The sequence below is a fragment of the Pontibacter sp. GD7 genome (assembly GCF_058216375.1).
The window spans coordinates 173015-230685 of record NZ_JBYZMP010000003.1; the positions used below are offsets into that span (position 1 = coordinate 173015).

At 47.3% G+C, this 57671-nt stretch carries 45 protein-coding genes and 2 pseudogenes (1 of these 47 cut by a window edge); 20 read left to right on the top strand and 27 right to left on the bottom strand.

The window, feature by feature from the left end; translation table 11 throughout:
* Positions 1-135: 135 nt before the first annotated feature.
* The 3 genes from AC4BAP_RS06270 (at position 136) to AC4BAP_RS06280 (ending at position 3453) form a co-directional block, all read left to right on the top strand.
* Entirely contained in the window at positions 136-474 is a 339-nt protein-coding gene (locus AC4BAP_RS06270) for a hypothetical protein (RefSeq protein ID WP_490581768.1), read from the top strand.
* A gap of 175 nt (positions 475-649) precedes the next feature.
* On the top strand, positions 650-1735 hold the full coding sequence (locus AC4BAP_RS06275; protein ID WP_490581769.1) for a DmpA family aminopeptidase: 1086 nt from the start codon (positions 650-652) through the stop codon (positions 1733-1735).
* Positions 1736-2046: 311 nt separating this feature from the next.
* Positions 2047-3453, top strand: a complete 1407-nt coding sequence (locus AC4BAP_RS06280) for a S8 family peptidase (RefSeq protein WP_490581770.1) — start codon at positions 2047-2049, stop codon at positions 3451-3453.
* 93 nt (positions 3454-3546) lie between these two features.
* Here AC4BAP_RS06280 and AC4BAP_RS06285 read toward each other — a convergent pair whose 3' ends face one another.
* The 4 genes from AC4BAP_RS06285 to AC4BAP_RS06300 form a co-directional block, all read right to left on the bottom strand.
* Positions 3547-4905 (bottom strand): sensor histidine kinase, encoded by a 1359-nt coding sequence (locus AC4BAP_RS06285; protein WP_490581771.1) that lies wholly within the window; start codon positions 4903-4905, stop codon positions 3547-3549.
* A gap of 1 nt (position 4906) precedes the next feature.
* A complete protein-coding gene (locus AC4BAP_RS06290) occupies positions 4907-5581 on the bottom strand; it encodes a response regulator transcription factor (RefSeq protein WP_490581772.1) in 675 nt (224 codons plus the stop codon).
* A gap of 24 nt (positions 5582-5605) precedes the next feature.
* Entirely contained in the window at positions 5606-6538 is a 933-nt protein-coding gene (locus AC4BAP_RS06295) for a hypothetical protein (RefSeq protein ID WP_490581773.1), read from the bottom strand.
* Positions 6539-6611: 73 nt separating this feature from the next.
* A complete protein-coding gene (locus AC4BAP_RS06300) occupies positions 6612-7694 on the bottom strand; it encodes a hypothetical protein (RefSeq protein WP_490581774.1) in 1083 nt (360 codons plus the stop codon).
* 831 nt (positions 7695-8525) lie between these two features.
* Between AC4BAP_RS06300 and AC4BAP_RS06305 the strand changes: the two genes are divergently transcribed.
* From AC4BAP_RS06305 to AC4BAP_RS06320, 4 genes are all read left to right on the top strand, one after another.
* Positions 8526-10079, top strand: coding sequence for a GAF domain-containing protein (locus AC4BAP_RS06305; RefSeq protein ID WP_490581775.1), 1554 nt, complete (start codon positions 8526-8528; stop codon positions 10077-10079).
* 54 nt (positions 10080-10133) lie between these two features.
* Positions 10134-14246, top strand: coding sequence for a chemotaxis protein CheB (locus tag AC4BAP_RS06310; protein WP_490581776.1), 4113 nt, complete (start codon positions 10134-10136; stop codon positions 14244-14246).
* 465 nt (positions 14247-14711) lie between these two features.
* On the top strand, positions 14712-17876 hold the full coding sequence (locus AC4BAP_RS06315) for a transglycosylase domain-containing protein (RefSeq protein WP_490581777.1): 3165 nt from the start codon (positions 14712-14714) through the stop codon (positions 17874-17876).
* Positions 17877-18789: 913 nt separating this feature from the next.
* Positions 18790-19329 (top strand): serine acetyltransferase, encoded by a 540-nt coding sequence (locus AC4BAP_RS06320; RefSeq protein ID WP_490581778.1) that lies wholly within the window; start codon positions 18790-18792, stop codon positions 19327-19329.
* A gap of 85 nt (positions 19330-19414) precedes the next feature.
* Here AC4BAP_RS06320 and AC4BAP_RS06325 read toward each other — a convergent pair whose 3' ends face one another.
* The 5 genes from AC4BAP_RS06325 to AC4BAP_RS06345 all read right to left on the bottom strand — a co-directional run bounded on the left by AC4BAP_RS06325 (position 19415) and on the right by AC4BAP_RS06345 (position 24880).
* Entirely contained in the window at positions 19415-21256 is a 1842-nt protein-coding gene (locus AC4BAP_RS06325) for a DNA/RNA non-specific endonuclease (protein WP_490581779.1), read from the bottom strand.
* A 169-nt stretch (positions 21257-21425) separates the two neighbouring features.
* Positions 21426-21821 (bottom strand): hypothetical protein, encoded by a 396-nt coding sequence (locus AC4BAP_RS06330; protein WP_490581780.1) that lies wholly within the window; start codon positions 21819-21821, stop codon positions 21426-21428.
* A 677-nt stretch (positions 21822-22498) separates the two neighbouring features.
* Entirely contained in the window at positions 22499-23236 is a 738-nt protein-coding gene (locus tag AC4BAP_RS06335) for a hypothetical protein (RefSeq protein WP_490581781.1), read from the bottom strand.
* Positions 23237-23263: 27 nt separating this feature from the next.
* Positions 23264-23764 carry a hypothetical protein gene (locus AC4BAP_RS06340; RefSeq protein ID WP_490581782.1) on the bottom strand — a complete coding sequence of 167 codons (501 nt, stop codon included), beginning with the start codon at positions 23762-23764 and terminating at the stop codon, positions 23264-23266.
* 288 nt (positions 23765-24052) lie between these two features.
* Positions 24053-24880 (bottom strand): hypothetical protein, encoded by an 828-nt coding sequence (locus AC4BAP_RS06345; RefSeq protein WP_490581783.1) that lies wholly within the window; start codon positions 24878-24880, stop codon positions 24053-24055.
* Positions 24881-25569: 689 nt separating this feature from the next.
* On the opposite strand from AC4BAP_RS06345, the gene AC4BAP_RS06350 reads away from it, so the two are divergent.
* Positions 25570-26481, top strand: a complete 912-nt coding sequence (locus AC4BAP_RS06350; protein WP_490581784.1) for an EF-hand domain-containing protein — start codon at positions 25570-25572, stop codon at positions 26479-26481.
* A 765-nt stretch (positions 26482-27246) separates the two neighbouring features.
* On the opposite strand, the gene AC4BAP_RS06355 is transcribed toward AC4BAP_RS06350, so the two are convergent.
* The 8 genes from AC4BAP_RS06355 to AC4BAP_RS06390 all read right to left on the bottom strand — a co-directional run bounded on the left by AC4BAP_RS06355 (position 27247) and on the right by AC4BAP_RS06390 (position 34648).
* Positions 27247-28842 carry a hypothetical protein gene (locus AC4BAP_RS06355; RefSeq protein WP_490581785.1) on the bottom strand — a complete coding sequence of 532 codons (1596 nt, stop codon included), beginning with the start codon at positions 28840-28842 and terminating at the stop codon, positions 27247-27249.
* Between the two features lie 271 nt (positions 28843-29113).
* Entirely contained in the window at positions 29114-29941 is an 828-nt protein-coding gene (locus AC4BAP_RS06360; RefSeq protein WP_490581786.1) for an anti-sigma factor, read from the bottom strand.
* Complete coding sequence (locus tag AC4BAP_RS06365; RefSeq protein WP_490581787.1) at positions 29934-30488, bottom strand: RNA polymerase sigma factor; 555 nt, start codon at positions 30486-30488, stop codon at positions 29934-29936. Before AC4BAP_RS06365 ends, AC4BAP_RS06360 begins: the two co-directional genes overlap by 8 nt.
* Positions 30489-30600: 112 nt before the next feature.
* Positions 30601-31518 (bottom strand): DUF5777 family beta-barrel protein, encoded by a 918-nt coding sequence (locus AC4BAP_RS06370; RefSeq protein WP_490581788.1) that lies wholly within the window; start codon positions 31516-31518, stop codon positions 30601-30603.
* Entirely contained in the window at positions 31502-32050 is a 549-nt protein-coding gene (locus AC4BAP_RS06375) for a YceI family protein (RefSeq protein ID WP_490581789.1), read from the bottom strand. Before AC4BAP_RS06375 ends, AC4BAP_RS06370 begins: the two co-directional genes overlap by 17 nt.
* 34 nt (positions 32051-32084) lie before the next feature.
* Positions 32085-32492, bottom strand: coding sequence for a hypothetical protein (locus AC4BAP_RS06380; protein WP_490581790.1), 408 nt, complete (start codon positions 32490-32492; stop codon positions 32085-32087).
* 302 nt (positions 32493-32794) lie between these two features.
* Entirely contained in the window at positions 32795-33943 is a 1149-nt protein-coding gene (locus AC4BAP_RS06385; RefSeq protein WP_490581791.1) for a CHRD domain-containing protein, read from the bottom strand.
* A gap of 132 nt (positions 33944-34075) precedes the next feature.
* Positions 34076-34648 carry a fasciclin domain-containing protein gene (locus AC4BAP_RS06390; protein WP_490581792.1) on the bottom strand — a complete coding sequence of 191 codons (573 nt, stop codon included), beginning with the start codon at positions 34646-34648 and terminating at the stop codon, positions 34076-34078.
* Between the two features lie 264 nt (positions 34649-34912).
* Here AC4BAP_RS06390 and AC4BAP_RS06395 point away from each other — a divergent pair, with 264 nt between their 5' ends.
* Together AC4BAP_RS06395 and AC4BAP_RS06400 are read left to right on the top strand one after the other, a co-directional pair.
* Entirely contained in the window at positions 34913-39007 is a 4095-nt protein-coding gene (locus AC4BAP_RS06395; RefSeq protein WP_490581793.1) for a DUF7149 domain-containing protein, read from the top strand.
* Positions 39008-39011: 4 nt separating this feature from the next.
* Positions 39012-39323 (top strand): putative quinol monooxygenase, encoded by a 312-nt coding sequence (locus AC4BAP_RS06400; RefSeq protein ID WP_490581794.1) that lies wholly within the window; start codon positions 39012-39014, stop codon positions 39321-39323.
* 554 nt (positions 39324-39877) lie between these two features.
* On the opposite strand, the gene AC4BAP_RS06405 is transcribed toward AC4BAP_RS06400, so the two are convergent.
* A complete protein-coding gene (locus AC4BAP_RS06405; RefSeq protein WP_490581795.1) occupies positions 39878-40249 on the bottom strand; it encodes a hypothetical protein in 372 nt (123 codons plus the stop codon).
* 659 nt (positions 40250-40908) lie between these two features.
* Between AC4BAP_RS06405 and AC4BAP_RS06410 the strand changes: the two genes are divergently transcribed.
* Both AC4BAP_RS06410 and AC4BAP_RS06415 read left to right on the top strand, forming a co-directional pair.
* Positions 40909-41340 (top strand): hypothetical protein, encoded by a 432-nt coding sequence (locus AC4BAP_RS06410; protein WP_490581796.1) that lies wholly within the window; start codon positions 40909-40911, stop codon positions 41338-41340.
* 2 nt (positions 41341-41342) lie between these two features.
* Entirely contained in the window at positions 41343-41702 is a 360-nt protein-coding gene (locus tag AC4BAP_RS06415; RefSeq protein WP_490581797.1) for a hypothetical protein, read from the top strand.
* A 303-nt stretch (positions 41703-42005) separates the two neighbouring features.
* Here AC4BAP_RS06415 and AC4BAP_RS06420 read toward each other — a convergent pair whose 3' ends face one another.
* Positions 42006-42206: a hypothetical protein gene (locus AC4BAP_RS06420; protein WP_490581798.1), complete on the bottom strand. Its 201-nt coding sequence runs from the start codon at positions 42204-42206 to the stop codon at positions 42006-42008.
* A 434-nt stretch (positions 42207-42640) separates the two neighbouring features.
* Here AC4BAP_RS06420 and AC4BAP_RS06425 point away from each other — a divergent pair.
* Together AC4BAP_RS06425 and nhaA are read left to right on the top strand one after the other, a co-directional pair.
* Positions 42641-42873 (top strand): annotated as a pseudogene (locus AC4BAP_RS06425) (integrase core domain-containing protein); the annotation flags it as partial.
* Positions 42874-43199: 326 nt separating this feature from the next.
* Positions 43200-44504: a Na+/H+ antiporter NhaA gene (gene nhaA / locus AC4BAP_RS06430; protein ID WP_490581799.1), complete on the top strand. Its 1305-nt coding sequence runs from the start codon at positions 43200-43202 to the stop codon at positions 44502-44504.
* 395 nt (positions 44505-44899) lie between these two features.
* Here nhaA and AC4BAP_RS06435 read toward each other — a convergent pair whose 3' ends face one another.
* Both AC4BAP_RS06435 and AC4BAP_RS06440 read right to left on the bottom strand, forming a co-directional pair.
* Positions 44900-45160, bottom strand: a complete 261-nt coding sequence (locus AC4BAP_RS06435; RefSeq protein WP_490581800.1) for a hypothetical protein — start codon at positions 45158-45160, stop codon at positions 44900-44902.
* 42 nt (positions 45161-45202) lie between these two features.
* Positions 45203-45565 (bottom strand): hypothetical protein, encoded by a 363-nt coding sequence (locus tag AC4BAP_RS06440; protein WP_490581801.1) that lies wholly within the window; start codon positions 45563-45565, stop codon positions 45203-45205.
* A gap of 277 nt (positions 45566-45842) precedes the next feature.
* Between AC4BAP_RS06440 and AC4BAP_RS06445 the strand changes: the two genes are divergently transcribed.
* Entirely contained in the window at positions 45843-46802 is a 960-nt protein-coding gene (locus tag AC4BAP_RS06445) for a bestrophin family protein (protein WP_490581802.1), read from the top strand.
* Between the two features lie 297 nt (positions 46803-47099).
* Here the strand turns inward: AC4BAP_RS06445 and AC4BAP_RS06450 are convergent, their stop codons facing one another.
* On the bottom strand, positions 47100-47390 hold the full coding sequence (locus AC4BAP_RS06450) for a hypothetical protein (RefSeq protein ID WP_490581803.1): 291 nt from the start codon (positions 47388-47390) through the stop codon (positions 47100-47102).
* 238 nt (positions 47391-47628) lie between these two features.
* Between AC4BAP_RS06450 and AC4BAP_RS06455 the strand changes: the two genes are divergently transcribed.
* On the top strand, positions 47629-47895 hold the full coding sequence (locus tag AC4BAP_RS06455; RefSeq protein WP_219877652.1) for a TFIIB-type zinc ribbon-containing protein: 267 nt from the start codon (positions 47629-47631) through the stop codon (positions 47893-47895).
* Positions 47896-48358: 463 nt separating this feature from the next.
* Here the strand turns inward: AC4BAP_RS06455 and AC4BAP_RS06460 are convergent, their stop codons facing one another.
* On the bottom strand, positions 48359-48589 hold the full coding sequence (locus AC4BAP_RS06460) for a transposase (RefSeq protein WP_490581804.1): 231 nt from the start codon (positions 48587-48589) through the stop codon (positions 48359-48361).
* Positions 48513-49850 (bottom strand): IS1182 family transposase, encoded by a 1338-nt coding sequence (locus AC4BAP_RS06465; protein WP_490581805.1) that lies wholly within the window; start codon positions 49848-49850, stop codon positions 48513-48515. The genes AC4BAP_RS06460 and AC4BAP_RS06465 overlap by 77 nt, the downstream gene beginning before the upstream one ends.
* Before the next feature lie 512 nt (positions 49851-50362).
* Between AC4BAP_RS06465 and AC4BAP_RS06470 the strand changes: the two are divergent.
* Positions 50363-51180, top strand: a pseudogene (locus tag AC4BAP_RS06470) (IS982 family transposase).
* A gap of 228 nt (positions 51181-51408) precedes the next feature.
* On the opposite strand, the gene AC4BAP_RS06475 reads toward AC4BAP_RS06470, so the two are convergent.
* Together AC4BAP_RS06475 and AC4BAP_RS06480 are read right to left on the bottom strand one after the other, a co-directional pair.
* Positions 51409-51807 (bottom strand): hypothetical protein, encoded by a 399-nt coding sequence (locus tag AC4BAP_RS06475; RefSeq protein ID WP_490581806.1) that lies wholly within the window; start codon positions 51805-51807, stop codon positions 51409-51411.
* A gap of 167 nt (positions 51808-51974) precedes the next feature.
* Complete coding sequence (locus tag AC4BAP_RS06480; RefSeq protein ID WP_490581807.1) at positions 51975-52256, bottom strand: hypothetical protein; 282 nt, start codon at positions 52254-52256, stop codon at positions 51975-51977.
* A gap of 501 nt (positions 52257-52757) precedes the next feature.
* Here AC4BAP_RS06480 and AC4BAP_RS06485 point away from each other — a divergent pair.
* Positions 52758-53186, top strand: coding sequence for a hypothetical protein (locus AC4BAP_RS06485; RefSeq protein WP_490581808.1), 429 nt, complete (start codon positions 52758-52760; stop codon positions 53184-53186).
* Between the two features lie 10 nt (positions 53187-53196).
* Positions 53197-53559, top strand: coding sequence for a hypothetical protein (locus tag AC4BAP_RS06490; RefSeq protein ID WP_490581809.1), 363 nt, complete (start codon positions 53197-53199; stop codon positions 53557-53559).
* 180 nt (positions 53560-53739) lie between these two features.
* Here the strand turns inward: AC4BAP_RS06490 and AC4BAP_RS06495 are convergent, their stop codons facing one another.
* A complete protein-coding gene (locus AC4BAP_RS06495) occupies positions 53740-53925 on the bottom strand; it encodes a hypothetical protein (protein ID WP_490581810.1) in 186 nt (61 codons plus the stop codon).
* 525 nt (positions 53926-54450) lie between these two features.
* Between AC4BAP_RS06495 and AC4BAP_RS06500 the strand changes: the two genes are divergently transcribed.
* Positions 54451-57671: the 5' portion of a hypothetical protein gene (locus AC4BAP_RS06500; RefSeq protein WP_490581811.1), read on the top strand. The gene runs 298 nt beyond the window's last position; the window shows 3221 of its 3519 coding nt (coding positions 1-3221); the start codon lies at positions 54451-54453; its stop codon lies off the right edge, out of view.

Sequence of the window (57671 nt, forward strand, 5' to 3'; positions counted from 1 at the left end):
GCCCGGCTACAAATAACACTGTTGCGCCGAAAGCCCTGGAGTTGGACAAGCCAAACATGGGCCTTAAAACTTGCCTCTGGACGACACTTTGAGGCTATGATCGTATAAAGCTAACCATCACTAAACTTCAGAAAGATGCAGGATAATAACAAACTTACATCCATGGTAAATGTACTGGACGAGCTCAAAAAAGAGGGCTACACCGAAGAGTACCTGATCACCGACGACAAGCACATGCGCGCCATGGATGGCAAGGAAACCTATACCCCCGATCAGGTCCAGATCGTGAATTTTTTCCGGTTTGAAGGCGAGAGTAACCCCGACGACATGTCTATACTATATGTGCTGGAAACGGATAACGGGCACAAAGGCACACTTACAGATGCATTTGGCACTTACTCCGACGACACCGTAGAGAGCTTTATGAAACAGGTGAAAAGTATGGGCAAAGACATGGACAGCCACGCCTGGTAAACGCTTAACTTACATCCCAGTATCATCATCTGAATATTGCAGCAGCACGGAATTGATGCAATTCAGTATTTGCCTGTGTCAGAAAATATCATACTTTTAGACAGGCAGTCAGGCAAAAAATCAAATGAGAGGCATTCTAGTACTTACTTTACTGGTGTGTTTTACCACACTAACCATGGCGCAAACCAGGAAAAGACCAGGAGAACTCGGCATCAGGATAGGTGTGCTGCCTACTGGCAACCACAATGCCATCACAGATGTGCAGGGCGTTAAAGTGGGCCATACTACACTGGTTCAGGGCCAAAACATACGCACCGGTGTTACAGCTATACTTCCTCACGGAGGCAATGTTTTCCAGGAGAAGGTGCCGGCGGCGGTGTATGTGGGCAACGGCTTTGGCAAACTGGTCGGCAGCACGCAGGTGCAGGAACTAGGCAACCTCGAAACCCCGATCATACTTACAAACACGCTTAGCGTGGGCACCGCCCTGAATGCCGTGGTGGATTATACATTGCAGCTGCCCGGAAACCAGCAGGTGCAATCGGTGAATGCAGTGGTAGGCGAAACCAACGACGGTTACCTGAACGACATACGCGGCCGCCACGTGAAGGAGCATCATGTGCTGGAGGCTATTTCAAAGGCTAAGGATGGTGTGGTGGCAGAGGGAAATGTGGGAGCCGGCACAGGCACGGTATGTTTTGGCTTTAAGGGTGGCATTGGTACAGCATCGAGGCGCTTGCCGGCAAGCCTGGGCGGCTACACGGTGGGTGTGCTGGTGCAGAGCAATTTCGGAGGCGTGTTGCAGGTGGATGGTGTGCCAGTAGGAGAGGAGCTGAACCAGTTTTCTTTCAGGCAGCAGATCACTGAAAAGGCAGATGGTTCGTGCATGATTGTGGTGGCCACTGATGCTCCTCTGGATGCCCGAAATTTAGAACGACTGGCCAAGCGTGCCATGATGGGCCTGGCTAAAACCGGCGGTATTGCCTCCAATGGCAGCGGCGACTACGTTATCGCTTTCTCCACGCACACAGACCTGCGCATACCTTATACTTCCGATGCCAAAACCCAAACGGTAACCCTTCTCCGCAACGATGAAGTGTCGCCGCTGTTCCTGGCCGTGATCGAGGCAACCGAAGAAGCCATCATCAACTCACTTTTCATGGCCGAAACCACCCAGGGCAAAGAGCAGCGCACCGTAGAGGCCCTGCCTGTCGATACCGTGCTCAAGCTCATGAAAAAGCACAATGCGCTGAAGCGGTAAGTATAAAAGTATATACTACAACCTTTCATCCAAGACGACCTCGCATCCAAGACGACCTCGCAGGAGCTGCGCACGCTGCGAGGTCGGCGTTAAACTATTTTTTATACTTTACCCGATGTTACCTTGAACATGGTTTTGGGTACATTTTTTTATAGGTGAAAGTATAAAAACGAGTAACGGAGGCGGTTTTCAAATATTCAATTCTTCGTATGTGCCATGTTACTTTTGTATGTAAACCTTCCTTGATATAATTGAATTATATGATTCAATTTACCTATCTAACTTATTTCTCACCTTAAACAATTAAGTGTATGAAGAATACTTTTTTCAAGGCAGGAAGATCTGCTTTAGCCCTTGCGGTAGTGTCTGCTGCTCTGTTTACCTCCTGCGAGCAGGAAACCCTAATGGAAGATGAGACTTTTGCCCTATCGGATGAGGCACAGGCTATGAAGCAGCAAACGCAGCAGTTTGTGCCTAATGAGGTGCTGGTGAAGTTTAAAGCCGGCACTTCCGCAGATGCAAAGGCAGCAGTCCTGGAGCGTATCAGCGGCAAGGTTAAAGAGCACATTCTTACCAAAACCATGGAGCGCTTCGGCGACAAGGAAGGCCTGACACTGGTGCACACGCCAATGGCGGCACTGGAAGCGCTGGGCAAAATGAAAGGAGCCGCTGAAATAGAGTATGCAGAGCCGAACTACATTTATACACACAGTGCCACCACTTCAGACCCATACTATACCAACGGTTCTTTGTGGGGCATGTATGGTAGCAGCACGACTCCGGCTAATCAGTTTGGCAGTCATGCCGGCGTAGCCTGGGCTGCAGGCAACACTGGTTCATCGTCTGTAGTAGTTGGTATAATTGACGAAGGGATACAGGTTGATCATCCGGATCTGGCGGCCAACATCTGGACAAACCCATACGACCCGGTGGATGGCATTGACAACGACGGCAACGGCTACGTGGATGATGTGAATGGCTGGGACTTTGATGGCAACAACAATAAAGTATACGACGGCGGCTCTAAAGGTAACCTCGACGACCACGGAACGCACGTAGCGGGTACTATCGGTGCTGTGAATAATGGTTCTGGTGTGGTAGGCGTTAACTGGAACGTAACCATGATCTCCTGTAAGTTCCTGGGCCGCAGAGGTGGTACTACTGCCAATGCCATCAAAGCCGTGGATTACCTGACTGACCTGAAAAACCGCCATGGCATGAACATCGTGGCAAGCAACAACTCGTGGGGTGGCGGCGGCTACTCGCAGGCGCTTTACGATGCCATACAGCGTGCGCAGGCTAAAGATATTCTGTTTGTGGCAGCAGCCGGCAATGGTGGCAGCGATGGCGTGGGAGATAACAACGATGTTACGGCAAGCTATCCGTCTAACTATACCCTTGACAATGTGATCGCTGTGGCTTCCATCACTTCGTCTGGTGCCAAGTCGTCGTTCTCTAACTATGGCGCAACTTCTGTGGATATCGGTGCTCCAGGTTCTGGTATTTGGTCTACGACAGCCTATAACACATTATCATCTTACAATGGTACTTCTATGGCAACACCTCACGTAACTGGTGGCGTGGCGCTTTATGCAGCTTCACATCCGGGTGCAACGGCTGCCGCTATCAAAAATGCCATCATGAGCAGTGCACTGCCTACGGCTTCGCTGGCAGGCAAATGCGTAACGGGTGGTCGTTTAAATGTAAGCGGATTTTAAGTTAGACTTTAAAAATGCTCTATAAGGTTTATTACGAAAAAAGCCGCACTGGTTTAACCGGTGCGGCTTTTTCGTTTTGCATGAAGTATAAATTTATGCCTTACTGGCTACTGCTTTAGCTGGCTCAACCGTGGCTTGCCCTTTTGGAAGTATAAAACGAAATGTGGTACCCTGTTCTGGTATGGATTGCACGTCCAGCTTAATTTTATGGAACTGTGCCACCGTGTTTACAATGGCAAGGCCCAGGCCGTGGCTTTCCCTGTCAGGGGCATGGGTACGTTTAAAACGCTTGAATATATTGGGCAACTGTTCGGGAGGTATGCCAGTGCCAGTGTCGGTTACGGTAAGTGTATACTTCTTATCAACCAACTGACTGCTGATATTAATGGTACCGCCATACTTGTTATACTTGATGGCATTGTTTACCACGTTAAAAAGCATCGTGAACAACAGCGAGTAATTGGCACTGTGCAGTACCAGGTCTTCCTGCAGCGAGGTACTGATGCTTACCTCTTTCATCTCGGCACGGTCGGCTATCTCTTCCACCACGTCCAATACCAGTGCCTCTATATCCACGTCCTCGTTTTTAAGGTATTGCTCGTTCTCGATGCGCGAGATCAGCAGTAGTGCCTGAATTATACTTTTAAGCCGGTGCAGGGTTTTCTGGCTTTCCATTAGTTTTGGAAGCGCATTGTCGGGCATGTCCGGGTCTACCATCAGGTTCTCGAGGCGGTTCTGCATAATAGATACCGGCGTCAGCAACTCATGCGACACATTGCCGATAAACTCCTTTTCCTGCCGGAAAGCGTCCTGTACCTGCCCCATCATCTTGTTTATAGTATCGTTCAGGTACACGAAGTCGCTGGTATTGGTAGGCAGGGTAGTGGGCTTAAAGGTATCGGGGTGGCCGATGCGCTTTAGCTTGCGCAGTATCAGGCGCATGGGGCGCAGCAGTATCTTCACAAAAGCCAGATCCAGGAACACGGTGAACAGCACTACCCCCACCAGAAAGTATAAGGCATAGCGCTGCAATGTCAGGCTTGTTTCCCGGATGGTGTCCAGGCTGCGGCCTATCTCAAGCAGGTAGGTTTCGCCGTGCAGCTCGAAGGCCAGGCTGAGCACGCGGTATTCTACCACTTCATCCTCGACCTTGCGCAGCGTGTTCTCTATCCTGTTGTTTATCCGGGAGGGGTCGATGATCTCCATCGAGATGAACTCTTCCTTCAGCAGGTTGTAGCTGCCATAGGCATTGTTGTCGCCACCGGAAAGGAACGTTTCGATGCCCTGTTGCTCGATAATATCAAACACCTGCTCCTTTTTCTGGAGCAGGCGCTGATCTGTGCTGTGCAGGGCGATGCGGTTTACCACGGGCGGCAATACCATCACTACCAGCAGCAGTATGATTATTTTGGATGCTGCACTGAACAGCGTAAGTTTAGACTGTAACCTCATGCTACGCCACTAACCTGTAACCCACGCCGCGCACGGTTTCCAGCCAGTCGTTGGGGATGTACTCCGACAATTTTTTGCGCAGGTTCTTGATGTGCACATCAATGTAGTTGGAGTCGTAATTGTCTTCCAGGATATTGCCCCAGATATGCTCTGTAAGTTGCAGCCTGGTAAGGATGCGCTTGCGGTGCAGCAGCATGTAATGCAGCAGGTCGAACTCCTTTTTTGTGAGGGTGATCTCCTTGCCCTGGTAAGTTACAACGCGGGCGGAGCTGTCGAGCTCTATACCCCTGAACTCCAGTATAGTAGACTTTACCTTAAACTTGCGGCGAAGTATGGCTTGCATGCGTGCCTGCAGTTCCAGCAGCGAGAATGGCTTTGGCAGGTAATCATCTGCCCCCAGCCCAAGCCCTTCGATGCGGTCTTCGAGGGCACCGCGTGCCGTAAGTATGATAATGGCCGGCTCATGCTCCAGTTCCCGTGTTTCGCGCAGCAGGTCCAGGCCTTCGTAATCGGGCAGGCCCAGGTCCAGAAGTATAAAATCGTAGCGGTTTACGGCAATCTTCTCTGAGGCCTCACGTCCCGTAAAGGCCCAGTCGCAGAGGTAATGTTCCTGGGTAAGAAAATGCTTTAGTTCATTTGCCAGGCTAACCTCATCTTCAACAATGAGTACGTGCATAATTAAGGTGAGATAAATTGTATGCTAGAACGTGTATTTTACGCTTAAAGTATAAAAAGACTGTGCTTTTGATTCGTCGCCCTCCAGCTTGTTTACCGGAATGGAGTAACGCCAGGATGGTTCGATCTCAAAATTACCGATATACATCACCACAGGCACCTTGATATCGTAGTTCAGTACCCTGAACCTGCTTACCTGTGTGGTGGTGGTTGTGGTGGTGGTCTCTTCCGTGGTGCCGCCTCCCGTGCCTCCTGTGTTACTGCCACCGGGTTTTAGAGGGTCAAGTATACCGCCAACCGGGCCACTGCTGCCCGTGCCGCTGCCCGGCTTGTTTTTCTTTGTAGTGGTGGTAGTGGTGTGTACCTCAGAAAAGCGCTGTGTGCCTGCTGTTATACTTAGCTTGGGATCGAGGCCAACCGGCATGCCGCCCTGCCACAAAGGATTAAGGGGCACATACCTGGAATTCTCCAGAACCGAGAACACATCGTTGCCGCTGCCGATTATATAACTCCCGGTAAGTGCCGTGTAGAGGTATTTCCAGTCGTAGGCAGTCCTGACAGAGAGTGCATCGGTTGTGCTGGCGTTAACCTGTGGCGTGTTCTTCCCGAAAATGAAATGGGTATAACTCATGTCCACCTCCAGGCGCTTACGCACCTTAAAGCTGTAGCCCACCGAAAGGTCAGTTTCATCCACAAGGTCTTCGGTGCCAAAAAGCTGGTAAGCCGAAGCAGATGCCCAAATACCCGTATGGTGAATGTAAGTAACAGACGGGGCCACGTAGGGGTAGCGTTTGGCAGTGTTCCTGCCGAAGAACGATGAGTTATTGGCAGTCTCCAGGCCAATGACCCACCAGTTTGTTTTTGTGGTATCCGGCTCGGCCAAAGGTGCCGCCGCCACTGCTTTTATACTTAGCAGTAACGTTATCAGCAAAGCCAGATGTATCCTGAATGCCTTCATGTTTTCGTTATAAAAATGCCCGGCAGCCCCTGCCAATGCAAGGGCTGCTGAGCAAATATAAACTTAAAGGGTATTAGTTACCCACTTTAATTTTAGTACCGGCACCTACTTTTACGGCACCGCCTACCTCTACCGGACGGTTAGATTTACCCGGCGTTATTACCTTAGTAGTATTATTTACTGCACCGTTTGCTTTAGTGGCAGCGCCCGTGTTAACTTTTGCGGCACCTGCTGCTCTGGATACACCTGCAGCACGGCTGGCGCCACCTGTAACTTTAGCTCTGGTAGCGGCTTCGGCTTTTACCTGCGCCGGTTTTTCCTGGGCTTTGGCGGTGGCCACCTCTTTTACTTCCTGTCCTTTTTCTTTGCCTTTTTCCTGCGTGCCTTGTGCGGTCTCAACTACAGCCTTGCCTTGTGCCTGGGCATTTTCAGCCTGTGTGCTGGCAGTGGCTTTACCTTTCTGCGCAGCATCTACGGAAACCTGCTTGCCCTGGTTTGCCTTGGCAGCTGCGTCGGCCTCAACAGATACCTGTGTGCTTTGTGCCGCGTTTACACTTGCATTACCAGCGTTTTCCGCTTTTTTGCCTTGTACTTTTACAGTTGCCTCCGTTTGCTGTGCCACTTCTGCTGCCACTTGCTCGCCGGTTCCGGCTGTTTGCTTACCTTTTGCGGCAATGGCGGTTGCATTGCTTTTCGCCACCTCTGCCACAGCCTGTCCGCGGTTCTCGCCTTCAGCAGTTACTGTTGCCTTCACGCTATGTGCTGTTTCGGATACTGTCTTTCCGTGGTTCTCCTGAGGGGCTTTCTCTTCTTCCTTCGGGGTTACCGGTTTTCTTTCTTTGCCATTGCGTGGCTCTTCCGGCGTCGGCTCTGTGTCGGCAGGTTTCTCCTGTGCTTTCTTCTCTTTCTTGGTCTTCACAGAAGCAGAGCCACCCATGGCGGCCTTTGCATCGGCTTTGCCTTTTGCAGGTGCAGTTTCGGTTGTGGTTGCCCCGTTGGCAGTGCTTGTTCCGGCCGCGCTTGCCTGCTGGCCGTCCCCGTTAGATGAAACCTGTACGGTGGTGATTGTATTTGATTTTACAGTTGTCTTGCTAGTCTGGGCGAATACAGTTGCTGTGCTTAAAAGGGCTGCAGCAAAAAACGTTATCTTTTTCATTGTCTTTTTACGGTTTAATTAGTTAATGCTTCAAAACTATATTGTCAAGATGAAGACAACATGAAGAAATAAAATTTTTGAAAATTTTTTCAAAATGTTTCCGGGGGTTGTCATTTTTCCCTGTTTGGGGCACTAACAAATATCCCATACAATTAATCTTGTATAAGTGGTTCCGAAAGTATAAATGCTGCAAATATAAAAACCTTTTAGCGGGCACAGGGCAATGGCAGTACATAGCCAACAAGTTACAACCGGACCAGCCCCGGCACGAAACAAGCTAATTTTCTGCGGGTTTGATCACTTTATTTATATTTAAGTATGCCGCACCTTACTTCCTGAACATTAACAGGTTGTGCACATATCACTTTCAGGAGAAGAGCTTGCCGCCTGCTACGGGTTGTAAATTATAGTTGGTGCAGTAAGCATTTAAATATCATTTTACCTACATTAGTACTAAAGAGCGCGTTTTACGTTAGTAGCTCAGTAATAATAACCAGGTTGTAAAGGCACATTTGTTTAATTGTGTGCAAAGGATTGCTGTCGAACTGGTGTTCTTAAAGTGTAAACTAAAACGATGCGATCCCGCTTAAACTATCTGAAATTTTTAAAAAACCATTTTACCATTGTATTGTTATTACTGGTTTTAAGGCTGTTTTAAACGTGCAAAGTATAGTTACTTGATTTTGGAGCGGTTTATGAAACCCTGAATTGGTTAGGTTAAAAAACTTGAGTTTTATAAGAAATTGATTATCAGTAACGTTTAGTTGAGCATGTCTCAATGCTGGCCCACAAACGCCTGGGGCAAGCCTGATATTTTTTAGATTATGAACTATGATTAACAAAGCAGCACCTGTCAACTTAACAATAGAAGAAGATTACGATTCGCAGTTTTGCGGCAGCATACCCTTGCACCTTGTCAACCTTATACAGCCACACGGCATGCTGCTTGTGTTGGATAATGGGGACCTGAAGATCGTGCAGGCAAGCGAAAATGTTGAAACATACTTAGACGTAAGCGCCACCAACTTAATAAACCAAACACTCGACACCCTGATTCCGGATAGTCAGTTTGAGGAGATAAAAGCCAAGGTAAATAGGCAGGATAGCCAGGAGAAAATACCCCTTACGCTGACTTTCGGGGTTAACGGCCAGGACAGGGCTTTTTCTGCGGTGGTGCTTCCGCAGCAAGACTATATCTTACTGGAGCTGGAGGAAAGCAAGGATGTGGCCCCGTCGTATTTTATAGGTCTTTACCAAAACCTGAAGTATATAACCACCCTGCTGAAAAGGGCGCAATCGTGTAGCGAGATCGCGGAGACTGCCGCCGCAGAATTAAAAAAGTTCAGTGGCTTCGACAGGGTGCTGGTTTACCAGTTCGACCCGCAGTGGAACGGGATCGTGGTTGCGCAGGCACGGGAAGAGGATCTGGATGATTACCTGGGTCTGCGCTTCCCGGCATCTGATGTTCCGAGGCAGGCAAGAGAGCTATACTTCCGGAACCCTTACCGCCTGATCCCAACCCGTAGCTATACGCCTGTGCGCATGATACCGGTAATTAACCCGCTTACCCAACAGTTTACCGACCTATCGGAAAGCAGCCTGCGAAGCGTGGCAAATGTACACCTGGAGTACCTGACCAACCTTGATGTGATGGCCTCTATGTCGCTGCCGATCATCATAGACAACAAACTCTGGGGCCTGTTATCCTGCCACCACAAAACGGCTAAAAACCCCGGTTACGAAATGCGTTCAGCCATGGAGTTGTTTGCCGGCATTTTATCCGCACAGTTAGAAGCGAAGCAAAAAGAGGAGAACATGGCCCTTCGGGTCAGGCTGCGAAGTTTGCATGTAAAACTTATAGAGCAGTTGTACTCCGCCTCATTCTTTACCGATGGCATTTTACAAGGCTCAACAAATATTAAAGACCTGCTTAACCTGGACGGGGCAGCCATATCCATTGAAGGCAACATTTTTTTAAGCGGTGTTACCCCTGAAAAACAGGAGGTGAAGGAGCTGGTATCGTGGTTGAGGAGGAATAAGAATGAACAGGTTTTTGCGACGGATACCCTGCCGGCCGTTTATCCTTATAGCAAAGATTACCGTGCAGTTGCCAGCGGCCTGATAGCTATACCTATAAACGCGGAGCAGGGCGAGTTTATACTTGGGTTCAGGCAGGAAGTGCTGCAGACGGTAAACTGGGGAGGCAATCCACACGATGCCATACAGATGGAGCCTGACGGTAAAACATATCACCCACGCAACTCCTTCAGCATTTATAAGGAAACAGTGCAGAACACATCTTTACCCTGGTTGCAGGAGGAACTGGAAGCCGCCCATGATCTGCGCGGCGCCGTGCTTGAAAAACTAATAAAAGACCGGTATTAATTATTTTGTTTTACGCACGTAATTGCACATTAAAAGAAACCTGTCGCCGGGAGTATGAAAGCGAATATGACACCATCTAAAGCAGCTGTTAAGAAAAAGGAAGAGAAGCCTGCCTCAGATCATTACCTGATCGGGATAGGGGCCTCTGCTGGTGGACTGGAGGCTATCCATAAACTTTTCGACCATTTTCCAAACAACTCAAGCTTTTCCTTTGTCATTATCCAGCATCTGTCGCCGGACCATAAAAGCCTGATGGCCGAGCTGCTTTCAAAGCACACCCAGATGCAGGTGCAGGTGGCAGAAGATAACATGCTTACGCGCCCTAACTGCGTGTATGTGCTGCCCAGCGGCAAGCAGCTGACGATGGCGCACGGCAGGCTAAAGTTAGAGGATAAGACCCGAAGCCGTGAGCCGAACTTTGCCATAGACCTCTTTTTTAAATCGATGGCTGAGAGCCGCGGTAAGTATGCCATTGGCATTGTGCTGTCCGGTACCGGAACAGACGGGTCGAAGGGTGCCAGGGCCATTAAAAAAGCTGGGGGCATGGTAGTGGTGCAGGACCCCGAAACAGCCAAGTTTGATGGCATGCCGCGCAGCGCCATCGATACCGGCTACGTGGATTTTGTATTGCCGCCTGAGCAAATGCCTGAAGAGATAATTGAATACACCCGTAAAATACCACTGGTGAAAAGTATACTTGCGAATAGTGACCTGGGTGAGGAGGAGGCCGTTTTTAACGAGATCCTGGACCTTGTATGCACCCACACCCAAACCGACTTTACTAATTACAAGGAGGCCACCATCAACCGGCGTATCCGGAAAAGAATGGATACCCTGAAGGTGAAAACGATGGCCGAATACCTCACTTACCTGCACGAGCATCCGACAGAGATCAAGAAACTTTGCCAGGAGTTCTTTATTAACGTAACCAGTTTTTTCAGGGATAAAGAAGCGTTTAAAGAGATTGAGGAGGACATCATACCCAACATTATTGCCGGGAAGGAGGAAGGCCAGACAGTAAAAGTATGGGTGGCCGCATGCAGCACCGGCGAGGAAGTATATTCACTGGCCATCCTGTTTAAAGAAGCCTATGAAAAGCTTGGCAGAGAGCCGCATGTAAAGCTTTTCGCCACCGACATCGATCTGCAGGCGATCACGCAAGCCTCAAAAGGGAGCTATCCGCTGTCTATCGCCAAGCATGTGTCTGCGGAGCGCCTGAAGAAGTACTTTTACCAGAAAGGCAACAGGTATTATATAAACGAGGAGATCCGTAAGCTCGTGGTATTTGCACAACACGACCTGCAGAAAGACCCGCCGTACAGCCGCATCGACCTGATCTCGTGCCGTAACATGCTGATCTACCTTAATCAGAGCCTGCAAAACAAGGTGTTGGCATTATTCCCTTACGCCTTGAACCTGGGTGGCTACCTTTTCCTGGGGTCCAGCGAGCACATCGGGGATACGAAGTCATACTTTACCGAGGTGAGCAGAAAATGGAAGATATTCCGGAAAATAAAAGAGAACAGGGGTGTCCGGCACAGCTATGGCATTCCAAATTACTTTAGCAACAGCAAGAACGAGCAGAGCAATCACGCCACGTACAAAAACACCGTTGATGCCAGGTACAACAACTCCTTCATGGATGCCGTGTCGGCAGACTTTAAGGTAACAGGGCTTTATGTTGACGAGAATTACCAGCTGCTGCACGGGATCGGCGATATCAACCGGTTCCTGAAGTTTCCGGACAAACGCCTGCATTTCAACCTGATCAAGATGGTGCCCGAAGAACTGGCTGTAACGCTTAGTGTGGGCATCAGGAAGGCGCTGAAGCAGAACCGCAAAGTGGTTGCCCGACAGGTAGCCGTGAAGATCGGCAAAAAAGAGCAGATGGTTCATGTTTCGATTCGCCCCATTACCATTGAAAAAGGTGAGCCGAAAGTTATACTTGTGCTGCTGCAGGAAATGGGAGAGGTAACGCCATTGCCAAAAGTATCAGACCTTACATTTGTGTCGGACTCTGATTACTACCAACAGCTTACGGCCCTGGAAATGGAGCTGAAGGAGGCACGCGAAGGACTCCACATGACGGTGCAGGACCTGAGCACGACCAACGAGGAACTCCAGAGCACCAACGAGGAACTTATGTCCTCGAATGAGGAGTTGCAAAGCTCCAACGAGGAGATGCAATCGCTGAACGAGGAGTTGCATACCGTAAACTCTGAGCACCAACTTAAGATAAAAGAACTGCAGGAACTGAACGAGGACCTGGATAACTATATCAGGAGCTCAAACATCGGGCAGTTGTTCGTTGACCATCACCTGGTTATCCGGAAGTTTACGCCTGCCATAGAAGGCCTGATCAACGTGATCGGCAGCGACCTGGGCAGGCCTATCCACCATTTGTCCCATAACCTGAAGTATACCCGCCTGATCGAAGATATCAAAGAGGTAAATAATACCTCTGTAGAGATCGAGCGTGAAGTGGAAACCACTGATGGCAAATACTACCTGATGCGCATTATCCCGTACCTGAAGCATGACGGCAACAAGGACGGAGTGGTAGTGAGCTTTGTGGAAGTGACCACCCTGAAAACACTAAGTAATGTGGTACAGGGTGTCCTAAACAGTTCCTTCAATAGTATTATGGCTTTCAGGGCCATCCGAAACGACAAAAAAGAGATCACGGACTTCTCCTGGACCCTGCTGAACAAAAAAGCTGAGAGCTTTACCGGGTCATCGCAGGCCGAGCTGCTGAATACCAGTGTGCTTGCAACGCTGCCATTCCTGAGAAAGAGCGGGCTGTTTAAGAAGTTTGTCCAGGTAATAGAGTCCGGACAGGCCATACATATGGAGCAGCAGCTGGCATTTAACAAAGAAAAGGCCTGGTATGAGATTGCAGCGGTAAAAATGGGCGATGGACTAACAGTTACCATGGCCGATATTACCGAGAAGAAGAACAGCGAAGACAAGGTGTTGATGGCCTATGAGGAACTCAAGCAGGCAGAGGAGAACCTGATCAGGCTGAATAATGAACTAGAGAAAAGGGTGCAGGAACGCACAAAGGAGCTTGCTGCCAGCGAAGAGCGTTTCAGGATGGTGTCCAGGGCTACGAACGATGTTATCTGGGACTGGAACCTGGTGAACAATGAGTTCTGGTGGAGTGAGAGTATGAAAAGCACCCTTGGCTTCGAGCCGTCTGAGATAAAATCCGGTTTCCAGGGCTGGTTGGAGCTTATACACCCCAACGACAGGGCAGGGATACAGGAAAGTATAAACGCCGCCATAAACTCTGGACAGGAGCAGTGGTCCGGGGAGTACAGGTTGCAGAAGAAAGACGGTACTTACGCCTACGTTTCGGACAGGGCCTACATCCTGCATAACGAGTACCACATGCCATACCGTGTGCTGGGCACCTTTATCGACCTGACAGACCTGAAACTAACCCAGGAGAAGCTACAGGAAACCAACGAGCACCTGTTACGGGTGATCGAGGACCTGGATACATTTGTGTACACGGCATCCCACGACCTGAAGGCGCCAATAGGTAACATAGAGGGCCTGATGTTACTGCTGGAAGAGCAGATCGCATCGGCCGGGCCAATACCAGGCGAACCGATGGAGCCTGTTTTTGAGATGATGAAGGGGGCAATCAATCGTTTCAAGAACGTGATCAAAGACCTGACCGACATTGTGAAAGTGCAGCGCGACGTGGACGGCAAGCCGGAGCGGGTAGAAGTACAGGAAGTGTTTGAGGAAGTTAAGGCCAATATAAAAGACATACTGGAGGGAGAAGAGGTAGCGTTTGACGTAGATTTCAGCAAAGCGCCACATATCATCTTTTCGAAGAAAAACCTCTTTAGCGTGCTTTATAACCTTGTTAGCAATGCTATAAAGTACAAGGCAAAAGACAGAAAGCCTGAGATAACAATACGCACTGAAAAAGTGGATGGCTATACCCGCTTAACCGTATCCGACAATGGTCTGGGCATTAGCAAGGATAACCTGACCAAGCTGTTTACATTGTTCAAGCGATTCCATTCGCATGTTGACGGCACGGGCATGGGACTTTACATTGTTAAGAGAATGATAGACAACGCGAACGGCCATATCAATGTTAAAAGCAAATTAGGAGTAGGCACCACTTTCGAGTTATACTTTAAGAATTAGCCTAAAGTATAAATGCTAATGCTGTCCGGCATTTTGGCCTGAAAGTATAAAACCACGGTTAGTGTTTTGCTGCAATGCGATCACAAACCGTGGTTTTATACTTTACCCCGAAAGCGCACAACATAGGCTGGTAGTATAAATTTTAACAAGTGCTGAACAGGCGCTGTTTTTATGCAAAGCCAACCAGATTTTTTACCCTGATTTTAGGATAATTTTTTGCCTTGTAAATCTTGGATAGTTGCAACATACTTGCATTTGTGTACCACTATACTTCTACGTATTGATATTTTAAGTTGCAGATTGTTAGTGGTTTATGTGTTTTATTTAGTGAATAGAGAACCTGAAAGAGTGTAAATGCCAAAAAATCTAGGGCATCTACAAATTTGGATGATTTAGACACCTAAACATTCTTATTCACGTAACAACTAATGAAACACATTTACAAACACTTAAATAATTCCAGCGATGGTAGTCAACAGTTACCGTCCGGACCTACAGGATGATAGCCAGAAAAATGCAAAGAAGAAATCCAGAATCAGAAGTATAATTAAGTGGTCGTTACTTAGCTTAGTTTTTCTCATTTCTTGTTTTGTAGCCGCAGTTATAGTGTATGAGGCGCGAACCTCTACCTACCAGGCAAAACAGTTTTCTGACTATGCCACTACGTTAACTTACAAGGTTGACAAAGGACCAAGTAGTGCTATAATCTTCCCAGGAAATGGACCATTTGATATGCGTTTAGGCTATTCCTTATTGCCTAAGATGCTGGATCGTGTGCAATCCAAAGGCATGCACATCGAATCCCAGTCCAGGTTTTCAGATCAACTCCTGGATTACACCTCCCGTGGCTTTTTTACGCCGTACAACGAAAAAATGCAGACAGGGCTTAACATCCTGGATAGCAATGGTGAGCCAATGTACCGCTATACTTATCCGGGCTTCGTTTATACTTCTTTCGACTCGGTGCCGGCTTTGGTTGTGAACTCCCTGCTGTTTATAGAAAACCGCAACCTGCTCGATACGACCAGGCAATACCTGAACCCGGCTGTGGACTGGATGCGCTTTGCCAAAGCCTCCCTGCACGAGATCGGTAACCTGATAGGCCTGGAGTACAAAACTATTGGAGGCAGTACGCTGGCCACGCAGATAGAGAAATTCCGTCACTCGCCGGGAGGGATAACAGTAGATGCCCGCGAGAAAATGAAGCAGATGGTCTCAGCCAGTATCCGCACTTACCAGGGAGGCCCTGAAACGCTGCCTGCCCGCAAAGACCTGGTGGTTTCTTACCTTAACACGGTGCCACTGTCGGGTGCGCCGGGTTATGGCGAGGTACATGGCCTGGGAGACGGCCTTAAAGTATGGTTTGACTCTGACGTTAGAAAAGTGAACAACTTGCTGAGCATGACCGATGCCAAGGGCGATACCCTGCAGGCCAAGGGGCAGGCACTGCGCCAGGTGCTTTCGCTGATGATCGCACACCGCAGGCCATCTTATTACCTGGGCCAGGAAGGACGCAAAGAACTGAGCGACCTTACCGGTGGTTACCTGCGCCTGCTGGCAAGCAATGGCTATATTAGCCCGGAACTACGCGATGCCAGTCTTTCGCAGGAAGTAAGATTCCGTGATTTTGAAGCTAACCCTGCCGTGGCGCCAAGGTCTACGGATAAAGGTGCCCTGGTGGCACGCACCCACCTTTCTATGCTGCTAGGCAAGCCGCTATACGACCTGGACCGCATGGACATGGCCGCGACAACCACCCTGAACCATGACCTGCAGGGGCAGGTAAGCGAGTACCTGCATCGCCTCAACAACCCCGACTTTGCCAGCTCGGTGGGTGTTTACGGAGAGCGGATGCTTTCGCCAAACCGAACAGATGCGGTGATATACAGTTTTACCTTGTTTGAACGGACTCCATATGGCAATCTGGTGCGTGTGCAAACCGACAATACAGACCAGCCTTTTGACATGAATGAGGGCAGTAAACTGGAACTGGGTTCCACTGCCAAGCTAAGGGTTACGGTTACCTACCTGGAGATAATCGCAGAGATACATGAACGCTATGCCAACGCAAGCCCAGCTGAACTGCGAAAAGCCCAACGGGAGCCCCACGATAACTTGAGCAGATGGGTGATCGACTACTTACTGGTATCTAAAGACAAAAGCCTGACGGCTATGCTTAGGGCTGCACTAGAGCGCAGGTATTCTGCCAACCCCGGCGAGGCATTCTTTACCGGTGGCGGCATGCACCATTTCAACAACTTCAACAACGACGACAACTACTCAAGGCCAACCGTGCGTGAGGCTTTCCAGAAATCCATTAACCTGTCGTTTGTGCGGCTGATGCGCGATATTGTAAGCTACACCACGTATCAGCAGGTAGGCAACCCTTCGGAACTTCTGTCGAATGCCGGTGACCCAAGACGTGAAGAATACCTGAGGCGCTTTGCTGACCGTGAGGGAAATGTCTTTCTTCGTAAATTCTGGAACAAATATGAGGGGCTTTCATCTGAGGATAGGTTTACGAGGTTGCTGAACAGCATTTACAAAGACGAAGTGCGACTGGCAGTGGTGTACCGTTACCTGTACCCGTACAAAGACTACAAAACATTCAAGCGTTTTCTGCAGGAGCAATTGCCAAAGGCCAACCTGAAAGAAGACCGAATGCAGGAACTGTACGAACGCTACGGACCAGACAAGTATAACCTCTCCGACCAGGGCTATATTGCCAAAAGGCACCCGCTGGAGTTGTGGCTGCTGGGCTACTTATTAAAATACCCTGGCACACGCTGGCCAGATGCTGTAGCTGCAAGCGAACAGCAAAGGCAGGATATTTACAAGTGGCTGTTCCGGACAAAGTATAAACGAGCACGTGACTCCCGCATCCGAACTATTATGGAGTCGGATGCTTACGTGGACATACAGAAACGCTGGGAACGAGTGGGTTATCCGTTCAAGCAACTGGTCCCTTCGCTGGCAACAGCGCTTGGCTCATCCGGTGACCGGCCTGAGGCGCTGGCAGAACTTATGGGTATAATCATCAACAATGGCGTGCGCCAGCGCACCATCCGAATCGAGGAAATCCATTTTGCTGCCACTACGCCTTACGAAACCTCCCTGAAATGGAAGCCTTTAGAGAAACAGCAGGTACTTAACCCTGAGGTGGCGGCCGTTGTACGCGAGGCCTTATCTGAAGTGGTAGAAACAGGTACTGCCATACGTTTGCAGGGTGGCTTTAAACTTTCGGATGGTACAGTGCTTGCCTTGGGCGGTAAAACAGGTACAGGAGATAACCGGGTGGTAACCATGAGCTCAGGAGGATACAGAGTGGCATCGCGGGCCATTAACCGTACAGCTACGTTCGTGTTCTTCATCGGCGATGACCATTTTGGTGCCTTAACGGCTTACGTGCCGGGACGTGAGGCGGCAGCCTTTCATTTTACTTCGTCGTTGCCGGTGCAGGTATTACGTGGCATGGGGTCCATTATAGCGCCATACTTTGAAACAAAGCTGAACATAGAAAACCCGGAAAACATACCACAGGACAAGGAACCTCAGGTTATACTTGCGGATGATCAGAAGGCGAAAAAAGACCCTGTACACAAAACAGCCTGTTGCCCTGAAAATAACTGATGTACCCCGCTGTAAAACAAGATTTTACACAGCTCAGGCAGCTAACTTACTGTTGTGGTATTGCAGAGGAAGAGGTGAGAATACTCTCTTTTTCCTCTGCTATGCTACTTAAGCCTTCGCAGACTGGAAATCATACTTCACTGTCTTTACTACTTAGACCATACTGACTGTGCATGCCCTCATAAAGCAGCTGCTTATCTTCCATCACAATATTAACTGACTCAAGTTGCGAGATACACTAACAGTTTGATGAAGCTGTTTAGGGTTTTAGCTAAAAGAAATCGAACCCGCCATTGTTGGTGTTTTTCACCAACAATTTAAGGCACTGGCTATTATACTTGCTGGTGATAACACGCAGCAAGGGCAGGCAGTATGGAGTTTAATATATTCTAAACAGGTTCTGATTACAGATATGGGCAACCTACCCCTAACCCCACCGAGGAGGGGAATTTTACTCTTGCATGTAATTCCCCTCTTGAGAGGGGTTAGGGGTGTGTTTGCTTTTTACGAAAGGCCCCTCCATCTGGCTTTACACCCCTGCGGTCCCCTCAAGGGCAGGGCTGTTTCATCCTGGCAAATTACAAGGTTATAGCGCGAGCGTCCTCGCTCGTGTTTGGCTATAGCTGGGCCTCCGGCCCAGTTGAGTTGAAAACTCAACACCATTTTAAACCACCCCAAAAGCGTTCGGGGCGGCAGAAAAAGAAAGAATGAAAAGGCCCTTCTCCTCGGGGGTAGGGGTGGGTAAATATTTTTAGAATGAGAATCCAGCAACTCTGAGTTAATTAGGAACAGGGCGGGTAAACCACCAATAAAAAAGTATGGCAGAGGTGCGAGGCAGATTGTCTTATACTTTTGCAACGCCTGTGCATGTAGTAGCGTACCTCACACCTGAACCCTTATAAACAAGTTATACATGTCTTACATATTTCAGGACTGGCAGGCAAACAAAGGCAACCTGAAAGGCCGTTTGGTCATGGTGCTGTTCCGGTTGGCGCGGCCTGCTTCCATCAATACATTTTTCAGAGTGCTATGGCTTCCGTACCTGGCTTTTTATAAGCTGTTCGTGGAGTGGTTTCTGTGCATTGAATTGCCGCATTGGACAAAAGTGGGCAAAGGCTTTTACCTGGGCCATGGGCACGCCCTGGTCGTGAATGGTTGCACCGTAATAGGAGAGAACTGCTTTTTCAGGCACTCTACTACTTTAGGTAACATTCGCCGCGAGGATGGTTCCTATTCCGGCTCTCCGGTTATCGGCAACAATGTAGAGGTAGGTTCCAATGTATGCATCATCGGTGAGGTGCGTGTTGGAAATAACGTCAGGATCGGGGCCGGCTCTGTGGTTGTAAAGGATATTCCGGATAACTGCATTGCTGTAGGAAACCCGGCAAGGGTAATTAAAGAACTTACACCGGTTCGCCAGATAAGCCCGGAACTGCACAGCGAGGCCTGCTAGCAGGTACGTAAAAGCTTAAAAAGAAAGAGGCGCGTATGCAATTACGCGCCTCTTTTGTCATCCTCACCAGATTTTATACTTTATCTTATTGGTTATCAATAGTTGCCTCTATCACAGCCTCAACATTGTCCGGAATCAGGCTGAAGAAGTCGTAACCTGTCTTGGCCTCAATGGCATCAACAGATGTTCTGTACAGTCTCCAGTCAGATGACACGTTGTTGTCGTTTGGCATTTCCACGGCGATTACCCTGGAGGTGGTTGTTACGCGGCTGGCATCGTTATCTCCGTCAGGGATGATAAGTATAACCTTCCAGGTGGTGGCCGGTACGGTAACCTTACCGCCTGCGATGGTGGTAGCATAACCGTTAGAGCCTGTGCCACCCGCGCCGTAACCACCTGAGATGATGTAGATCTCATTGCCACCTGCAAGCAGGGTGCGGCAATAGCTCTCTAAGCTGGCCCAGCCCAGGCGGTTGTTGTTAGGCGCCTGCGGGATCATGTTCGTCATCAGGAAAGTAAGCGAGTTGTCTTCCACGGTAAGTGTTCTGTCCGCAGACGGGCACATATGGCCACGGTCAAACCCGCTTAGCGAGTAGTCTGTGGCGCCTACCTGGTACCAGCCTGCCGGCAAAGTGTTATCTGCTCTGAAGTCGTCCTGGCGCGGTGTGCTGCCCAACCACGACTCATCCAGGTGCCAGCTAACCCAGTTGGCAGTTCCTCTGTCACGGCTATACGACATCACGTACTGGTTTTTCAGAAGCAGGTAATTGTTATACAGGTTTACATCTGTTACAGCCCCGGAAGGGTTACCCATGGTCAGGTGTACCGAACCTGAAGTATCGCCGGTGCCGCCACCGGTGCCACCACCTGTACCTCCGCCACCTGTATCACCTGTGCTTGTGCCGTTTATGGTAAAGTCGTCGATGTTGATGCGGTTGCCGCCGCCACTAAGCTTAACCACACGGAATCTTACACCAGACGGGAAAGATACGCTGAATGAAGCGGTCTCGAGGGTGATAGAAGAGGAAGTGACTGTGTTCCCCTGCTTAGCCCAGGTAGCACCGCCGTCGGTTGAGGCCTGCAACTCCCATGTGCTGGAGCCATCGGTGCCGTAAACAGCATGGTTTATACTTATGGTTTGGGCTCCGTTAACATCAAACTGCATTTCCAGAGTACCCAGGTCACGGATACGTACTGATTTGGCACCGGATTTTCTATCAGACTCCAGCGTTCCTAGCAATGCCTCGTTCAGCAACCAGGTGCCAGAGGCAAAAGTGACTGGTGCAGCCGCATAGCTTCCCTTAGAACCACCTTCATAGTCCTCCAGGAAATCCGCAGCCACTGGTGCCGGGTTAGACTCTACAGAAAAATCGTCGATGTTGATGCGGTTGCCGCTGCCACTTACTTTCCTGATCTCGAAACGAACCGGCCCAAACACATTAAGCGGGAAACTGATCTGCTGCAAAGAGGTCTTGCTAACAGTTACAGCGCTTCCTGCCAATTGCCATGTTGCGCCGGCATCGGTAGAGTAGTGAATCTCAAAGTTGGAGTTTTTGTCGCGGCCATACTTGGCATAGCTCAATGCTACTGACTTGGCGCCATCCGGCAAGTCGAATTCCATACTTACCTTGCCCAGGTCGCGGATGCGCACCGACTGCGTTCCACTGAAAGCATCGGAAGAGGTGTTTCCTGTCAGGGCCTCGTCCAGTAACCAGGAACCATTGCCGAAATTAACAGAAGCCGCTGCATAGCTGCCTTTGTAAACCGACTCAAAACTCTCCTGGAAAAGTGTAGATGTTACAGCCTGTGACTGGGTGGCATGTAACTGTTGGTTGGGGCTGACCATTTCCTGCTCAGGGCTACAGGCAGAAAACGAAAGGAAGGCTGTTATGACAAACAGCCACTTAATAAAGTAATTGTGTCTCATTATGGGTTGATTTAAGGTGAGAATGACGCCGCAAGTAACGCAAAGTATTTGGGATGTTATATATAATTAACAAAAATATAACACCGGGTGTATGTTTGCCGGAATGAATAGAAAATTGCCAAGATGGAAGATGCCGGGGCTGGCTCCTGAAGTTAAATATAGCAGCCTCTTAGTAAAACAAGCCTGCCAGCAACAAGGCTATGAACAGGATCAGGGCTGTCCAGAAAAAGATGCCCAGAACCGCGCGGTTGTCTTCGGGGGTTGGTTCCTGCTCGGGTTCGGCAGAGGGTTTGCGGAAGTTTCTCCTGTAACGCGGAGGCGAAGCAGCGGCCAGGAGCAAGGCAAACAGCAGCCCTATAAAAAGTAAAGGGTATAAGGCCACTCCCCAATACAGTGGCCCAACAGGCCTGACCCACACATAAGCCAGGTAAATACCCAGAAACAATACCAGGAAAAATGTCCAGAAGCTACCCCATGGTCCTCTGTTCTTGAAAACAAAATAGAACAAGGCACCAATAACAAAGGAAATCAGGAGTACAGCTAAAAATCCTGCCAGGGGCATCATGGGGTGTAGAGTTAAGTATAAGTATTGATTTAAAAAACGATCGGGGAGTGAGTTGAGTTGTTTTGGTTTAGTAATCTACTTTCCCTCTCAAAATTCACCTTATTTTTATTGTACATAGTTTAACCATGCCAGCTTCTTTGCCTTTCAATCCAGGTACACCTATCCTCAGTCTTGCTTGCCTACAGTTGCACCTCTGGATTTGGTGCCCTCAAGGCGGGGGAAGGGGCCCTCTTTAAGCGTGGCCTCGCCTTTTCGCATCGCGCTGCACCGTTTTCCTGCCGGGGGTAGGGGCCCACTTTATCGTGCCTCGGGCTGCCTAACTTCGTTCGTCACCGGAACCCGCTAAGGCGCTCAACGCAGAGGCTGGGATGGACACTTCTTGGTAAACGCCTGTCTCAACTTGAGAGAAAGTATAAATTGGTAGAAGAGGAGATTCCCCTCTTGAGAGGGGTGCAGGGGTGTGTTAATCGTTTTCTAAAAAATCTCCTCCCTGGACAATCGAGAACGAGCGTTTTGAGCTAGCGAGCATAGCTCTGAGGGGCAGGAGCAGTTGGACCCGGTTGATACTGTCATTCTTATAGCAGTATTGCTAGCAAGGAACTCTGATTATTAGAAGGTTTATGGACATAAAAAAAGAAGGGCTTAAAGCCCTTCCTTCCAATTCTTTAACCTATAAACTACTTTAACATCCTAGACCCCAGTCCAACATGAATGGAAGCGTAGAACCCACCCAAAGAGATATCCGGTACACCTGATACATTTCTGCCGTCAAACTCAAAGTCGCTTTCGCTTAACTGGAACTGATAGCCGGCTTTGAAAATAACTGGTACCCAGCTCGACATTCTGCCAACTTCATTGTCTTTCTCGCGGCGGTAAAACAGGTAATGGAATTCAAGGCCAGTATCCGCCAGGTAAGAGTAATTGCGCAGGTCTGCCTCACCGGTAGGGTTCTGCAACAAGCCCTGGAAGTTGGTTGTGCCGATATTCTTATTCTGCAGCAGCAACGTGTTGCGGCTTAAAGTGGCCATAACGCCGGGTATAAGCCTTGCCCGCTCAGACCTGATTATGTTGTGGCCCAAACCAATGGCGTACTGCTGGTTATGGAATTCTACTTCCCTGTTGGCGGTCTCTTCCTCGTTCTTCAGAGAAAAAGAGGTTCTGAGCGTGAGCACCCAATGGTTAGAGATGTTCTGCGTCATAAAGCTAACAGAGTGGATGCTTTCTGACAACGAAGGGTAACCTGCCGAATTGATGGCGGTATTCATGTCCTGGAGGTCTGCCCGCTGGTAATGGTAGCCAACACCGATCTGGAAATTAGAACCCCTGATAAGCCTGCTGGCGACCTGCCCCTGGGCTTTTGCCAATTGTGGCACTGTAATAAGTATAATTGCTAAGGAAAGTATAATCTTCTTCATAGTTGTTTGGTAATTGTGCTTTGATATTTATCTAATTTGTAACTGCTTAGCCAGCGTATCGGCTGTAAAGCCTGCGGCCAGCGCATAGATGGCATGGAACAAAATATCTGTGGCTACAGCCTTGGGTTGCCAGGTGGTTACAGGTTCTATCACATCCATCGCCGGCAACACGCTAACCTCTGTGCCCCACACAGCCCCCAGGTGCGCGGTAGTGCCTGCGGCTCCGTTGGCCCCGTACACAGCCATTAAGCCCCTCGGTATGCCCCAGGTAGCACCATACGCCACGTGAGCCGCATTCGTTATCAACTCTTTGTCTTCATCTGATTGTGCTTTGATGCCGAAGGTTTTCTTCACGGCTTTGTAAGGCGTGTCGCTGGGTTTGCGGCCTGTATACTTCATTTCCAGCAGTTGGGCTGCTGTCATGAGGGCGGTGCCAACCATGCCTGCCACAATACCAACCCCAATACCTGCCGCAAACTTTGCCAGCGCCTGGGGCAGTTCATGGTCTTTGTGTCTGTCTTTTTTCATAGTTTAGTTCAACTTCTGCCTGCCAGATCTGGCCGGGTTCAACATTGCATAATTGTACGTTGCTAATGGCTTACCGTTCTAAAATCGGCCTGCCAGGCTCAGGCGTCCCAAGTATAAAGTATACTTACAAAACGCTTACGGCACAGAAAGTACATTGCCGGATGCTATACTTAACAGGCTGAAAGTATTAAAAGTATAAACCGAAACTGCCCGGCTATTGTCGGTGGCGGTTTCGGGTTATACTTTCTGAGCAAAACGCTTAAATAGTTTCTTTATGAGTTTACAGGGTTAGTTACACAGGGTTGCATCAAAGGTAATATCAACCAATACCTCCCTTTCTTTCTCCTGACCACCCTTTGCCGACTCTGCCAGGACGTTACCAATTCCCATTACGTAAGATTTGCGCTCGATGGCGCCAGGCTCCAGCGCCGTGAAATCCTCGGTAGTCAGCACCTTATGAAACATCCCGTATGGCACTTTCACGGTTCTCATACTTGGTAATACTTTGCCCTGATCTTCTGCAACATCCGGGTAAAACTCCTGGTAATATATTTCCCCGATGTGTTTCTGTGGGTTGGCCCACATAATAATTCCTGGTTTGGCAATTTCACCAACGCCAGCAACATCCTTACCTGCTTCCCAGGAGCCTTCAGTACTAGGTACGCCATCATCAAAGGCTACAGTGGCTTCGCCAAAGTACCAGACGTTTCCCTTCAGATCCTGGGCATACCAATCGTAAGTGTCTTCCAGCACATTGCCTTCTTCATCTGTTTCAACCACATGCACTATGCGTGCTGTAACTCCCAAGGCAGAAATAAATTTGGTTTCGCACAAGGTGGTTGATGTGATAAATTTAGTTTCGATCTCATTCCGCTCTTTAGTGGTGCTTACATAGTGCAGGGTTTCGCCTGGCCTTAATGGAAAGTAGGGGTTATCCACGTTAACGGTAAAGTTTGCGGGGTTTATCACCACGTCCAATATGTCATCTCCGGACAGCTTATAACTTGTGGCACTGTCAGAGGCAAGTGGGGCCGGTGCAATTTGTTCGTCCTGGCTGCAGGCACACAGCATGATCACAAAACCCGACATAAGTGAGCAAAGTACGTTTGTCTTCATAGCTATTACATTAAAGTTTAAGGTTTCAGAGTACCAGGGCGGGTAAGTAATGGTATGAAGGAGGGCAGTACCGGTAGAAAAAGCGGCTCATTTATTTTCTACGAATCTGGTTGGCATCAGTTCCTAAGTAAATTTATACTTGTTGTGTCCAGTGTTTTGATTTTGAGGTTTGAGCAATACCTGTCAGCTTAGGCTATGATAATACAACGCTTTAACTGAGAGCCTTTTTAACGTTTATTAAAATCCATACTGCCTGCCCTTGCTGCGTGTTCTCACCAGCAAGTATCATAGCCAGTGCCTTAAATTGTTGGTGAAAAACACCAACAATGGCGGGTTCGATTTCTTTTAGCCAAAACCCTGAACAGCTTCTGAGTAAACCTACCTTTAATCTAAGTGATCAGCTTAAAATTACTAAACTATATGCGTATAATATAATTGGTGATGTGTGTTGAAAAGATTTGATAATTTAAGTGTAAACAGTTGATTTATAAAATTATATATAATTGCCACTTATTGCAGTACAGTATTTTTATAGTGTACTAAAAGTGGTGTTCTCTGGAATAAGTATAAGCTACCAGATGCCTGCTCATTCAATTTTGGACTGCTTCAGAATTCATATCCTTTCGAGGATACCTGACTGCCACAACTTGTCTCTACTACTTTAAGCTACTCTTTTTTAACTCCAAATTATGAAAACTACTTATATTATTGCCTGCCTCGTGTGTTGCTGTGCTTTACTAAGCTGTGACCATGAAGACGTTCCGCCTACCCAAAGTCCCACTCCAGGTAAAACTAATCCTGTACCTGGTGCCACGCCTGATAAAGTAAATCCCATCGTAAAGATCAACGCACCCGCACCTGACGCGATGTTGATTGTAATCGAAAGTGTAATGATCAACCTGACAGTTACTGATGATAAAGCACTTAAAGAGATACATTATTATATAACTGATGCCAATAAGGCGGGTAATCAGATTAAGTTTGGACAAACCATATTTTCTGAGTCACCTAGAAACAACACCTACATTACAAGTATATTTATGGATAGAAGTGTGGTAGTGCTGCCACCAGAAGTTGCTTCCAGTTCCTATAAAGTTACAGTATTGGCAAAAGATACAACTGATAATATAGGCAAGGACTCTGTGCTATTTACAATTTATGCCCCAGAACTGGATAAGGCGAAATTTGTGAGTATAGTGAATAAAAGAAGTTTGTATGGTGCTTTTGAATGGTATGGCATCAAGTTTTCAAATGATCCGGTTACTAACCTTTACAGAGTTATGTTTACTTTATTGGATAAAGACTGGAACCAGGAAATTTCAAAGGCAGAATGGCAACGTTTTGCGGATGACTTCAGGGTGGAAAATAAGGACTGGGCTTCCTGGGATAAAGATAAGAATGACAGCTTGAATGACATTGAGTTTAATGCGGCCATGGAGGCGTTAATGCTTTATGAGGAATGGAATTCGGACTCAGATGTTTCTATTTCTGAAAGTGAACTGGCCGCCGGTTTTTTCTATCGCTGGGATCATGATAAGAATGGGGTTCTGAGTCGAAACGAATACGAGGAAAGGTATTTTTACTACTATAGGCTTGAATAAGGTCGTTCTGGTGGCAATTAATGTATTCCTGCATCAATTTTGCCTGGTATTAATTAACTCAAGTTGCGTGATTCTTATTCTAAAACTGGATTAACCCACCCCTTAGAGCTACGCTCGCTAGCTCAAAACTCTCGTTTTGGGTAGTCCAGAGGAGGGGAATTTTACTCGTGCATGTAAATCCCCTCTTGAGAGGGGTGCAGGGGTGTGTTAATCGTTCTCCAAAAAACTCCCTCCTTAGCTAGGCTACGCTTAGGACCCAAATTTACATTCGCTGTTATTCCTGCCGCGAGTTTTCAACTCGTGGCTTATTATATGGCAAGCTTTCAGCTTGCGTAGGTATGCAAAAGTATAAAAAGCGACTCACGCAAGCTGAAAGCTTGCCCACATGGACAACCACGAGTTGAAAACTCGCGGTAGATAGAGCATTTTATACTTGTGTCCGAAGCATACCTCCGAGGTGGTGATTTTTGATCGTGCATGTAATTCCCCTCTTGAGAGCAGGGCCGTTTCATTCTACAAATTTCAAGGTCATGGCGCGAGCGTCCTCGCTCGTGACCTGCTATAGCTGGGCCTCTGGCCCAGTTGGATTGCAAATCCAACGGTATAAAAAGTCACGGATCACAGATCCGCGCCAGCAAAAAATAGAAAGAAACGGCCCTGCTCTTGAGAGGGGTTAGGGGTGTGTTTACACCTGCCTGGTTTATCATATAGCGCAACTTGAGTAAAGTAACAATTGGATTTGAATATGCTGCAGTAGATATTAGACTAGGGCTTATCAAGAAACAAGGCCAGGTGTTGTATTACGGTTTTTTTCTCCAGGCCTCCTGCTAAGGCACCCGTTGTGACCCCTACCGTGCTGATGAAGGCTGCCAAGCGTACTTTGTCTAAGAGCCCCACACTCGGCTTATCCAAGGTTGGCCAGGTACTTATAAGGTCCTCCGGGAAAACGTAAAGCTCTATGATCATCATCAATCCGCCTATCATCAGGAAAAGCCCGAAGCAGGCCAGAAGGATGCTCAGGAAAATGACTACATTGGCTATTGCCTGATGCTCTGTCAACACGTTTTTCTCTTTCCTGGGAAGGAACAGAGACTGGATCTTGATCAGGTAGAAGGAGGCTCCAAATATACTGGCAGCCGCAAAGAATGCGGTGGTCCTGTTTCCCATGTTAAGTCCTACGTCCCAGATCTCTGCCGTAAAAATTAATAGCAGGCTGGGTGCCACCGCTGCTGTGGCCAGTCTGGGCAGTGACAAGGGCAGCAGTATTGCCCAATTACGCAGCAATGGATAAAAGACTGCCTTAGGGTGCTTAGCTGCCATGATCATATGAAATATGAAGCTTTCCAGGTTAGTGCCACCGTGCAGTTCCCTTTCCGGAAGGTTCTTGATCCTCTTTTTAAGCTCAGAACGCTCTGTCTCTTTAAACTGAGGCAGGGATTCTCTTCGTTCTCGGAATGAGAAAGGCGCCATTACGCCACCCTTGCCTGGTTTAGTATGGTGCAGCCCGCTCATGTGCCCAAGCAAATGTAAGAGGAGGGAGGCTGCATTTACCCGTACTGCAACGGCATCCAGGGTGCGTACAGGCTTACCTCTGGCCGTTGTGGTAAGCCGTTGCGTAGAGATCACAGCTGTATAGGTAACAGGGGAGGCAAGCCCGGCTTCTATCTTGTCCTTACGGGAGATCAGGGTAACATCCGTCACTACTACCACCATGTCGTAAGGGCCCTCTGCCATACGCATAGTGGCCGCATCCAGGAAATCGGATGGTTCCCTTGTCCTGTCTGTGGTCAGGGCTACCGGCTCTACCAAATGGAACGACCAGGGTATTCCGGAGGCCATACTTATCTCCGGTTCTACATCGGTTATCAATTGTTTCAGAAATGGTTGCATGCCCTCTGGTGTTACCGCAGGGCTATAGGCAAGCAGCACCCCAACATGCATCTCAGCAGGCGGCTCTTTCCCCTGTGCATCTTTCAGCTCACTCAGGAAGCGCTTGGAAGAGGTGAGTCCCTGTACAAATGTGGTAGTAGTGGCAACCCGGCTCAACCGTATCACCCGAATGGCCCTGAGCAGGCGAAATGCCCGGAAGGCCGGGATAAACAGAGCCAGCAATGTTAGCCAGTTCTTTTTGATGTAGTCTACTTTGCTTGCGGAGAGCACCAGCTTTATTACAAACTCAAGTATAAAAAGCAGCCAGATCAGTGTCACCAGCTTGGCCTGAAAGGAGGATAGACCTTCTGCCAATTCCATAACAAATAAGTACAGCCACAGAATTGAAAGTATAAACATCGGGCCTTCCAGCCAGGCCTCGAGTTTGTAGAGCATGCGGAATCTTCTGTGCTGCGTTTTCTCTGAGGTCATCTGCCCAATACTTGGTTAATGAATTATACTGCCCCTGATAAAAGGCTTCTTATTAACTCTGCTATACATAAAGTGTTGGTACTTTGTTGGTATTCCGTACTTAAGAGCTTTAGGAGTTAAGACTTTCTATGTGCATTGACTTGCTATTTGGTAAATGGAAATGAAAACAGCTGATGCAAGGGATACAGTATTTAGCCGCCTATAGCAAAGAGCCCTGCCTGAAGTAATACAGGCAGGGCTCTTTGCTATAAGGTATGGGAGCAGGTCAGGCTTACACTTCACCTAATACGGTTAGTTTTTCTAAGGTTGGGTTTATACTTCCGCCTTCAGGCTCAAGGGTTACGGCAAACGCCTGTGCTGAACCTATGGCCTTCATCTTCTGGAGGTAAGTTGTCTCTCCGTTTAGCGCAATCATGCCGGCATCAATAGGTTTGCCATTATCCAGGGCCCATAGCTGGTACTGCATGCCGGCTGGCGGGGCTGGCAGTTGTATGTTGCCTACGTATACTTGTTGCTCATCGGCATTCCAGTACACCACCATGTTTGCATCCGGACTAGCCTCAACTCCGGAAAGTTTGATTGGTCTGTAATCGGGGTTGCGAAGTATGGACAGGGCAGACTCTAACTGCTGGGTTTTGTAGGATGCCGTTTCTACGTTCTGGGCCATTAACCTCTCGGAGGCAACGGCCTGGGCAAGGCGGTTTTCTGCTTGCTGCCACTTTGTGTAGAAGTGGTAGCTCAGAAAGCCAGACAACAGAAACAACGTTATACTTGCCGCAAACATCCACTTGTAAGGCGATGTCTCAGAAATCTGTGTAGGGTATAAAGGAATTGCATCAGTTTGCTGCACATCCGGGGAGGGGGTAGCAACAGTCTCAGCATTGATGCGATCCATGATGCTTGCCTTTAAACCTGCTCTTGGGGCTACAGCATACGCGGAGGCGTATTGCTCCATAGCTAAGCATGCCTCGTCAAGGGCTGCACGTATCTCAGGTGAACTTGCTGCACGCGCCTCCACTTCTCTCCGCTCTTCCTGCGTAAGCCCTCCGGCAGCGTAAAGCTCCAGAATACCAGATGCTATGAAATCGTTGTTAGACACGGCCTTTAAAAAATTTTTCTAAATACTTAACTGCAGAGCGTGCCCTGGTTTTAACAGTCCCGAGGGGTATGTTGTAATGCTCTGCAATCTCACTTTGTGTAAAACCCTCGAAATACATCAGATCGATGATCTGCTTTTGCTCGGGGTTAAGCTTATTCACTACATCCCTTACATCGATATGCTCCGGCTTTATGTCCTGGTAGCCCAATGTCGCTTTCCCGTTTTCTGGCATCGCATTGGTTTGTGCCGACATGCGATATCCCTTCGATCTGATATTGTCTATTGCCAGGTTCCGGCAAATATTGATCATCCAGGTAAACAACCTGCCTTTTCTTTCATCATAACTACCAAAAGACTTCCAGATCTTAACGAAAGCCTCTTGAAGCACATCTTCTGCAACCTCTTCTACTTTTACGATCTGTAAGATCACACCATACAAGGTGGCACTGTACATATCGTAAAGTACAGCTATAGTCTTGCTGTCCTGTGCGCGTAAACCAGCGATCAGGTCTTCTTCACTTAGCTTATGTATAGCCTGGTCAGACAAGGAGTTTAGTTTATTAAGGTAACATGTATCTGTAGCTATCAAAATTAACAATATTTTAGATACCCTTTATAACCTACTCTTTGTTTTTGCAAAAGCAATCATACTTTTCTCATTAATCAAGTCTGTCTCTTCCTCCAAGTATAAACACCCTGGATATATTAAAACCGAATTTGAACTCTCCCTTTAACCATGATGAAGTGGTGTTTGGGATAAAGGCATTTTCGATAATACCCGCATTATTAGTGAAGAACATATGAAACACGTGGCCTCCGGTCTCAATCTCAATGCCCAACCCTAAGGGGGCGTAATAGCCACTTCCTTTTTCCTGACGCAAGTCTGAGAAAGTATAGATATAATCCGCCAGCAGGGCAAAGCGCTTAGTTAGCTTCAGTCTACCGCCTAACCCCACCGAGAACAGGTCATGCGCATCGGCTGGGTTAAAAAGGTAATTGCGGTGAAGCAAAGACGGCGTTAACTGCACCGAAAGCTTTTGACTGAATTTGTGCGCAATCAGTAACTGGTAAGTATAAGATAAACGGTGCGCGGCATTGTCATACTCATCGGAGGCAGCCTTTGCTGGCGTGTAGGCCATGCTTGTAAGCAGCGTTGCCGATACAGGCATGCTCTTATCCTGGGTTTGGGTTAGCAAACGGTACTTCACATAGCCATCCAGCATTTCACCGATCTTGCTTCTGCCTGCACCCACTGTAAGCTTGTCGTTTATTCCATACTCAAAGGCAATCCGGATATCAGCAGCCTGGTCCATGCCAAACAGCGTGTGCACTCCTCCGCCATCTCCGGCCACATCCCCGAAATGGTGGGTAACCCTAAAGTCCAGACCCCGTGCTTTTACGGTTTCTATGGAGTGGACATTAACAATCCGGGTTGTCTTAAAAGTAGCGAATACTTGCTGGTTCTGTTCCAGCGTACTGTCTGCCAAAGCATCCAGAAGATCATCCTGAGCATGTGCTGTAATGGTAAACACCAGGAACAGCACCGGCAAGAGCAAGTATTTAATTCTTCTGTTCATACACGGCCTTTACCTTCACTTTTATGTCTTGCGAGATGTTGGATATCTTGTCGTTCGGTATTTTTATGTGGTGGTCCTGTACAGGCACCACAAATGCCGAAGAGATTTCTAGCTTGTTGTTCTGCACTACTACCACACCTGATATGGTCCGCTCTGTGGCCACACCGTGCAAGTTGAACTGCCCGGTCACGATGACGTTGTATGTACCATTTTTTGATAAGTCTGAGCCTTCCATTATCACCCCTTTAAAAGTGGCATAAGGGTATTTGTCACTCTCGAGGTAGGTTTCGTTAAAGTGCTCCTGCATCAGGCCATTCCTGAACTTGAAAGACTGAATCGGAACCTTGAATGCTATCTCTCTATTAGATACATCCACTGCCGATACACCTCTCTTAGACACAGCGGAGATGTTTTCGAAGCGGGCCTCGGACAGAAAAGAGATCTCTGTGTCTTTAGAGAGAAACACGTTTTGTGCCTGGCTCACCTGAACGATGCAAAGAAGTAGAAGAAAGTATAAGGATAGTGTTTTCATGGTTTTGTAAGTATGGCTTAGGTTTTCTACTGCTTTAGTTGTTAGGTGCACCGGCCTTAATCCAGGCATCAATTTTTTGGATGTCGCTTTCTGGCAATGGGGCCTGGTTTAGTGGCATCCCGGGAGTCTCTACAAACCTGAGTCTTGCCTGCAATTTTGTTAGACTAGTGTTAGTTGTGCTGGGCCTCAAGGCGTAGCGTTTCAGTTCTTCATAGTTATCGATAAAAGCATAACCGGCTTTATCTGGGTGAGTGGAGGAGGCAGTGTGGCACGAATAGCAATGGCTTGCCATAATGGGCACGATATCCTGCTTGTAACTAACATTACTAATCACTGGTGCAACCTCTGTGGCCTCGTTGTAAGTACAGCCTAGAGCGGTAAGTACTAGTAAAACTAGGCTCAGGTACCAAGCTGCAATCCGATAATTGGGTTCTATAATCATAGCCTTTAATATAGTGTCACAATCATTAAAATGAGCCTGTTCTGATGGTACTACAAACTTTGCTGTCTGCCCTTGCTGCGTGTTATCACCACCAAGTATAATAGCCAGTGCCTTTTAATTGTTGGTGAAAAACACCAACAATGGCGGGTTCGATTCTTGTTGCGATTAACCCACCCCAACCCTTCTGATAGAGAGAAATTTCTATACTTTGTTAGAGCTCCCTATCAGTGGATAAGGGTATCAGAAATGGAAGGGTGGGGTGGGTTATACTTTAGAGTATATTATTAATCGCAATGGTTTGATTACTTAACCAGTTGAGCGCGTAGTTCGCCTCCTGCGTGTGCTGCACTGTGTACGTTCAGGTACCAAAGGCCTTTTAGTAGGTCGGCTTCCTGTGCTGCAGTCAGGGTAACAGAGCCTGTCATGCCTGAGCTGAATGGTCCAGCCACTGCTATTTCAACATCGCCGTTAGCACCGGCAGCTGCTTTGTGAAAGTGCATACCTGTTGGTGTAACCCCAGAATAAGCGATGTTATAGGTCAGTTTTTTGGTAGCCTTGTCGTACACACCGTAGAAAGTGCCTGTAGCGGAAGTATTTACCTGCGGTACCTCGTTCTGTCCTGATAGTCTGTTGCTGAAAACCACTTTCTGGTCTGATACCACCTGGCCTCTTAGCTCACCGCCTGGCTGGGCTGCACTGTGCACGTTCAAGTATAGGTTTCCTGCTAAAAGGTCTGTTTCCTGTGCGGCAGTAAACGCAGCGGTTGTGCCTTTGAGTCCAGTAATCTCCATTACCACATCTCCGTTTGCGCCAACTGCTGCCTTGTGCAAGTGCATAGCTGAGGCAGTCACTCCGTTAAGTACAATGCTGTAATCCAGTTTCTTGGTTGTCTTGTCGTACAAGCCGTTCATGGTGCCTGTTGCCGTAGAGTTGTTGCTTGGCACTTCCTGGATACCCGACAGTTTAATGTTGCTAAGTACAACTTTGTCCTCTGTTACGGCCTGGCCTCTTAGCTCGCCTGCTGCAAAGGCGGCACTGTGTACATTCAGGTAAAGTTTGCCTGCAAGCAGGTCAGCCTCCTGGGCCTCGGTTAACATAAGTTTACCCTTCATGCCCGAAGTATAAGGACCAGGTACCTCAGCCACAACTCCACCAGCTACACCAATATCACCTTTATGGAAGTGCATGGCAGTAGGCGTAGTGCCCGAGTAATTGATGGTGTAATTTAAACTGTTGCTGGTTTTATCATACACCAAAGTATAATTACCCGTAGCATTTGATGTGTTTTCCGGAACTTCCTGCTGGCTGCTCAGCATCACATTGTTAAAGTTAACGATCTCTGCTGCAGGAGTGGTATCACCGTCTTCTTTATCGCAGCTTGTGCCTGTAATTAACAATCCGAAAAGGCATAGCGAAGCCAGTAGCTTTTTTGTTAAAGCGTTAGTTTGCATTTTTCTAATAAATTAAAATTGAGTTTTACTTAGTGGGTGTAATCTGAAAAGTACTATCTGTTGAATGTAAGTGTAATGAGAGGGAGCACTTTATCTGTGAGTCTGTAATGATGATTGAGAGTAGTCATGTCGTTACCTTGGCAACATTACTCTGTCCAGCACATGGATCACGCCATTAGACTGATGCACATCATATACCGAGATGTTTGACTTGTTGCCCTTCTCATCAGAAAGTATAATGTTGCGCTCACCGTTCATCATGGCTGTTAAAGTACCACCGCTAACGGTTTTAAGTGTTGCTGTGCCTTTGCCAGCCTTAATAGCCTGCATCAGTTCTTTAGATCCCATTCTGCCCGGTACCACGTGGTAAGTAAGCACAGTTTGCAAAGTTTTCTTGTTTTCAGGCTTTAGTAGTGTTTCAACGGTTCCGGCTGGCAGGTTTTCGAATGCGTCGTTTGTAGGGGCAAACACGGTAAACGGACCAGCGGTTTTCAAGGTCTCTACCAGGCCAGCTGCTTTAACTGCTGCAACCAGTGTTGTGTGGTCTTTAGAGTTAACGGCATTGTCAACGATGTCTTTGGTTGGGTACATCACCTCACCGCCTACTGTTACCTGTGCTTTACCTGATTTCTGGGCCTGCGCTGCGGCAGGTGTTAATGCGGCAGCTCCTGCCACCAGCATAATTGTGAATAATGTCTTTTTCATGTTTCTAAGTTAATTTGACTCACTTACGCCACAGCTACTCAGATTGGATTTAGGACAGGTAAAAAAAGTTGAAATAATTTCTGAGTTATTGGTCGGTAGGTTCTAAAGGCATTTGTGGATACTTAACTCATTTGCGATCAACCCAACCCTAACCCCTTCTCGGAGCAGGGTCGTTTCATTAAACTATTAACCAAGTAGGCGGGCCAGTTCTTCTGAAAATATATAGCAAATTTCTATATTGCTTCAGAAAACAAACCACTTGCAATGCAGCACACCATACTCCGACCAAAACAGACGCTGAACAAAGCATACCTGCGTAGTAAAACCTCGCGTGCCGAGATGGAAGCGTTTAAGAAGGCGCTTCTTTTTCTGCTCGACAGTATAAACCTGAACGAAAGCGAGGAACACGCCAAGAACCATTTGCGTGACTTTCTGAAGCTGGCTTATTATGATAAGTATGGCGTAAACACCAAAGGCAAAACCGACCTGGTGATCCATACCGGGCACGACACTAAAAGTCCGGCGGGTGTGCTGCTGGAGGTGAAGCGGCCCACCAATAAAGGCGACATGCCCACCACCGAAAACCTGAACTACAAGGCCATGCACGAGCTGGTGCTGTATTACCTGCGCGAACGGATAGAGCACAAGAATAACGACCTCAAACAGCTTGTTATCACGAGTGTGTACGAGTGGTTTGTGTTCGATGCCCTGGAGTTCGACCGCCTTTTTTACCGCAACAGCCAGCTCAAAAAGGACTTTATTGAATGGAGCCAGGGAAAGAAATCCGGCAACAGCACCGACTTTTTCTACAAAGAGATCGTGGCACCGTTTATTGCGGGGCTCTCCGAAAGCATCACCTTTACCCACTTTAACCTAAAAGACTACGAGAAACCGCTGCGCAACGCCAGCACCAGAGACGACGTGAAACTGGTGGCGCTGCAAAAGCTGCTGTCGCCGGCACACCTGCTTAAAGAGCCTTTCGCCAACGATGCCAACTCCCTGGACAAAGGCTTTTACCAGGAACTGCTGCACATTATCGGGTTGGAAGAGGTGAAGGAGGGAGGCCGTAAGCTGATCAGGAGAAAAGCCAAACCCGACCACGGCTCTTTGCTGGAGGCCGCCTACCAGAAGCTGCGCTCCGAAGACCTCGTGAGTGGGCTGGATAACCCTTACAGCTACGGCAACACCCGCGAAGAACAGCTGTTTAACGTGGCGCTGGAGCTGTGCATTACCTGGATGAACCGCGTGCTGTTCCTGAAGCTGCTGGAGGCGCAACTGATCAGTTACCACCACGGCGACAAGAAGTATGCTTTTATGAGCACGCAGAACCTGCGTGAGTTCGACGACCTGAACGAACTTTTCTTTGATGTGCTGGCCGAGCATCCGGATAAACGCGCTGGCAACGTAAGGCAGAAGTATAGCCACATCCCATACCTCAACTCCTCGCTGTTTGAGACCACGCCGCTGGAGAAGCACACGCTGCGCATCTCAAACCTGAAAGACCGCAGCCTGCTGCCCCTGTACCCGCAAACGGTGCTGCGAAACGCACAGGGCAAATCCCTTAGCAAAACCCAACCCGAACTGCACACCCTGGAGTACCTGCTGCGCTTTTTGGGCAGCTACGATTTCGGGGCCGAGGGCAAGGAGGAGATACAGGAAGAAAACAAAACGCTGATAACTGCCTCCGTGCTGGGGCTTATTTTTGAAAAGATAAACGGCTACCGCGACGGCTCTTTTTATACCCCCGGCTTTATTACCATGTACATGAGCCGCGAGGCCATACGCCGTGCAGTGGTGCAGCGCTTCGCAGATAGGTATGGATGGGGCCCAGGTATGAGCCCAGGTGGGCCCACAGTAGAAAATGGGCAGGTCTTTGGTTCGAATCCAAACGGGATCAACGGAAAAGCAGGCCATGTTTATTCTGATTTTAACTTCGAAGATCTGCAGCTCCGTATCCATCAGAATTATACTTTAGACAAGCTGAAGGAGTATAACGAGCTCATCAACGGCCTCCGCATCTGCGATCCGGCTGTTGGCTCGGGGCACTACCTGGTAAGCGCCCTGAACGAGCTGATCGTGATAAAGGCCGAGCTGCGCCTGCTGCTTAACCGGCAGGGCAAGCCGCTGCATTACGGCAGCATAGAGGTACAAAACGACGAACTGATCGTGACGGACTACAACGGCGAACTGTTCAGCTACACGGTACAGCAGCACCCCGACGGCCACCGAAGTATAAACCCACTGACGCAGGAACTACAGGAAACCCTGTTCCATGAGAAGCAGACCATAATCGAGAACTGCCTGTTTGGCGTGGACATAAACCCAAACTCGGTGAAGATATGCCGCCTGCGCCTCTGGATAGAACTGCTCAAAAACGCCTATTATCTGGATCATGATTTACAGGATTTTAAGATGGACAGGATTTCTTCGCAGAGTTATTCCTTAAAATCTAAAAATCCTTCAGGTACTGGATCCTGTTCATCCATTAATCCTGAAAATCCTGGGGGTAGGGGCCCTCGAGAATATTCAGGCAAGTATACCCAACTGCAGACGCTGCCCAACATCGACATCAACATAAAGCAGGGCAACTCGCTGCTGAGCCGCTACCCGCTAACCGCCGACCTGCACGAGGCCTTTGGCAAAAAAGGCCACAGCTTGCAGGCTTACCGCGAGGCCGTGCTGAAGTACAAGCATACCAACTCCAAAGAAACCAAAAAGCAACTGGTGGCTTTTCTGGAGGAGATAAAGCAGGGCTTTAAAACCACATTGGCTAACAACGACCCACTACGGAAGAGAATGGCGGAGCTGCGCGGGCAGATTCAGGTGATGCAGAACCCTGACCTGTTCGGAGCCCAAAAAGTAGATAAGAAACAGCTGCAGCAAAAGCAAAACCAACTCCAGAAACTGGAAGAAGAACGCGAAGCCATAGAGGCGAACAAAGTATACGAGGGTGCCTTCGAGTGGCGATTTGAGTTCCCGGAGGTGCTGGACGAAGAAGGCAAGTATACGGGTTTTGACGTGGTGATAGGCAACCCGCCGTACATAAGGCAGGAGGAACTCGGCGATTTTAAAGTATACCTGAAAAAGAACTTCGACACCTTTGCGGGAACCGCCGACCTGTATGTATACTTTGTGGAGCGCGGCATAGAGTTGCTGCGCGAAGGGGGGCAGTTCAGTTACATTATCCCGAACAAGTGGATGCGTGCCGGCTACGGACAGGCGCTGCGCCAATGGCTGCAAAACCATACTTTGGTGCAATTGCTTGACTTCGGCGACCTGCCTGTGTTTGAGGAAGCCACTACCTACCCACTTATACTTGCGGCTGCCAAGTATAAACCAACGGCAGGTTATACTTTTGGGGCTGCAAGTATAGATACCCTGCAGTTTGAGCAAGGCTTGGAGGCCTATGTGCAGCAGCATACGTATGAGGTTAAAGCCGAACTGCTGCCAGACTCCGGCTGGACACTCTCCGACAGCACCGCGCAGCAACTACTTGAGAAGCTAAGAAATACAGGAATTAATTTACAAGTATATGTTGATAGAAAGATTTACATAGGTCTTAAAACAGGTTATAACGCTGCTTTTATTATTGACAAAAATTTAAGAGAACTTATAATCAACAAGGAACCTAAGAGTGCTGAACTTATTAAACCCTATTTAGTTGGTCGCGAAATAAAAAGATATGGATTCCCGGCACCTACAAAATATTTAATCAGAATTCCTAAAGGTTGGACTTCTGAGCAATCTGGAAATATTAAAGATAAGTGGGCATGGCTAAAACAAACATATCCGAATTTAGCATCTCATTTAGAACAACACGCAGATAAGTGTAAAGCTAGAAGTGACAAAGGGGAATTTTGGTGGGAATTAAGAGCTTGTGATTATTATGAAGAGCTCGAGCATAGCAAGATTATACTACCCGAAATTTCAAATTTAAATAATTTTACGTTCGACAAAAAAGGGACATATCTTGATATGACTGCGTTTGCGATAGGTTCATCTGATGTATCACTTTTAGCCATTCTTAATTCTAAGTTAATTTTATATTTTTTCGAAAATATTAGTTCAGAGATAAGAGGAGGCTTTTTGAGATGGAAGCGCCAGTATTTGAATCAACTCCCCATCGCCACACCAGACGAAGAAACCAAAGCAAGTATAACCTCTCTGGTAGAGCAGATACTACGAATAAAAAAGGCCGATGCCGCTGCCGATACGTCGGGGCTGGAGGCGGAGATAGATGTGCTGGTGTACCGCCTCTACAACCTCACCTACGAAGAGGTGCTGCTCGTGGAGCCGGGTTTTGCCCTGAGCGAGGCAGCTTATAATAACCTGGCTTTTCAACCTACTTTAACCAACTGAAACCATGTCTGCATACTTACTACACGGTAAACTAACCGCCACTCCCGGCCAGGGGCAACAACTAGCCGCCATACTTTTGCAAGCCTCCAAACTTGTGGCCACAGCCCAGGGCTGCCAACTCTACCTGGTAAGCCAATCCCCCAACGATACCGACACCGTGTGGGTAACCGAAGTATGGGACAGCAAAACCGACCACGACAACTCGCTGCAAGTGCCCGGCGTGCGCGAACTCATTTCACAGGCCATGCCCATACTTGCCGGCATGCCCCAAAGAGGCCAGGAACTCGAAATACTGGGCGGCGCAGGCATCTCTTAAAACAGCAACTCAAGGTCTGTGTCTCAAAACTTCAGAAACCAAGCAGGCAGTTTTATTAAACCAACCAAATTTTAGAAGTCGCTGCTCTGATGGCGGTATGGTATGGGTATGAAGTAGAGTGTGGAGTGGGGTAGGGGCACCCGGTATGTTTCTGCAAAGCGCATAGCCTGCATAAGGTTACAGCTCCCCAGCAATAGGTGCTTTAGAAGGCTGGTCTTGTGAAGAGCAGATGGCAGAGAACGAAAAAAGCCGCTCTGGTTTCCTAAAGCGGCTTTTTAGTAGCCCAACGGATTGAATTATCGAACCATTTATATAGGGATTTGGCGGCTATAGCAGGCTATCGATAAGAGAAGCTGCTTAAATTTAAATTTTAATCAGTCTCATTATGTATTAATTCTCGTTCATAGTAAACCTGGTCCTTTGCCAAGGGCTTGGCCGGATCAGTACAGTAATAGATGCGTTTTACAAAACGCCGTACTTTTAAAGGGTGAGAAGGAGCTGTCTTGGCAAAGACTGTTGATCCTTCCGGATATTTGTTTTCCATTATTGTAACGTTAGTTGCTGTTAGATTTTTTAACTGCCTTGGCTGCTTTTTTTGCCTGAGTGTCAGCATCAGCACGCGCACGTTGGGCTTTGGCTTCCATTTTGGCGGCACGTTTGGCCTGCTTAGCTGCATAAGCCGCTTCTTTGTCTATTCTCTTAGCTTCTTTGGTATTTGCTTCTGCCACCTTAGCTTCAGCTTTTGTGTTTTTCTTAAGTTCTTTGGCATCTAGTAATCGAAGTTCGTCCGCAACTGCTTTTTCTTTAGCTGTCTCCTGAGCCTGTTTTTGTTCTTCTTTGGTAGGTGCATTCTGTGAAAAGGATTGTGTTGTTAGCAACATTAGGAATCCAAGGATCAACGAAATCGAAATGGTTTTGTAAGTCATACTTGTTAGGAAAAGGTATATTCTATTATCCTACTAAAGTATACGCATAAGCCTGATTATAAAATGTAAATAACTGATAATAAGTTAATTGTTTGTGTTTTGTCTTCTTGCCAACTACTATGCAAGAATATGGAGTAGTGCAACAGGTTGCGGCCACTGCACGCTGATTTCTCTTTCAAGGCAATCCTTAAGTGCGTTACAATCAGGTGCAGCCGTCTATTTGTAGTGTTCCTTCGTAAGATAATTTTAGTTTAAAATAAAGAGCCTGTTTAGAGTATATTAAAATCTACTCTGCCTGCCCTTGCTGCGTGTTTTTCACTAGCAAGTATAATAGCCAACGTCTTTTAATTGTTGGTGAAAACACCAATAATGGCGAGGTCATACTTCTTAACTAAAACCCTAAACAGCTTCTATGTTAATATGTCTTAAGCGTAATATTATATTGATTTTATTATTTAGTTTGCTTCATTTTTGATACCTAATCTGTGTGGTCGATACTAAAGTAATAAAAATGATAGAATTGAAACATGTTGACTTATAAACTATTATGTGTAAATAGAATGTTGTGATTCTATACATTCATCAGGGCCCGATGGCCTTGTCTCTTTCGTCTTGATAGGCAAGCTGAACTAATCTATCCCGTTCTTACTGTCATAATTATGAATATAAAAAAAATAGTTACTAGTAGTGAGTATTGGAATTACCTTTCAAAATTTCTAGGGAGAGAGCCAACATCATCAGAGCTCTATGCTTTTGAACGCAACCAGTACTTACTGCATATAAGGAAGCGTCAGAAGGCGAACGATCGTTACCACATAAGTTTTAGAAACGGAACAGAAACTAAACTAGTGTCAGATGGAATAATTCAGGGAGGAGATATACAGCTGCATAGCCATCACAAGGAACATCGGTTTTATACAGTATTTGTAGAAGAATATGGCACTGAAGAAGAGCAATATCTTATGCTAGATGTTGAAGTGAAAACTATTGGCCAGAAAGGTTCTGCAATTACATTAATAAAAGGGGTTCAGCTTATAACTATAGAAAACGTTTTAACAAATTATAAACCAATTCTATACAACTTAGATTAACTATGAAACAAGATCAATTTTACAATTGCCTTAACCGTATATTGGAACTCAGGGAAAAGATTCAGGAAACCACCATTATCCGCAAAAAAGCGCGGGCCTTGGAATCGGCACAAGCTGATGAAACGCAGTTAGATTTCAATGCATTGAGGCAGTTTGCAGAGAATAAAGAAAATGCTGAGAGAAATACAGCAGAGGCTCAGGCCCTGCTCAAGGAGTTGGCAGCACAGGAAGCGAAAATCAGAGCCTTTGTTCCAGTGTCAGCTTACGGCACCAGAATTCAGGCAACCCATCTTGAGCAGCCTGCCATATATGTTGTGGTTTATCCGAATAACATTGAAATAGAGAAAGCTACAACATCATAAACATTACCTTTTAGGAGAGTTTGAACAAGAAGTTAGAATTACGTTTTCTAAGATTTTAGCCTTGCAGTTACAAGCGTAAATGCAAATAGTTGGTGCCTAAGCTTAAGGTTGAGCTTGATTCTATTATGAACCTTTTAGAGTTTATTAAAATCCATAGTGCCTGCCCTTGCTGCGTGTTCTCACCAGCAAGTATAATAGCCAGTGACTTAAATTGTTGGTGAAAAACACCAACAATGGCGGATTCGATTTCTTTTAGCCAAAACCCTAAACAGCTTCTTTACTAATAATTGTCAACGGCAACATTTAACTGATCCCGTTAATAAAGTTAGAAAGCTGGTGTGTATAGTTCCCTTTGGTAAGGCACAACATCTCCCCGGTAGAGTCGTTTCGTAGCCAGATAATAGCATTGTCCTGCTCTCCATTCTGGGAAAAATATTCCTGCCAGTATGCTTGTGCAGCTAAATTTAACTTACGTTCTAGTTTCTCCAGTTTGTTCTCTTCCATGGTGATTCAATTAATCCTTGTAGCTTATACGCCTGAATCCCAGTTAAGAATGTAATACTATCCCAAGTTTCTACAATTCGTAAAATTGATAACTGGTGTTATGCCATGTATTATATTTTTCCTTTAAAAGCACACTTATAATGGCAAAGCCAGCTACAACCAGCAGAAGCCAAAAAGCCATCAAAATTGCCGGTATAGTACTTGCAAGCCTGATGGGTTTTTTACTTGTTGTGTTGGTAGCACTTTACTTCCTGGCAGAACCACTTGTAGCGCGTTATATCAAAAAGCAGGTTAACCAGCAGACGAATGGGTTGTATCAAATCCAGTTTAGTGACCTTCAGCTTCACCTACGCACTAGCAGTGTCACGTTACAAGAGCTACACTTCTACCCAGATACAGCCGTAAACAGGCAGCAAAAGGAGAACGGGCAAGCCAGCATGAGTCGCAAGGGTAACTGCTGGGACAATGACTTGGCCGAGAGCTTCTCAAGACATTGAAAACAGAGCTGGCCTACCACCGCAAGTTCACCACAACACAAGAAGCCTGGCTGGCTGTGTTTGAATATATCATAGGCTCCTACAACCGGGAAAGGAGACACTCAGCGCTGGGCTACCTCACACCCTATCAGTATGAGGAAAGACTATACAAACAAAGAATGGCTCCCTGAGAAAAACCCTAAAGTAAACCGTTGCAATTCCAGAATATGCGTAAGCATAATACTGGTGGAACTGATAAAATACATGAACCCTAATATTGACTTGATGTCTGCTATGCGGCAATGTGCAGCTTCTTGCTTATCTGGGGCGAATAAGGTGGACCCAGTCTAGGAGTTGACGCTTGTTCTTACCTTCCTTTTACGGGCTCATGGTATTATCACGTAAAAGCAGAAGGCAGCCTGCTTTGGCGTTAATAACGCTACTAGTAGAATCCAAATTTACTATACGAGCGCTTTGCTTCTAGTTGCAGACACGGCGAAGGAGAAAGATCCATACTATGAAGAAAACAATACTTGACCGCTCCATAGAGCCTATTAATAAGTTTCTGCACTATGAAAACTCTGGAGGTGCGGTTTTGATGTTAGCAGTACTTGTTGCTATTCTATGGGCGAATTCGCCTTGGAGTGAGGCTTACCATCACCTATGGGAAACAGAGTTTACCATAGGTTTAACAGGTTACCTTTTAACCTATTCGCTTCACCATTGGGTAAATGACGGGCTTATGGCCATGTTCTTCTTTGTGGTGGGGCTGGAACTCAAGCGTGAAATTATTGCTGGCGAGTTGTCATCTTTCAACAAAGCGCTGTTGCCGATGGCTGCCGCCCTGGGAGGCATGATCTTTCCAGCCTTAACCTACTTTATCATCAATATAGGCAAAACTTCCTTAAATGGGTGGGGCATTCCCATGGCAACTGATATTGTCTTTGCGTTGGCACTCATGTCCCTTGCAGGCAAAAAAGTACCTGTTTCCGCAAAGGTTTTCCTGGTTGCTCTGGCCACTATAGATGATTTGGGGGCTGTACTGGTTATAGCCTTTTTTTATAGCTCAAATTTATCTTTCGAAAGTCTTGCTTACGGGTTTGCTTTGTTAAGCATTCTCTGGGTAGCGAACCGTGCAGGAGTTCGCAATACGCTGTTTTATGCTCTGATCGGCATTGGAGGAGTGTGGCTTGCCTTTTTGCTTTCCGGTGTGCACGCCACTATCGCAGGGGTGTTGGTAGCGTTCGCTATTCCGGCACGTACGAAGATAGATGAGTCGGCTTATTCCGCTAGTCTGGAAGTGCTGGTGGCAGAATTTGATGAAGAGATCCCGAACCAGGGCCCTCTGATGACTCAAAAGCAACATCAGGTAATTGAGAAAGTAAAAAATAAGAGTGCCGAAGCTCAGACGCCTTTACAGAAAATAGAAATCACCCTACACCCTTGGGTCACTTTTTTGGTTATTCCCCTCTTTGCCCTTGCTAATGCCGGTGTTGCAATCGGTTCAACTTTCTTCTCCGATCTTTTACACCCCATCAGCGTAGGGGTGTTTACAGGTTTGGTATTAGGAAAGCTGGTTGGAATCCTGTTATTTACCTGGGTGCTGGTAAAGTTCAGGGTGGTACCCCTTCCTGAGGCAGTTACGTGGAGGCATATTGTGGGCATTGCTTTTGTAGCCGGTGTGGGCTTTACCATGTCCCTTTTTATTGCCGCCCTGGCGTTCAAAGACCCACATATGATTGAACAGGCGAAATACGGCATACTCTTGGCATCCGTTGTTTCAGGCACGCTTGGGGTTTTGACCCTTAGAAGTGCTGAATAGTGTAAACTGTGCACCTTCGCCCAAGAAGGACTGACCTCCATGCCGATTAAAGAAGAGGCATGTTCAGGTTGCCAAACTCTGCCGTAGTCCTCGTGGTGCAGCTTATTATCCTCAGCTACTATGCCCTCTGCTGGTTTCTCCCTGTTCCCGACATATACGACCTTTCTAGGCAAGCTAAAATTTCTTCCTACGATTCCTTTCAGATCTACACTGCAGCGCTACGCGCACTCCCCTCGTTCCCTCGTGAGCTAATCATCAACAGCAGGTGCCTACAATCCTAGCCCTGCAGGTAGTCCTTTTTCACCCTTGACTAGCTGAGTACATCCTTTACAGAATCCCAGCCTATAAGCTATTTCTTTAGAGGTCAGATTACCAAAATGGATTTCACGTTTTGCCTACAGTATCAACCGTTGCAAAACCCATTCTTTCACCCTAGCGCCCCTTTTCCTTTTGACAAGAGCGTTCAGATGTTTTACACTATTGTTTAGCTGGTCTGCATAGAATGTTGCTTCACGTTGTTGCAGGTAGTGCCGGTCAATCAGTTGAAACAGTTCATTAATCCTGCTATCGCCTGTTTTTTCCTCACCATTCGTTGCAGCCACAACATGAAACAGAAAAGCACCTAAACTAAATAAGGCTTTAGCAGTGCCATCCATTTTTGGTGGTTGTATTCTTTCAGGATAAGTGATAACAGGCTTTTAATGGCTTCCAATCCACCCTAACTGGGCACTCCTACTGGCAAAGGAATGTCTATCCACCAACTGATAAAACAACTCTTTTGCAAAGGCCATTACATAGCCCTTCTGCGTTGTCTTTCTCACTTGAAAGACCTGTCCTGGGCTTGAAAGATAAACTTCGTTTTCTTTCAGCTGGTAGGGTACAAAGTCAATTTCAACGGACTCATTGGGGACAGTTTTGGCAAACCAAATAATCTCATAAAAGTCATGGCGGTGAAGTCCATCAAATGTTTCGTCATCCGTACTTTTTGTGGTAAATGCAAGAAAGGGGGAACTTGTGAGGTGGTGTAGCGGAATGCTGTCTTGTTTTCTGTTTTCGCTCATGAGCTTGCCATAGTTAAAACACACGCCAAAACTCGGAATTAAACTTAACGGGGAAAAAATTTGAGAGACCTAGCTTCCCATTGGAACATAAAACCGCATAATATGCCATTGGTAGTGATCTGCCGCTAACAGACGCTTGCCAATGTACCGGCTGACGAAGTGCTAATGCCGGTATGATACAGCGGGTGCCAGTCGCTAAGCTAGGTCAGGCTAATAGGTCAAATCTCAAAACTTTTCCCCTCGCCTGAAGTAAAAGCTTCATACTTTATACTGTTAAATGATAGTCCGGAGAAATTTGAGCTGGAGGGGAATCCTCCATTATGCATGGAAAAGCCTGCTTTATTACCTGTTGCTGGCAGTTATTGTTTACCTTGTCCATGACCATTTTGAGGTGGCCTACCTGAGCATTCCTTTCAACACCGTTACCGCCCTGAGCACGGCACTGGCTATCTTTCTTGGCTTCAAGAGCAATAGTGCCTATGAGCGGTGGTGGGAAGGCCGCAAGATATGGGGCCTGCTGGTTAACTACAGCCGCGCCTGGACCCGCCAGGTGATTACGATGGTTATTCCAAGTGTAGAGGCGGAGGCCGCAGCGGTAAAAGAACTGCAACGCCGTATGGTCTATAGGCACATTGCCTTTGTGCATGCGCTGCGCGTGTTCCTGCGTTTAAAGCATGCTTATAACATAACGGCCCAGGAAGAAATATACGAGGAGACCAACATATACACCGATATACAGGCTTTCCTACATAAAGATGAGTTTGAGGCCTTCTACCACAAGAACAACCCTCCCAACTTCCTGCTTGAGCTGCAGGGCGAGGACTTGCGGCAGGCCTTCAAGAGAGGTTGGGTCTCGGATTACCGGTTTGTAAAGCTGGAGGACACGCTGGTGGAGTTCAACAACATCCAGGGCATGAGCGAGCGAATCAAGAATACCCCCTTCCCGCGCCAGTACAGTTTCTTCTCCCGGGTTTTTGTGTTCATACATGCCTCGTTGTTGCCCTTCGCTTTCGTGAGTGAGATGGGCCTGGCCACTATTCCTGTCTCCGTTATGATTTCTTTCGTGTTTTTAGCGCTGGATTTGGTGGGTGAGCGTATTGAGGACCCATTCGAGAACAAGCTAGAGGATGTACCACTCACCGCCCTCAGCCTCACCATAGAAACCAACGTCAAGGAGCAGTGGGGCGACCAAGACTTTCCTGTTAAGCAGACGACGCAGGAGGGCATTGTTTTATAACACCCATTTTCAAGCCGCATCGTCGGGCTGGAATGCAGCGTGCCGGAGCTTAGCCTGGGAGAGTTAGGAAGTGTGCCCTCCGGGAAGGAAAAAGGTACCGTTGCTGACAGTCCGATAACGCTGCTGACAGCTCAGCAGCGTTATCGGACTTATTTTATATGCTTTCGGCCAGACCGCTTTTTACTGACATCACGTTTTCTTCACTGTATATCCTGCCGATGGATGGATTTTGCACATTGACGGCATGTAGCCCCTACCCATATTTAAAATGGTTGAAGACTTCTGCCCCTCATACTCTTACTCATGCTGCGCCTCCTCACTTATCGCTAACTCACGCTCGTAGTAAATGAGATCTTTTCCAGGGGATGCTCCAAATGCGTGCCACGTATCGCCTCGTCGCCAGCCAGGGTTGACTTTAGCGTGCACGATGGTCCCCTTCGGGAAATTTATTTTCCATGGTGAAGGAAGGTGAAAGTATAGATTAGTGGTTGTTGCCTTAGCTACTTTCTTGACCTGTTTGTCAGCCTGTGCACGGATCCGCTGCGCTTTCGCATGTTTTTCGGCATAGGCCCTATTTCTGGGACACAAGCAACAAAGGGGCAACATAAAGCAATCAGTCTTGTTCTTTATTGATAGTGCTCTGCTGCTGATCATAACAGGCATTGTAGAACAGGGAAGGCTCCTTAATTACGGGGAGCCTTCCTTTATTTATAACCAATATGCCAGGCCGTGTCGAGCGGGAACCTGCATGTTCAATGGCTTGCCACGATTCGGTGCTTTGCGACCTTTTGCCTATATTGAAGAATATACCAAAGCAATTACTATTATGAAATGTCCTAACTGCAGCGAAACGCTTTTGATGAGCGATAAAAACGGAGTTGAGATTGATTACTGCCCTAATTGCCGTGGCATCTGGCTGGACCGTGGCGAGCTCGAAAAGATTATGGAGCGATCCGCCGACCATTACTCCAAAAAAGAAAACTACGAGGCCGACTCTAAACGCTACGGCTATGGCGATCATGGCCACAGCTCTCACAAAAAGCATCCACACAAGAAAAAGGAATCTTTTCTGAGTGATTTCTTTGATTTTTAATTCCCAAAGAAGGCAAAAGGAAAGTGCCTGTGCAAGTAATTGCACAGGCACTTTCCTTTTGCTGAGAAGATGTTTTTTAAGCAGACAATCAGGGACCTAACCCGATCAAAGATTCCAATAGAGAAGTTACCGTTGCTGTTGGCGCGTCGGGCAGCACTGCCGAAAATGACCACACAGTGGCCGAAGCCGGTCTGAACGCAATATTTTACTAATCTCATTATTCCGGAGATCATGGAGACAGGAGCAACAGATAGAGCAACAGCTTGAAAACTGGAGTTACAAGCGCTGTGTTTGAGCGAAATCATTATATAGGGCATGGTCTTGTCCTGCTATAGGTTGACAGGCGCCGTCCCATAAAACGTCCGTGGCTGTTGCACAACTCCAACTATCATAGTACTTCTGCCTTATCAAAAGCTAGTCACGAAATATTTTTATTACGCATTCTTAGCAAACCGCTGTAAAGTCAAATAATCGCGCTGCAACGCACTCGCTGCTCCTTTTCCAGCGCCATGGCCACACTTGCAGCCTTTCTAGGCTTAAACTTCATGTACTTTTTGAGGTTGAAGGCAACCGCAGCTAACAGCATTACTTTGTGTGCCCCAGATTTGCCCAGCACATTAATTCTGCGCAGGCCATAATGCTGCACCAGGCTTCCGAAAACCGGCTCCACGGTGCTCTGCCGGAGCTTTTTCATGCCTGCCCTGCCTGCTGTGCTGCCGAGCGTAGGCCCGCTTGTATTGCTGGTCATAAGCGGTTCGGGTAATTTTCCGGCACCTGGTCTTGGGAGCGCAAGTAGATTTGGATGGACACTGCCTACAATCACCGGGTGCCGCCCAGTAATGCTTCAACAGCCTGCCGTCGGGTGTGCGGTCAAAGCCCTTAAACGGAAGCGGCTTGCCCATCGGGCAGGTGTACCTGTCAGCTTCTTTGTCATAGGGAAAACCGTCTATTTCCGGCTTGTACATCCCGAACACAGGTATCCACCCTGTGATTCCTTGCTGCTCGAGCATGTGGTAATTGGAGCCGTTGGAGTAGCCGGCATCGGCCAGCAGTTCCAGCATCAGCAGGCCGTTGGCTTTCATCCTGCTTTGCACCCGACTCACCAGAGAAGGCAAGTGCTGGCTGTCCCGGCCGTCAGCGAAGTCCGCCTGCACATGGCTTATCACGCCTTTGGCCGTATCCACGGCCATACTGCAATGGTAGTTAAGCTTCCTGGCCTTACCGGGCTTGACGGAGATGCGGGCATCCGGGTCATGTGGGGAGTAATGCGTCTTGTTGCTAACCAACTGTGCCTTATCGTTTGATGATCCGATGGCCCCTGTGGGCCGCTCGCTGAATTTCTGCTGACGCCTTTCCAGCCGCTTTAGCTGGTGATCCGGGGCCGTGATGAATTGCCGGGGAGACGGATCGTCTTTCTTCTTTTCCGGGCTTGCATCCGCCATCTTCTGCAAACAGCCTTCTGTAGATGCGACGAGCTTCTTTAAAACCAGGCTTTCCATGGAGGCGTTGGCTTTTACTGGGGCTGAATCGACTGCCTGCACACTCCCCGATACCATTTCCTTCTCCACGCACAGGCTGAAGACCATATCAAATAACGATTCGAACAAAGCCTCGGGGTAGAGTTGGCGGGTGCGGGAAACGGTGGAATGCCAGGGCAGCGGCTCATCAAGCTGGTAGCCCAGGAAATAGAGAATGTCCAGCCGGAGGCTGCAGTGCTCGATGAGCTTGAGGTCGGAAGTGATGTTCTCCAGGTAACCCACCAGGCATAGCTTGAAGAACACCACCGGGTCGATGGATTGCTGGCCGCACGTGCCATAGTACTTACTGGTTAACTCGTAAAGAAAGGAAAGGTCTAGCTTCTCTTTGAGCCTTCGGTAAAAATTGTGCTCCGGTACGTGTGCCGAAAGTGAGAAGAGCAGCTCCTTCTCATCCTCAAAAGTCTTCCTGCCCTGCATAGCTCCATCATTTAGCCCACTTCCTTTTACGGCTATCTTCAGCTTGTTGTGCAACAGCCACGGCCGTTATTTGAGACACATGCCGCAGTTAAAAATAAACTTAGTATATCCGCGCAATGAAGCTTCAACTTACATAAGTGGAGTAATCAGCTTTAGTAATTAGAACCAAAATCAGCCTTATACTAATTGTAAGAGGAGTGATGAAGATTTTTACCTATTCTGTCATGATGAAAAATAGGGAAGCTGGAAAAATTATGGGGAGGATGGAGTAACAGCTTTAAAAACCTTTTTTGTTACTTTTCTGTTACTCTGGAAACAAAAAACCCGCTTATATGATGAAATAAGCGGGTTTTTAAGCTTTACTATGTAGCCCGTAGGTTGGAATTATCAAACCTTTTCTACAGGGATTTGGCGACTTTAGTTAGCTATATAACTCAAGTTGCGATTTATAAACGATGAAGCCATCCCGATTTGTTAGGGAAAAAGTAACCACACTTTTTCTCTTACGCCCCATGAATGACTTCACAATTGCAATTTACTGTTTTGTAGACGACTACCTGCAAGTGGCTGGTAAAAAAGCGGCGGCCAAACGCAAGCTCTCTGACGCCGAGGTACTCACAACGCTCTTGTGGCAGCCCGCTACTTTGGCGGAAACCTGTCCACGGCTTGCAGCTACATGCAGGCACACCACCACTGTCTAATGCCGCACAATAGCAATTTCAACCGTATGATCCACCGCTTGAGCGGGGTGCTCACCTCCTTGTTTGTAGCCTTGGGCCAGAGTCTCAAGGAACTCAACTGCTCCTGTGAGTACGTCATCGACAGCTTTCTCGTGGCTGTCTGCCGCAACGTGCGCATCAACCGCTGCAGGCTGCTTGAGGGCCAGGCCTACAGAGGTTACAATGCATACAAGAAGGAGTACTTTTATGGCTTCAAGGTGGAGGTCATCACCACCGCAGATGGCCTTCCGGTTCAATACTTTATCGTAGCTGGCAGCGTACATGACGCCAAGGCCTTCGAGGCTATGAACGTGGACCTGCCCGAGGGCAGCCAACTCTACGCAGACAGCGCCTACACCAACTACGAACTGGAATCACTCTACTAGGAATGCGAGCAGGTCAGCCTGCTCTGCGAGCGCAAATGCAACAGCAAGCGCCCCGACAACCCGGCCATGGCCTTTATAAAAAGAACCATGAGAAAGAGGATAGAGGCCTGCTTTAGCGGCGTAGAGGCTACTTTTCCTAAAGCCATACATGTAGTTACCCCAGAGGGATTCCTACTTAAAATTGTCCTCTTCCTTTTCGCTTACACTATTGACAAGTGCATATAAATCGCAACTTGGGTTATATATAAGAAATGTAGCTTAGCTTTATTTAGCATCATCTTCACTTTGTATTAGTTCCCGCTCATAGTACACTTGGTCCTTTCACAGTAGATTAGCCGAATCAGTACAACAAGAATTCCATTTGACATAACGCCTCACTGTTAAGCTTTGGGATAGCGCTTTTGGGCATAAAATGTTGTGCCATCTGGATATTTATTTTCTATAAAGTACAAACTAATTTTTGTTAGATTTTTTAGTTGCCTTGGCAGCTTTCTTCGCCTGTCTGTCCGCATCGGCGCGATTACGTTGGGCTTTGGCTTCCATCTTTGCAGCCCGTTTTGCCTGTTTAGCCGCATCTGCAGCTTCTTTGTCTATTCGTTTAGCTTCTTTTGCTCTACTTTCTGTAATTTTCGCTTGTGCCTTTGTGGATTTTCTAAGGGCTTCAGCGTTGTTTAGGCGATTTTCATCAGCTATCGCTTTTTCTTTTGCTAGCTCCTGTGTCTCTGATTTTGTTGGTGTGTTCTGCGCGAACGAACGTGTAACCGTTAACAAAAGGAGTCCGGTAAACAAGGTAATAATAAGGTTTTTGTAAATCATATTTTGTAGGAAAAGGTATATTCTATTGTCCTGCATAGGTATACGCAAAAGGTTGTGTTTTAAGTTTAAATGACTGATAACGAATAAATTATATGCTATTTTATGCATAAATATTGTCAAAGGTCTCGGGCTTTGGATGCAGTAACTAGCGGCAAGAGCAATAAAGTATGATAGTATGAACTTACAAAAAGAAAGATTCGAATTTAAGACTGTAACCGTGCATAACCAGCCAGCATTGCCAGAGAAGCTTCCTGTTCGAGAGTATGTATAAACTGTGAGAAGGCAGTAGGGTGCTTGTCTTTCATGATGTCGATGACTGATACCATGAGTGCCTCATCTTTCAGCATGCTGGAATTCAACTCCATAAGAGAACTGAAACTCTTCGTGTCCTTTACCCGGATGTAAGATCTGAGCTGGTGGTAGAAGGCCAATGCTTCTCTCTTTTCTAGTCTTAGGTTCAGGCTATTGTATACTGCTGCTTCCATGTCTTTTCTCTTTTAGTCCCAAGCCCTCGATACTATTCATTAGCAGTGGTTTACAACCTGTACTTATAGGACATGTGCGTTAAACTATAAGTTCTTTTAATTCAGTTTAATATTAAAATTATCAAAATTAAGTCTCGGTTATTCCATTCTAATATCTCGTGCTGCGATTTTTAAATTTGTTATGCTTAATTACAGGAATAAGTTGTAACGCGAATCAAATTTAGTAGCGGCGTCAGCAGTAAATTTTACTGGAGCTACTTAAGTATGAATATGTTTTAGCTAGTGTATGACTTATGTGAGAGTTCAAGCACAAAATACATTGATAGGTTGAGCAGAGAGGAAGTTAATTGAGATGAACAAGAAAACTGTTGATTTATAAACTATTACAAGCAAAGCACATGTTCTACCTTTATAAAGTTTAACCATGGCCCGGTGGCCAGAACTCACTAGCCTCTAAGGGCGACCTGCTCTTTTATCCATCCCGCTCCTTCTTCTTCAATTATGAAAAAAAGTAATGTCACCAGTACCGACTATCAAAATTACCTATCGGAGCTTCTTGGAAGGGTGCCAAACACTCTTGAGCTACTCGTCTTTGAGCGCAACCAGGAGTTGTTGCGGATAACGAAACGAAAGGTACTGAATGATGTCTACCACATTACTTTTACCAACGGGACAGTGATTGAAATGGTGTCGGGTGGGGTAGTGCAAGGTGGTGCGATACAACTGCACAGCCAGCAGGAAGGGCACCGATTCTATTCTGTTTTCTTTGAAGAGGACGGCAGTGAAGAAGAGCTTTGCCTGATGTTGGATGCAGAGGTGAGAATAGTCCTCCTGAGCGGTTGTGTCATCATGCTGGTGTTGGGAGTTCGGCTTATAACAATTGAGGACCTTGTATTCGGCTTCAGCCCCATTTTGTATGATTTATATTAATTATTAAACAATGACACAGGAACAATTTTACTACTGCCTGAATAGGATCTTGGAGCTGAGAGAAAAGATCACAGGCACACATACCATACGCAGAAATGCACAGGCCACAGAGTCTGCACAGGCAGAAGAGCAGCAAGTAAATTTTAATTCCTTAAAGCTCTTTGCTGAGAACAGGGAATCTGCAAACAAAAATACAGCTGAGGAAAAGGCACTTATAAAGGAACTGGCAGCACAGGAGGCGAAGATCAGGACATTTGTGCCAGTAGCCCTCTATGGCACTAGGATAGAGGCAACACTGCCAGGGCATACTACCTTAAATGTAGTGATTGAGATTCAGAGTATCGTTATAGAGAAGGCGACTCAGCAAATTTAGCAATAAGATTAGCTTGTGATTTGAGTTGCTCGTAAAGCGTCAAGAGTGTTTAATCCGCAGGATTTACCTTTGGCAATTGCAGATCAAAGCATTCTGATGTGTATTATCTTAATATTGGGTTTAAATAGCTACAGTGTAAGATAAAATGCGCTAGGCTCGCACTCACCGGAGCCTATTCGATTAAAATCTTGAAAGCTGCTTGGTATAGCCTCCTTTGGTGAAGCACAGCATCTCTCCGGTAGTGTCATTTCTCATCCAAACAACAGCATTGTCCTGCTCCCCATTTTGGAAAACATATTCCTGCCAGTATTCTTGTGCAGCTAAGTTCAGCTTGCGTTCGAGTTTTTCCAATTTGTTCTCTTCCATGGTAATGGAGTTAAATACTATAGGTTATACGAATCACTTAGCATAGGTAGTGCAGTAATACCTCAAGCTTATACAAACCGTAAAACTATATACTGGCATCAAGACAAGCCTTAGTATATTTTTTACTCTTAAAGCACATATGTAATGACAAAGCCAGCTACAACCGGCAGAAGCCGAAAAGCCTTAAAGCCTGCTGGTATTGTACTTGCAAGCCTGATGGGCTTCTTATTGGTTGTGTTGGTGGCACTTTACTTCCTGGCCGAGCCACTTGTAGTGCGTTATATAAAAAAGCAGGTTGCCTATCAGACCAATGAACTGTATCAAATTGATTTAAGTGATCTTCAGCTTCACTTTCGCACTAGAAGCATCACTTTAAAAGGACTGCACTTCTACCCGGACACAACAGTGAACAATCAGCTAAAGGAAAAAGGCCAAGCGAGCCCTAGTCTCTTTGTCATTCGTGTCCCAAGGTTGGAAATTAAAAACGTAAACCTAATTGATCTGATTTTTAACAATCAGTTTAATATGAATACTGTTGTAGCAGAACGTCCGGAGATCACGCAGCTGCTGAATAAGTCTGTACAGGAAAACAGAAAGTATAGAAGCAAAGGGGGGGCTAAGGAAGGTGTGCGCATCCGGCAGCTCGAAATACAGGATGCAAGCTATCGCTACCTGGCAGAGGGACTACAAAGCAGACCTAAACATCAAATTCATCACCTGTCGCTACAGGTTCAGGGCGTGCGGCTGAACTTAGAGGAACAGCAGGATATTGCAGAGATGCTTCAGGCAGATGAGGTTGAACTCCGCTTAAATAGTTATACTTATCTTTCCCCGGACAGTGTGTATTCAGTACGGCTTGGGCGACTTTCCTACTCCTCCAGGCAACAAGTACTGAAAGCAGTAGACCTGGAGGTGCAGCCGGACATTAAGGCAAATGCGACCCTTTCTAAAGACTTGGCGCACCAGGTAGTGTATCAGCTTCATGCACCTAAGCTACATATAAAAGGTCTTGATATTGGAGCTACCTGGCGTACAAAGCAGATGCACCTCGACCAGTTACTTGTGAGTAGTGCTGCCCTGCAGTTAACCGAAGATCTTACTGTGCCTGATGCTGCTTCATTTCCTGGCCTGGCTGAACTTTACGCTGAACTGTCACCTTACCTGAGAGAAGTAGGCATTAAAGAGGTTCGCCTGACTGACGGCAGCTTCTGTTATCGCCAGAAAAATGGTGACTTTCATACTGTACATAGCCTTGGTAAGGCAAACATTTACCTGCAGGCGCTGCAGCTCGATTCCGCAACCCTTTTTACACCGAAAGACAAAGCCTTCGCAGCAGCAATAAGAGCAACCGCAAAAAACTATACCTACAGCCCACGCTACAGTCCTTATACTACAAAGGTAGGAAGTATGAAACTGTCGACCCGAGACAAAACCTTGCTGATAGATGCACTTCACCTGACCGGTGACTGGGATAAAAACGATAAGCTGAAAAGCCTGAACAAGGCCAAACGTACTTTTTACAACATCTCCTTGCCTCATCTGCGGTTTGGTGATATAAACCTGTTGCAGGCCCTACATACATCACGGCTGGCAATAGGAAGTATAACCGTAGTGCAACCTGTCATTGATGTACGTACCGACCAGCAGGTGAAAACGCTAGACTCAGGGCCGGATCTAGAGGAACTGTACCGGCAGATTTCCGGGCTGGTAAACAAACTGGAGATAGGAGAGATAAACATTACGGATGCCTCACTTACACAACACAGTAAAAACAGAGCTATCCATCTCCTGCAGCAGCTGGACCACGCCTCGCTGACAGCCACTGGTTTGGTGGTAGATTCTGCCTTCATTTTCAATCCGGATAAAAAACTGCCCCTGCAGGATATGGTTGTAACTGCCCGTAACTACCGCTACCAGATGCCCGACAATACCTACACCTTTGCCCTGGCTGGTCTACGCTACTCCACTAGGCAGAAGGAATTCACTGCCCGTTCGGTAGATGTGATCTCAAGCATCAGGGAAAACGACCGACAGAAACTTCTCAACAATGCCAGCCGCAGCCTCTACGACCTTTCCGCTAATACACTACAAGTAACCGGTCTGGATCTGGTTAAAGCATTTAATACCGGGCGGCTGGAGGCAGACCATTTGCTGCTCCGGCAACCGGACGTGGCTATCCTGCTGGACCGTAAAGTGGCAGTTTCAGAATCTGGTAAGCAAGGTGCAGGGGATGGACTCTTTAAATATTTGGATATTGTTTCCGTAAAAACGATCCGGCTGGAAAATGGCTCCTTTACCTTTAATGAAAAGCTGGAACCGGTTATGCGAACACATTTGCTGGAGCACGCTACAGCCACGATTACAGGATTCCAGCTGACATCTGCCAGTTTTGCGAACCTGAGCCAAGCGCTTCCGATGGAGGAGATGACTCTGCTGGCAAAAAACTATACTTACAGGACAACTGATAGCCTTTACACCATCCGGCTGGACAGCCTGCACTATTCCAGCAGGCAACAGGAGGTTATCGCCCGTACCTTTAGGGTAAGTGCCGACAGGGAAGTAAACGAACTCCTGAAAGCTGAACACCCGGAACTGGCCAGTCGTAACCTGATCGATATTTCATCAGAGAGGTCCCGAATAACCGGTTTTAACCTGATCCATGCCTACGCAACGGGGCAATACCACATGAGCAAGCTGCTGCTCTCAGGCCCAAGGGTAACTATTCTTCAGGACCACAGCGTGAATCTGTCGAAGGTAAAAGTTCCGGTCTGGCAGGATACGAAGACAACCAGTGAAGCTATGCATCAGCTGACTGACAGAGAAACGACTTTCCGTGTGGAACGACTGGAGATAGATGATGGCACGTTTGATTTTCACATTATGGAAGATACGATTCGCATCAGCCAGACCCTGGAGCACGTATCGCTGGAAATAGATCAGTTTCGGTTGGTTTCGCTGGAGGCCTCTGATCCCCTTGAAATTTTTGATGTGGACGACATAAGTATACTAGTGCGAGGCTACACCTTCTTCACGCGCGATAGCCTGTATGCGCTCGAGGTAAAAGCAATGAGAGCCTCGATGAGCAAAAGATCACTCTCTGTAGATAGTCTTCGCCTGCGGCCACTCTACAGTAAAGAACAATATGCTAGCCTATTCAGGTATGCCCGTGACCGTATTGACCTGACAGTACCTGACATTGAGATGCAGGGAATCAGTTTGCGGGCGCTGTTCAATAACCAGGATATAGTTGCGCACAACATGTTGATCCAGAACCCGGTTGTGGAGATCTACCGCGACAACCGTTTAGGGATTGACCCGGACCTAAGGCCACCAACCCTTCAAAGTGCACTACGCAGTGCGGGAGTGTACATTAAACTCGACACTATTCGGGTGGAAAAAAATTACTTTATCCATCCTGTTATCGCCATAGATGGTATTAAACCTGCGGAGTTTGTGCTGGATAACATTCGAATGCAAGCCTATAATATCACCAACGATACGGCGCTCATCCGGAGGAACAATATGTTAACAGTAAATGCTTCCGCACTTTTTATGGGCGTCAGTACTTTAAAGGCTCATTTTCAGTTTCAGCTGGACCATCCGGAAGACCGGTATACCTACGAAGGCACCTTAGAACCAATGGATTTTAAAGCTTTAAACCCTTTGTTAGAGAACTTGGTATTTATTCGGATAAAAAGCGGCCAGATACATAAAGCGACTTTCAAGATAGAGGCTACCGGAAATGA

Coding starts and splice junctions, on each gene's coding strand:
- AC4BAP_RS06270 (WP_490581768.1), top strand. CDS start 136: ATGCAGGATAATAACAAACTTACATCCATGGTAAATGTACTGGACGAG.
- AC4BAP_RS06275 (WP_490581769.1), top strand. CDS start 650: ATGGCGCAAACCAGGAAAAGACCAGGAGAACTCGGCATCAGGATAGGT.
- AC4BAP_RS06280 (WP_490581770.1), top strand. CDS start 2,047: ATGAAGAATACTTTTTTCAAGGCAGGAAGATCTGCTTTAGCCCTTGCG.
- AC4BAP_RS06285 (WP_490581771.1), bottom strand. CDS start 4,905: ATGAGGTTACAGTCTAAACTTACGCTGTTCAGTGCAGCATCCAAAATA.
- AC4BAP_RS06290 (WP_490581772.1), bottom strand. CDS start 5,581: ATGCACGTACTCATTGTTGAAGATGAGGTTAGCCTGGCAAATGAACTA.
- AC4BAP_RS06295 (WP_490581773.1), bottom strand. CDS start 6,538: ATGAAGGCATTCAGGATACATCTGGCTTTGCTGATAACGTTACTGCTA.
- AC4BAP_RS06300 (WP_490581774.1), bottom strand. CDS start 7,694: ATGAAAAAGATAACGTTTTTTGCTGCAGCCCTTTTAAGCACAGCAACT.
- AC4BAP_RS06305 (WP_490581775.1), top strand. CDS start 8,526: ATGATTAACAAAGCAGCACCTGTCAACTTAACAATAGAAGAAGATTAC.
- AC4BAP_RS06310 (WP_490581776.1), top strand. CDS start 10,134: ATGAAAGCGAATATGACACCATCTAAAGCAGCTGTTAAGAAAAAGGAA.
- AC4BAP_RS06315 (WP_490581777.1), top strand. CDS start 14,712: ATGGTAGTCAACAGTTACCGTCCGGACCTACAGGATGATAGCCAGAAA.
- AC4BAP_RS06320 (WP_490581778.1), top strand. CDS start 18,790: ATGTCTTACATATTTCAGGACTGGCAGGCAAACAAAGGCAACCTGAAA.
- AC4BAP_RS06325 (WP_490581779.1), bottom strand. CDS start 21,256: ATGAGACACAATTACTTTATTAAGTGGCTGTTTGTCATAACAGCCTTC.
- AC4BAP_RS06330 (WP_490581780.1), bottom strand. CDS start 21,821: ATGATGCCCCTGGCAGGATTTTTAGCTGTACTCCTGATTTCCTTTGTT.
- AC4BAP_RS06335 (WP_490581781.1), bottom strand. CDS start 23,236: ATGAAGAAGATTATACTTTCCTTAGCAATTATACTTATTACAGTGCCA.
- AC4BAP_RS06340 (WP_490581782.1), bottom strand. CDS start 23,764: ATGAAAAAAGACAGACACAAAGACCATGAACTGCCCCAGGCGCTGGCA.
- AC4BAP_RS06345 (WP_490581783.1), bottom strand. CDS start 24,880: ATGAAGACAAACGTACTTTGCTCACTTATGTCGGGTTTTGTGATCATG.
- AC4BAP_RS06350 (WP_490581784.1), top strand. CDS start 25,570: ATGAAAACTACTTATATTATTGCCTGCCTCGTGTGTTGCTGTGCTTTA.
- AC4BAP_RS06355 (WP_490581785.1), bottom strand. CDS start 28,842: ATGACCTCAGAGAAAACGCAGCACAGAAGATTCCGCATGCTCTACAAA.
- AC4BAP_RS06370 (WP_490581788.1), bottom strand. CDS start 31,518: ATGAACAGAAGAATTAAATACTTGCTCTTGCCGGTGCTGTTCCTGGTG.
- AC4BAP_RS06375 (WP_490581789.1), bottom strand. CDS start 32,050: ATGAAAACACTATCCTTATACTTTCTTCTACTTCTTTGCATCGTTCAG.
- AC4BAP_RS06380 (WP_490581790.1), bottom strand. CDS start 32,492: ATGATTATAGAACCCAATTATCGGATTGCAGCTTGGTACCTGAGCCTA.
- AC4BAP_RS06385 (WP_490581791.1), bottom strand. CDS start 33,943: ATGCAAACTAACGCTTTAACAAAAAAGCTACTGGCTTCGCTATGCCTT.
- AC4BAP_RS06390 (WP_490581792.1), bottom strand. CDS start 34,648: ATGAAAAAGACATTATTCACAATTATGCTGGTGGCAGGAGCTGCCGCA.
- AC4BAP_RS06395 (WP_490581793.1), top strand. CDS start 34,913: ATGCAGCACACCATACTCCGACCAAAACAGACGCTGAACAAAGCATAC.
- AC4BAP_RS06400 (WP_490581794.1), top strand. CDS start 39,012: ATGTCTGCATACTTACTACACGGTAAACTAACCGCCACTCCCGGCCAG.
- AC4BAP_RS06405 (WP_490581795.1), bottom strand. CDS start 40,249: ATGACTTACAAAACCATTTCGATTTCGTTGATCCTTGGATTCCTAATG.
- AC4BAP_RS06410 (WP_490581796.1), top strand. CDS start 40,909: ATGAATATAAAAAAAATAGTTACTAGTAGTGAGTATTGGAATTACCTT.
- AC4BAP_RS06415 (WP_490581797.1), top strand. CDS start 41,343: ATGAAACAAGATCAATTTTACAATTGCCTTAACCGTATATTGGAACTC.
- AC4BAP_RS06420 (WP_490581798.1), bottom strand. CDS start 42,206: ATGGAAGAGAACAAACTGGAGAAACTAGAACGTAAGTTAAATTTAGCT.
- nhaA (WP_490581799.1), top strand. CDS start 43,200: ATGAAGAAAACAATACTTGACCGCTCCATAGAGCCTATTAATAAGTTT.
- AC4BAP_RS06435 (WP_490581800.1), bottom strand. CDS start 45,160: ATGGATGGCACTGCTAAAGCCTTATTTAGTTTAGGTGCTTTTCTGTTT.
- AC4BAP_RS06440 (WP_490581801.1), bottom strand. CDS start 45,565: ATGAGCGAAAACAGAAAACAAGACAGCATTCCGCTACACCACCTCACA.
- AC4BAP_RS06445 (WP_490581802.1), top strand. CDS start 45,843: ATGATAGTCCGGAGAAATTTGAGCTGGAGGGGAATCCTCCATTATGCA.
- AC4BAP_RS06455 (WP_219877652.1), top strand. CDS start 47,629: ATGAAATGTCCTAACTGCAGCGAAACGCTTTTGATGAGCGATAAAAAC.
- AC4BAP_RS06460 (WP_490581804.1), bottom strand. CDS start 48,589: ATGAAAAAGCTCCGGCAGAGCACCGTGGAGCCGGTTTTCGGAAGCCTG.
- AC4BAP_RS06465 (WP_490581805.1), bottom strand. CDS start 49,850: ATGCAGGGCAGGAAGACTTTTGAGGATGAGAAGGAGCTGCTCTTCTCA.
- AC4BAP_RS06475 (WP_490581806.1), bottom strand. CDS start 51,807: ATGCAGGACAATAGAATATACCTTTTCCTACAAAATATGATTTACAAA.
- AC4BAP_RS06480 (WP_490581807.1), bottom strand. CDS start 52,256: ATGGAAGCAGCAGTATACAATAGCCTGAACCTAAGACTAGAAAAGAGA.
- AC4BAP_RS06485 (WP_490581808.1), top strand. CDS start 52,758: ATGAAAAAAAGTAATGTCACCAGTACCGACTATCAAAATTACCTATCG.
- AC4BAP_RS06490 (WP_490581809.1), top strand. CDS start 53,197: ATGACACAGGAACAATTTTACTACTGCCTGAATAGGATCTTGGAGCTG.
- AC4BAP_RS06495 (WP_490581810.1), bottom strand. CDS start 53,925: ATGGAAGAGAACAAATTGGAAAAACTCGAACGCAAGCTGAACTTAGCT.